This window comes from Vibrio sp. R11-SG3-ISO9, assembly GCF_059834255.1.
In genome coordinates this window covers 1-43,243 of record NZ_JCBDGU010000020.1, presented here as the reverse complement: position 1 = coordinate 43,243, position 43,243 = coordinate 1, and the positions used below count along the sequence as shown (strand labels likewise).

36 protein-coding genes are annotated in these 43,243 nt (G+C 44.6%); 19 read left to right on the top strand and 17 right to left on the bottom strand.

Annotated features, from left to right (window positions below; translation table 11 throughout):
- Nucleotides 1-539 precede the first annotated feature (539 nt).
- The 4 genes from AC6R05_RS06615 to AC6R05_RS06600 are packed head-to-tail and all read right to left on the bottom strand — an operon-like array spanning nucleotide 540 to nucleotide 5,092.
- Nucleotides 540-2,696 carry a c-type cytochrome gene (locus AC6R05_RS06615; protein ID WP_500646956.1) on the bottom strand — a complete coding sequence of 719 codons (2,157 nt, stop codon included), beginning with the start codon at nucleotides 2,694-2,696 and terminating at the stop codon, nucleotides 540-542.
- Nucleotides 2,693-3,307 (bottom strand): cbb3-type cytochrome c oxidase subunit II, encoded by a 615-nt coding sequence (locus tag AC6R05_RS06610; RefSeq protein ID WP_500646959.1) that lies wholly within the window; start codon nucleotides 3,305-3,307, stop codon nucleotides 2,693-2,695. The genes AC6R05_RS06615 and AC6R05_RS06610 overlap by 4 nt, the downstream gene beginning before the upstream one ends.
- On the bottom strand, nucleotides 3,308-4,717 hold the full coding sequence (gene ccoN, locus AC6R05_RS06605) for a cytochrome-c oxidase, cbb3-type subunit I (protein ID WP_500646955.1): 1,410 nt from the start codon (nucleotides 4,715-4,717) through the stop codon (nucleotides 3,308-3,310).
- An 18-nt stretch (nucleotides 4,718-4,735) separates the two neighbouring features.
- Nucleotides 4,736-5,092: a c-type cytochrome gene (locus AC6R05_RS06600; protein ID WP_446577469.1), complete on the bottom strand. Its 357-nt coding sequence runs from the start codon at nucleotides 5,090-5,092 to the stop codon at nucleotides 4,736-4,738.
- A 300-nt stretch (nucleotides 5,093-5,392) separates the two neighbouring features.
- On the opposite strand from AC6R05_RS06600, the gene AC6R05_RS06595 reads away from it, so the two are divergent.
- From AC6R05_RS06595 to AC6R05_RS06565, 7 genes are all read left to right on the top strand, one after another.
- Nucleotides 5,393-6,154: a nitroreductase family protein gene (locus AC6R05_RS06595; RefSeq protein WP_500646954.1), complete on the top strand. Its 762-nt coding sequence runs from the start codon at nucleotides 5,393-5,395 to the stop codon at nucleotides 6,152-6,154.
- Nucleotides 6,155-6,358: 204 nt separating this feature from the next.
- Nucleotides 6,359-6,673 (top strand): cupin domain-containing protein, encoded by a 315-nt coding sequence (locus AC6R05_RS06590; protein ID WP_500646953.1) that lies wholly within the window; start codon nucleotides 6,359-6,361, stop codon nucleotides 6,671-6,673.
- Nucleotides 6,674-6,711: 38 nt separating this feature from the next.
- Nucleotides 6,712-6,927 carry a DUF7661 family protein gene (locus tag AC6R05_RS06585; protein WP_285464476.1) on the top strand — a complete coding sequence of 72 codons (216 nt, stop codon included), beginning with the start codon at nucleotides 6,712-6,714 and terminating at the stop codon, nucleotides 6,925-6,927.
- Nucleotides 6,928-6,957: 30 nt separating this feature from the next.
- Nucleotides 6,958-7,422 carry a GNAT family N-acetyltransferase gene (locus AC6R05_RS06580; protein WP_285464478.1) on the top strand — a complete coding sequence of 155 codons (465 nt, stop codon included), beginning with the start codon at nucleotides 6,958-6,960 and terminating at the stop codon, nucleotides 7,420-7,422.
- Between the two features lie 122 nt (nucleotides 7,423-7,544).
- Entirely contained in the window at nucleotides 7,545-7,841 is a 297-nt protein-coding gene (locus AC6R05_RS06575; RefSeq protein WP_500646952.1) for a hypothetical protein, read from the top strand.
- 50 nt (nucleotides 7,842-7,891) lie between these two features.
- Nucleotides 7,892-8,623: a Crp/Fnr family transcriptional regulator gene (locus tag AC6R05_RS06570; RefSeq protein WP_500646951.1), complete on the top strand. Its 732-nt coding sequence runs from the start codon at nucleotides 7,892-7,894 to the stop codon at nucleotides 8,621-8,623.
- Nucleotides 8,624-8,754: 131 nt separating this feature from the next.
- Nucleotides 8,755-8,904, top strand: a complete 150-nt coding sequence (locus tag AC6R05_RS06565; RefSeq protein WP_172974302.1) for a hypothetical protein — start codon at nucleotides 8,755-8,757, stop codon at nucleotides 8,902-8,904.
- Nucleotides 8,905-9,004: 100 nt separating this feature from the next.
- On the opposite strand, the gene AC6R05_RS06560 is transcribed toward AC6R05_RS06565, so the two are convergent.
- The 5 genes from AC6R05_RS06560 to AC6R05_RS06540 all read right to left on the bottom strand — a co-directional run bounded on the left by AC6R05_RS06560 (nucleotide 9,005) and on the right by AC6R05_RS06540 (nucleotide 15,549).
- Complete coding sequence (locus tag AC6R05_RS06560; RefSeq protein ID WP_285464483.1) at nucleotides 9,005-9,673, bottom strand: DUF2057 family protein; 669 nt, start codon at nucleotides 9,671-9,673, stop codon at nucleotides 9,005-9,007.
- Between the two features lie 156 nt (nucleotides 9,674-9,829).
- Complete coding sequence (locus tag AC6R05_RS06555) at nucleotides 9,830-9,991, bottom strand: hypothetical protein (RefSeq protein WP_160168797.1); 162 nt, start codon at nucleotides 9,989-9,991, stop codon at nucleotides 9,830-9,832.
- Nucleotides 9,992-10,201: 210 nt separating this feature from the next.
- Nucleotides 10,202-12,613, bottom strand: a complete 2,412-nt coding sequence (locus AC6R05_RS06550) for a hybrid sensor histidine kinase/response regulator (RefSeq protein ID WP_500646950.1) — start codon at nucleotides 12,611-12,613, stop codon at nucleotides 10,202-10,204.
- Nucleotides 12,606-13,700 (bottom strand): cytochrome-c peroxidase, encoded by a 1,095-nt coding sequence (locus AC6R05_RS06545; RefSeq protein WP_500646949.1) that lies wholly within the window; start codon nucleotides 13,698-13,700, stop codon nucleotides 12,606-12,608. The genes AC6R05_RS06550 and AC6R05_RS06545 overlap by 8 nt, the downstream gene beginning before the upstream one ends.
- A 286-nt stretch (nucleotides 13,701-13,986) precedes the next feature.
- A complete protein-coding gene (locus AC6R05_RS06540; protein WP_500646948.1) occupies nucleotides 13,987-15,549 on the bottom strand; it encodes an arylsulfatase in 1,563 nt (520 codons plus the stop codon).
- Between the two features lie 344 nt (nucleotides 15,550-15,893).
- On the opposite strand from AC6R05_RS06540, the gene AC6R05_RS06535 reads away from it, so the two are divergent.
- The 9 genes from AC6R05_RS06535 (at nucleotide 15,894) to AC6R05_RS06495 (ending at nucleotide 27,654) form a co-directional block, all read left to right on the top strand.
- Nucleotides 15,894-17,438: an arylsulfatase gene (locus AC6R05_RS06535; RefSeq protein WP_152470492.1), complete on the top strand. Its 1,545-nt coding sequence runs from the start codon at nucleotides 15,894-15,896 to the stop codon at nucleotides 17,436-17,438.
- A 155-nt stretch (nucleotides 17,439-17,593) separates the two neighbouring features.
- Nucleotides 17,594-19,912: a tetratricopeptide repeat protein gene (locus AC6R05_RS06530; protein WP_500646947.1), complete on the top strand. Its 2,319-nt coding sequence runs from the start codon at nucleotides 17,594-17,596 to the stop codon at nucleotides 19,910-19,912.
- A gap of 124 nt (nucleotides 19,913-20,036) precedes the next feature.
- Entirely contained in the window at nucleotides 20,037-21,020 is a 984-nt protein-coding gene (locus tag AC6R05_RS06525; protein WP_500646946.1) for an AAA family ATPase, read from the top strand.
- Nucleotides 21,021-21,032: 12 nt separating this feature from the next.
- Complete coding sequence (locus AC6R05_RS06520; RefSeq protein WP_500646945.1) at nucleotides 21,033-21,995, top strand: DUF58 domain-containing protein; 963 nt, start codon at nucleotides 21,033-21,035, stop codon at nucleotides 21,993-21,995.
- The gene (locus tag AC6R05_RS06515) at nucleotides 21,995-22,519 is read left to right on the top strand and encodes a DUF4381 domain-containing protein (RefSeq protein WP_408695084.1); all 525 of its coding nucleotides are present in this window, start codon (nucleotides 21,995-21,997) and stop codon (nucleotides 22,517-22,519) included. The genes AC6R05_RS06520 and AC6R05_RS06515 overlap by 1 nt, the downstream gene beginning before the upstream one ends.
- Complete coding sequence (locus tag AC6R05_RS06510; protein WP_500646944.1) at nucleotides 22,512-23,603, top strand: vWA domain-containing protein; 1,092 nt, start codon at nucleotides 22,512-22,514, stop codon at nucleotides 23,601-23,603. The genes AC6R05_RS06515 and AC6R05_RS06510 overlap by 8 nt, the downstream gene beginning before the upstream one ends.
- A complete protein-coding gene (locus AC6R05_RS06505; RefSeq protein WP_500646943.1) occupies nucleotides 23,596-25,293 on the top strand; it encodes a vWA domain-containing protein in 1,698 nt (565 codons plus the stop codon). Before AC6R05_RS06510 ends, AC6R05_RS06505 begins: the two co-directional genes overlap by 8 nt.
- A complete protein-coding gene (locus tag AC6R05_RS06500; RefSeq protein WP_500646942.1) occupies nucleotides 25,286-26,641 on the top strand; it encodes a BatD family protein in 1,356 nt (451 codons plus the stop codon). The genes AC6R05_RS06505 and AC6R05_RS06500 overlap by 8 nt, the downstream gene beginning before the upstream one ends.
- Nucleotides 26,642-26,745: 104 nt before the next feature.
- The gene (locus AC6R05_RS06495; protein WP_150869483.1) at nucleotides 26,746-27,654 is read left to right on the top strand and encodes a LysR family transcriptional regulator; all 909 of its coding nucleotides are present in this window, start codon (nucleotides 26,746-26,748) and stop codon (nucleotides 27,652-27,654) included.
- Between the two features lie 58 nt (nucleotides 27,655-27,712).
- Here the strand turns inward: AC6R05_RS06495 and AC6R05_RS06490 are convergent, their stop codons facing one another.
- Both AC6R05_RS06490 and AC6R05_RS06485 read right to left on the bottom strand, forming a co-directional pair.
- Complete coding sequence (locus AC6R05_RS06490; RefSeq protein ID WP_500646941.1) at nucleotides 27,713-30,202, bottom strand: putative bifunctional diguanylate cyclase/phosphodiesterase; 2,490 nt, start codon at nucleotides 30,200-30,202, stop codon at nucleotides 27,713-27,715.
- Nucleotides 30,202-31,314 (bottom strand): substrate-binding domain-containing protein, encoded by a 1,113-nt coding sequence (locus tag AC6R05_RS06485; RefSeq protein WP_152470501.1) that lies wholly within the window; start codon nucleotides 31,312-31,314, stop codon nucleotides 30,202-30,204. Before AC6R05_RS06485 ends, AC6R05_RS06490 begins: the two co-directional genes overlap by 1 nt.
- An 81-nt stretch (nucleotides 31,315-31,395) precedes the next feature.
- On the opposite strand from AC6R05_RS06485, the gene AC6R05_RS06480 reads away from it, so the two are divergent.
- Entirely contained in the window at nucleotides 31,396-32,490 is a 1,095-nt protein-coding gene (locus AC6R05_RS06480) for a substrate-binding domain-containing protein (protein ID WP_500646940.1), read from the top strand.
- 116 nt (nucleotides 32,491-32,606) lie between these two features.
- On the opposite strand, the gene AC6R05_RS06475 is transcribed toward AC6R05_RS06480, so the two are convergent.
- On the bottom strand, nucleotides 32,607-34,292 hold the full coding sequence (locus AC6R05_RS06475) for an alkaline phosphatase family protein (RefSeq protein WP_500646939.1): 1,686 nt from the start codon (nucleotides 34,290-34,292) through the stop codon (nucleotides 32,607-32,609).
- Nucleotides 34,293-34,425: 133 nt separating this feature from the next.
- A complete protein-coding gene (locus tag AC6R05_RS06470; protein ID WP_500646958.1) occupies nucleotides 34,426-35,211 on the bottom strand; it encodes a formylglycine-generating enzyme family protein in 786 nt (261 codons plus the stop codon).
- A gap of 137 nt (nucleotides 35,212-35,348) precedes the next feature.
- Here AC6R05_RS06470 and AC6R05_RS06465 point away from each other — a divergent pair, with 137 nt between their 5' ends.
- Together AC6R05_RS06465 and AC6R05_RS06460 are read left to right on the top strand one after the other, a co-directional pair.
- Complete coding sequence (locus AC6R05_RS06465) at nucleotides 35,349-36,671, top strand: anaerobic sulfatase maturase (protein ID WP_500646938.1); 1,323 nt, start codon at nucleotides 35,349-35,351, stop codon at nucleotides 36,669-36,671.
- Between the two features lie 19 nt (nucleotides 36,672-36,690).
- Nucleotides 36,691-37,746 (top strand): hypothetical protein, encoded by a 1,056-nt coding sequence (locus AC6R05_RS06460; RefSeq protein ID WP_500646957.1) that lies wholly within the window; start codon nucleotides 36,691-36,693, stop codon nucleotides 37,744-37,746.
- A gap of 55 nt (nucleotides 37,747-37,801) precedes the next feature.
- Here AC6R05_RS06460 and AC6R05_RS06455 read toward each other — a convergent pair whose 3' ends face one another.
- The 4 genes from AC6R05_RS06455 to AC6R05_RS06440 form a co-directional block, all read right to left on the bottom strand.
- A complete protein-coding gene (locus tag AC6R05_RS06455) occupies nucleotides 37,802-38,851 on the bottom strand; it encodes a sulfate ABC transporter permease (RefSeq protein WP_500646937.1) in 1,050 nt (349 codons plus the stop codon).
- A 2-nt stretch (nucleotides 38,852-38,853) separates the two neighbouring features.
- Complete coding sequence (locus tag AC6R05_RS06450; protein WP_285464506.1) at nucleotides 38,854-39,330, bottom strand: hypothetical protein; 477 nt, start codon at nucleotides 39,328-39,330, stop codon at nucleotides 38,854-38,856.
- A 9-nt stretch (nucleotides 39,331-39,339) separates the two neighbouring features.
- Nucleotides 39,340-42,618 carry a response regulator gene (locus AC6R05_RS06445; protein WP_500646936.1) on the bottom strand — a complete coding sequence of 1,093 codons (3,279 nt, stop codon included), beginning with the start codon at nucleotides 42,616-42,618 and terminating at the stop codon, nucleotides 39,340-39,342.
- A 116-nt stretch (nucleotides 42,619-42,734) separates the two neighbouring features.
- Nucleotides 42,735-43,243: DUF3131 domain-containing protein (locus tag AC6R05_RS06440; protein WP_500646935.1), on the bottom strand; the 509-nt coding region annotated here is incomplete at its 5' end.

Sequence of the window (43,243 nt, the reverse complement as noted above, 5' to 3'; positions counted from 1 at the left end):
AGCGAATTCTTGCGGCTCTGCATTCGATAGCCCTTCAAGGGTGTTGTAAATGAGAGTGGATTTATCCATAAACTGTCCTTAGTACATCTGTTAAAAATGAAAGCATTATGCACTCTGTGTAGTATTGTTTCTGGGATTCCGATCGCAATATGTGTTAATTAATCGTTATCTTTAGTGATTGATCTCTAATGAATAATGACTCAATAATGTAAAAAAGAGACCTTGAGCAGGTCTCTTTTGCCAGGGCGTGTTGATCTTTTGAGCTGGTTTTTGCAGCGAGTTGCTGGGTATTTATACAAGGCAGAGGCTTTGATGTGTAGCTAGCCTACATGAGAAGCCGATAACGCAGTAGAAATAACCAGCAAACGCTGCCCGAAGGGTTCGGCTAAAAGCGTTTTACTCTTTGTTGAGGGAGATTTGCTTAGAATGACTAGGCTACGTCTCCCTCGCCGCGATTAAAACGCTTTTATCTCGAACAAAATTCAACCACGAAAGGTCAACACGCCCTAGATCATGTCCTTTTAAACCAACAGATATCGTTATTTGATATGGATATTGTTGTCTCTCCGGTCATACATATCAGGGGTTGTGTGTAACCCGCCAGCGTATCCCGCCGCTTCTAAGGTCTCTCTCACTTCTCGAACGTATTCCGGTGTAACAGGGTCGTGTCTGTCTCCTAGGTTTTTACGTACAAAGGTGATGAGTTCTGCCAAACTTTGGTCAGAGAGTACCTCTTCAAAACTGGCCATTGGCATGAAGTTTCTATCTTTATCGAGATAGGTTGGTTGTAGGCCTCGAACCGTTACTGCAACAGTGTTAAACGGATCGCTGTGCATGATGATCCCGTTGTTTAGCAGAGTAGGGGCTATTGGGTCTCGACCTTTACCATCATCACCGTGGCAAGCCCCACAAGTTTGACGGTAGGTCGTGTAGATATCAGACTGATACGCTGCTTCATCAAAACCTTTCGGCTGCAAAGGAACTGCGTCAGGTGAGATGATATTGTGGGTATCGCCTTGTAACAGGTAATACGACATTGATTCGATATCTTCCCGCGTCATTAAGCTCAAGCTATTTTTTACCACGTCAGCCATGCCCGCAAATGCGGTGCCTTTGTCTGAGTGACCAGTGTGCAAGAAGTCCGTTAACGTCTTTTCATCCCATCCATCAATGTAGAGCTCGTTAGCAGTAATATCTGGAGCGTTCCAACCATCAATTAAGTTGCCTTGGAATATACGTTCAGGTATCAAAGCTTGAGCGATATTTCTCGGGGTGTGACACTCAGAGCAGTGTCCGAGCCCAGCCACCCAGTATTTACCCTGTTGCCACTTCTCGACATCTTCCACACTCTCTTTAAGTTCCTGTGGCACTTGATAGTCGATTGGGTCGGTGTCCATAAAGACAATGTTCCAGCCTAACAGTCCAAGTCTGATGTTGGATGGGAATATCATGCTGTTATCATCATTTCTGCGAGAAACTGCAGGGATTGACTGCATATATTCCCAAAGGTCTATCATGTCTTGATCAGTGAGGTATTGATAGGAAGTGTAGGGCATTGCTGGATAGAGGTAGCCCTCTTTGCCTTTACCCCTGACCAATGCATCCCTAAAGTCATCAAAGTCATATCGACCGATGCCTTCACTGGCGTGAGGGGTTATATTGGTTGAGTAAACAGTACCAAACGGAGTCACAAACGGTAGACCACCTGCAAAGGGTTCCCCACCTTCAGCACTATGACAAGCAACACAATCACCGGCATGAGCAAGGTACTCACCACGTTCAACCGAGTCCGCTTTTAAAGCAGCAAGTCTTTCTACTTCGGTATGTTCTGAATGGCGGATGTAAGCGCCCAGGGCAAGAATCTCGTTTGCTGTAAGTTGTCCTTCAAAGGCTGGCATTAAGTTGTTGAGGCCGTAATTGATTGTGTGTTGTATCTCTTCGATACTGCCGCCGTGCAGCCAAATACTGTCTGAGAGGTCTGGTACACCAATAGTAGGGTTAGCAACAGTGCCATCAGCATGACAGGAAGCGCAGTTTTTTATGAAGAGGCTCTTGCCCAGTTCGACTTTGACCTCTGGCACGTCGGTGTGACGCTGATTGAGAGAGGCGAGATAGTAAGACATTTTGGATATCTCATCAGGTCTCAGAATCTCACTCCAACCCGGCATCGCGCCGTTTCTGCCTTTGGCGATAGAGTGGATAATGGCATTGTCGTCACCACCGTATAACCACTCTTGATCAATGAGATTGGGGAAGTGCTTCTGACCTTGAGCATTGTCTCTGTGGCATGCTGCGCAATGGGTTTGAAACAGAATTTGGCCACTGGCAACAATTTCAGGTACCAAAGCTAAGGTGTTGAGATCGGTTTGAGTCTGTATTGCTATTTGCTCGTCCAGTGAGGTAGACGGGGAGCTCAATCTGTCATCGCTCTGTTGCCAATCAACTAGACCTCTCCATTCTCCCATACCGGGGTACAGCACGAGGTAACCAGCAGAAATAACAAAAGCGATGGCGTAGCTAACAAATAACAACTTAGGTGGAGGCGCGTCTTTCTCTTCAATGTTATCAAAAGTACCGACGGTATGGTCTTGGTCGGCTTTATGGTTACTGCGCCAATATTTAACAACCACAGAAACCATTAAAACAAAGAAGACTAGGGTGCAAATGATCGCCCACCAGTTCCAGAATGTACTCATGGTGACACCTCCTGTGCTGTATCTTGCCCGAGGCTTTGTAAGTAACGAATGAGCGCTTCTGCTTTGGTTTTGCCTCTTACTTGTAGCCTCGCTTCGCTGATCTCCCTATCTGTATATGGCACACCGAGAGTTCGCAGCGTTTTCATCTTGTCTCCAATGTCATCACCTGAAAGCGTTTGTTCGAACAACCAAGGGTATGCGGGCATGATTGACGTAGGTACGACTTGTCTAGGGTTAATGAGATGGATAACGTGCCACTGGTCAGAATATTTTCGACCTAGGTTAGTAAGATCGGGCCCAGTACGTTTTGAGCCCCAAAGATTTGGGAATTCATAGATGTCGTCAGCTTCTTGATTCGCACGACCGTTGCGCTTTACCTCGGGAGCGAGTGGGCGAACCATCTGTGTATGACATACATGGCACCCTTCGCTGATGTAGATATCACGGCCAGCTAACTCCAGTGCAGTGAGGGGCTTAGCTAAGCTTCCTTCGGCTATATCTGCGGTGCGCACAATATTAGGGACAACCCATACCAATAGTGAGAAGGAGGCGACGACGACCGTTGTGATAATCAGGATCCAAACCGATTGAGTGAAGTCTTTACTCATAATCTATGACTCCTTTGCTACAAGCGCACTCGGCATGCGAACAGTTTTGTAGAGGTTGACGGCCATCAATAGCAGACCCAACACAAACAGAGCACCGCCAAAGAAACGCAGGAACAACCACGGAGCCTTGAATTCCATAGCTTGTACGAAGCTATAAACTAATTCGCCGTTGTCGTTTTGTGTTAGCCACATGTAGCCTTCGCCGATACCTGCGACCCACAGTGCAATGGCGTAAAGAGCAACCCCAGCATGCGCGAGCCAAAAATGCCATTTAAGTAGCCTTGGTGACCACAGTTCGGTTTTATTCCACAGTCGAGGAATGAAGTAGTAGAAGACCGCAATGCCTGACATGCCAACCCAACCTAGAGCACCTGAGTGAACGTGCCCGATAACCCATTCGGTATTGTGAGCGAGCATGTTAAACCAGCGAATCGCGAGTAGAGGGCCTTCGAATGTCGCTAAGCAGTAGTAGAGAATCGCCGAGAAAAAGAACAACAGGATATAGTCGTTTTTTAGTTTCTCTTTGTTCTGAAGCAGTGTCATGGCGCTGTTGAACGCACCCGCCCACGAAGGAAGCCAAAGAATCAATGACATCACAATGCCGATGTTTTGTACCCACACAGGAACAGAGGAGTAAATCAAATGATGGGTTCCTGCCCAAGTATAGAAACCGACCAAGCCCCAAAAGTGGATTACCGATAGACGGTATGAGTAAATCGGACGGTCAGCGGCTTTGGGGATGAAGTAGTAGTTCATACCGATGATGCCAGCTGTAAGCAGGAAGCCAACTGCATTATGTCCCCACCACCATTGGACGATAGCGTCTTGAGCGCCGGCAAATACCGAGTATGACTTCATTGCTGAAACAGGCATGGCAAGATTGTTGATGATAAAGATCATCGCGATAACGATAATGAATGCCGCGAAGAACCAGTTAGCAACAAAAATATGTCCCACCTTGCGTTTGGCTATCGTACCGAAGAAGAGAACGGCGTAAAGAACCCAAACAAAGACAATTAACAAGTCGATTGGCCACTCTAGTTCAGCGTACTCTTTAGAAGTAGTGTAGCCCGCTGGGAGTGAAATCAAAGCAAGTAATAGTACGATCTGCCATCCCCAGAACACCATCCACGCCAAGCTTTTGTTGAAGAGTTGGCAATGTCCGGTTCGCTGAGCAATGTAAAGTGAAGTCCCCATAAGGATATTCACGACGAATCCGTAGATGACGCCGGAGGTGTGAAGTGGGCGCAGGCGACCGAATTGAAAGTACTGAGAGTCGAAATTGAGGATGGGCCAGTAGAGTTGCGCAGCTAGAATCACCCCGATTAACATTCCTAAAATGGCCCAGGTGAAAGATGCCAGAATGAAGTACTTAACCACCTTCACACTGTATTGCGTTGTCACGTTATCCATAACAAGCTCCTGTAAAGGTTACTTTTCGTTGCCGAGTTGTGAGTAGAAGTAGGAGATATCCTCAATGTCTTGGTCGGAAAGAGCATCAGCTTGTTGCTGCATTAAAACGGCAAGTCCACTGGTACGCTCGCGAGTTTGATAGTCTTTAAGCGATGAAATTAGATACCCCATTTTTTGACCGCGTAGATTTGGGTAGGGCTCTTGAGTTGAGATGCCGTCTTCGCCATGGCAGGTCATGCATACCTTGGCTTTCTGTTTGCCTATCTCGAACTGCTCATCGTTGCTCACAGCATGTGCTGAGGAAAAGAGAGCAGTTGTGACGACCAGAGAGGTGAATAGTGTCTTCGGATTCCATCGATCTTGAATTAAGCTCATCACTGTTTCCTTAGAAGTGTGAAGATACATCGCTAAGTGGCCAATTCTCAGCTGCCAAGCAGCACAATCGCGTTGTTATGTGCATTTAGGTCCGGTAAATGCAATTTATAAAGGTTAAGCACAGTTGTGTAGAAGTGCTAATTGGAAAGGTTTTTCTTTTAGTTGTTTTAGTAGTACGTAAAGGGTGTCTGTTTCGGATTAGTTCAACTGAAAGAAAAACAACAGAAAGCGAAGTTAGAATTGAGTTGCGGCTGGGTTCGTATTAAGTATGATCAGAACTTTGCTCTTTGAGAGCACGTTATGAGTCAACCTATTTGTGAGCCTGACATGCCGCTAGAACACCAATCCTCGACCTTTGAAACGATTGTAAATACACGACGTTCAGTTAGAAAATATGATGCGAACGCAGAGTTTAACCATGATGATGTTGCGACAGCACTAGAGTTAACGACTTTGGCACCAAATAGCAGCAATATGCAGATGTGGGAGTTTCATCGTGTTATCTCTTCCGACAAACGTGAGAAGCTTGCTGAATATTGCATGGGTCAGAACGCAGCTAAAACGGCGAATGAGCTTGTCGTGTTTGTCGCGACAACACACAACTGGAAAGAGCGTGCACAGCGCAACGCTCAAAAAGTACGTGAGGCATTTAAAGGTCGTGAAGACGCCGCAGCAAAGCGCGCTCTCAAATATTACGAAACCTTGATTCCAATGGTTTACAACAACGACGCGTTCGGGATTCGAGGTGTTTTCCGCAAGGCCTATAGCTGGTGGCTTGGTCGCAACAAACCTATGGTGAGAGAAGTCAGTAAAACCGATGTTCGAGTTTGCTTACACAAAAGTGTTTCCCTCGCCGCAATGACTTTTATGTATGCGATGCGTGAAAAAGGGTACGACACATGTCCAATGGAAGGCTTCGATTCTATACGAGTGAAAGCTCTGCTCGGCTTACGTGACAGTGACCAGATCACTATGATTGTGAGTTGTGGTGTCCGAACGGATGAGGGCATCTACGGTGATCGTCAAAGAGTGGAGATGGACACTGTGATAAAAAGTCACTAACACTTCAACGATGAAAACCCTACCCAATGTGATAGGGTTTTTTCTATCGTGAGCTTTGGCTTTCATCCACCTCCGATTCTCAATTCCTTGTCGTGATTTTCCATTCCTTGTCTTATTACGGTTGACGTCACCGTAACAAACAGACACTCTTAATATGCTTATAATCCAGTTGCTTATCTAACGGTTCGAACCTAAGGAACGACTATGCCAAACCTGTTTTCAGAGATACCCAAAGACATTCCAAATGAGATATTTGAGGATATTGTCTCTACCGAGAGTATTCGCATTGAACGTATCGTTTCTCAAGGGCAAAGCTCACCAGAAACGGGTTGGTATGACCAAGATGAACATGAATGGGTATTGGTGTTGAGTGGACAAGGGGTTATCGGTTTTGAAGATGGTTCAGAAGTGACTTTGAACTCGGGTGATTACATCAACATCAAAGCACACCAGAAGCACAAGGTTGTGCGTACGGCCGCTGATGAAGCCACTGTTTGGCTCGCTGTTTTCTATCGCTAGGTGATGTGACTGAAATAAGATGGAGTAGAGGTAACAGTATGTTTATTAAATTTAATGTGTATGGGCAAAAAATGTCGGTACAGCGCAAGGGCGACGAATGGCTGCTATTTAAAGAGTCCGATACTTCCATGCGAGCAAGAGTATACGACGTTGTGATTCCATCTGATCTTCAAGAGCAAGAGTTGAGAACTTATCTTGCTGATATTTACCATGAGTTCGCAAGATCAGAGTTCCCTGATGTTGTAGAGATTTAACCGAAACAAGTGTTGAGAAAAGGCATTCTGATGATTATTCGAGAGTATCAACCCGAAGATGCAACGCATTTGTGGGACCTGTTTTTTAATACCGTGAGAAACGTAAACATCCAACACTATAGTCAGGCTCAGGTTGAAGCGTGGGCACCTTCTGAATTTTCAATGGAGGTTTGGCAAAACAAGATGGATAAGACCCGTCCCTTTGTTGTTGAACTGGAAGGAGTCGTTGTTGGGTATACAGACTTGCAAGAGAGCGGGTTGATAGACCATTTCTTTTGTCATCATGAATATCAAGGACGAGGCGTCGGCCGACAACTCATGTCACACGTATTGGACTTAGCAAAACAAAAGGGATTAAAAAGGGTCTTTTCTGAAGTAAGCATCACAGCGCGTCCTTTTTACGAGCACTTTGGATTCTCTGTAGTGAATGAACAGACTATCGAAGTCCGTGGGCAAACCATGAATAATTTTGTGATGGAAAAGCTATTAGACTAGATATTTTCAGTCTGGAATTGACGTATTTTCAGTAAATCTACGGTTGTTGCTGACAGGTCAGCTTGATAATTTTCCGGTTAGCAAAACCATTAACTTAATGGAACCTTTGAGTAAGGATCATAATGGGTTTAGAAGCCTTATCCTTTGCCGTCGATGTACTCATTACAACTTGTTGTATGTACATTGCTTCGAAAATGTCTTTCGTATCTGCGGATTTTAAGTCCTTAGCGCTGATTGCTTTTATCGTCTTAATCATTGCACTTATTCCAAGTGTTGGAGGCATATTGAGCTTAATCTCATTTGTCTTCTTACTGACTAAAGCAACTCATTCATCCGTTGGTGATTGTGTTTGGGTTGTACTCTTCACTAAGGTCATTTCATTGTTGTTTGTTCTGTTGATTGGTAGCGCGCTTTATTAGTGTTTTGGCACTTTTGTAGTATTGACTTCGCCGCTTCTCAGGAACCTACCATGATAGACGCTCACCTTTATGACCAGATTAAATGGCCGTGTGACCTCTCCAAGATTGTGATTGAAAAACTCAAGCAAATCGCTGTACTTAAGCAGGGGATTGATGCGCTAGAAATCACGAAACGTTATCAGAATGTTCCAGGGGTCTATTACATCTTAAGCGGCTCTGCTGGTCTCTGTTTTTCGACACAAAATATGCAACACATGTCTGGTGGGGTCATTGGTAGAGGGGATTGGATAGGGGCATTAGCTGTTTACAAGGAATACCAACTGTTCGCGGTTGCTGAGGAAGTCAATCCTCTCTCTATGGTCTTCTTTCCTCGAAAAAAGGTTCGTGATTTGGCGGAAAAAGTGCCTGAAGTCTACAAATGGTTACTACATTGTGCGACGCAAAGCTACTCGGTGTGGATGCAAGCGTACTTGACCTCGATTCATGAAAAGGAACAGAAAACCGTTTATGTGCTGTTAGAGCTTGCCGCGAGACAAAACACGGACGTCAATGATGTGGCAAGAATCGATGTTTCCCAAAGCCAGCTGAGTTCGATTACTGGAATCTCACGCCCACGCTTGAATGAAGTCTTAAAAAACCTAGAGAAAAAGAAAGGAATTAAGACGCATCGAGGCAGGGTGGTGATCTCTGATTTCGATGTTCTTTACCATTGCATTTCACCGATGAACCTGATGTTGAGAGACCCCTCTGACAGGTTGATGCCACAATTATCCGGCGAATAACACATAATTAATTTTTATATCAGTAAATGCTATTTTATGTTCTTTTCGGAACATACTAGCCACCAAGTTTTCTATAAATTTAGAGCCGAATACAGAAATTATAAATCAGTGATAAGTAACAGGAAGCTTAAATGAAAATGTCAGTGTTGGAATACAAAATCTGTGGTATCGGTGTATGGATAAAGGCGACAGTGTCACAACGTTGCGCTTACATGCTCGCGTTAGAGTACGAACGATTGGGGTGGCCAACCAGAATTGATGGCGAAGCTAGAGATGTGTAGAAATGAGAAAAGCTGGTATCAAACCAGCTTTTTTATTTTAAACCTTTTCTATTGTGAACCTTGGCTTAGTGCACTTTGGAGTATCGCGCACTCGTGATGGCTACTTATTCACAAACTCTTTGAAGCGTTGCTTCGTTGCGTCATCAGCTTTTTCATACCAGAAATACAGCATCTCTTCTGCAGTATTGTCCGACGCTTTTACATTCGCTGGTAGCGTTACAGGCTGAACTGGGGTATTTGCCGCTGCTGCATTAATCGTTGCTGCTGAAGCAGTTGCGCTAGCCAATGCTGCGACACCACCTTGTTTATTGTAGTTTGCCGCTTCTGTTGGGTAGTTTCGCCCAATCTGCATGCCTTTTTTCACTAACGTATCTTCTTTGGTCTCAACTGTTTGCTGATCTGAGTCAACAAGGCTCCATTGAAGATCTTTCATGCCTTCTTTTGCCGCGCTGATATTGCGGTACTTAGGCATATTGAATGTCAGTGTAGTGTTACTCGCATCAAATGTTGCGATGATGGTGTCACTGTCGATGAATTCACGGTCATTACCTTGATCAAAGGCTACCTGATATTGGAATACAATTTGGTTCTGACCATCTGGCAGTGTCATGGTTTTATGAGATGAGAAAAGTCCGCCATCTAGGTCTGGTTTACTTTCGTTAACCGCTAAGATGTCCACACTTGAAGGGACTTTGATTTCAACGTCAGCAGAAGCGAAAGGTGCCGCTACCAATGCAGTGATTAAGGCAATCTTTTGTGTCGTTTTCATAATCGGGCAAGTTGTTTGGAAAGAAGGAATTACAATCTCACGCACGCGCGTCGAGTTCAAGCGATGTCTATGAAATTAAGGATATTTTGCGGAATCTTAACGTAACTGAAACAAACAGTGATGAGTGACCGAACAGCTAGTCACTCATTTTAACGATTATTCTAAATAGAAGTAACCGTTGTCCTTCTTACAAATTGGGATCTCCATGTTACCCACGAAGTCACCATCGACGTAGCAAGGGACATACGGCGTTGCTAAGGAAGAAGCGAACGTCATGGCAGGTGCAAGTGCAAAGAGAGCAATAATTATGTATTTCATCTTGTGTCCTTAAGTCTGAAGTACAATTTGCGCTGAGGATTAGCCTCTGCATGAGCTTTAAAAATAGTACAAATGATATAATTGTCAATTTGTGATACTGCTCGCTCATCATTTCCGAAATTTAGTCTACCTCTTTGTTATTTATGAGTTTTCTGACTGTCCAAGAACATATCGATATTCATAAAACATCAATACAACTCTGGCTTAGAGTTAACCCGTTTTTAATTGTTGTTGGTACTTATCGATGAGTCGTTTTGCTTGGTGGCTATTAACCGTTAAACGGTTGATTATCTGCTGCAACAGCTCTGCAGGGGGCATTTTCTCGTCATTCAAATCAAGTTCCACATCTTCAATAAGCATTAAGATTTCGGACATATCGAACCGTAATGAAACCTCTTTGATCGTCTGAATGATGGGGCTAATTTCATCGGGTTGGGAATGCGTAAACACTTCGATAAGTGCATCAATCTGAACGTCAAATTCAGCTTTCAGTGATTGCAAATATTCAATTTTCTCTTGATGAGAAAGATGTTCAGGAGATAGCAGATTACTGGTAGAAAGTTCTTCTTCAGTCATCGGTAGCTTGTCTGTTGGGTAGCGTGTTAAACGAGTGACGTTGCAGGGAATTCCAGTTTCACAATCTAGTGTGCGGATATATCGATTATCTTGAAATAGTTGTTCAAATTGCTCGATTGCGTTTTGCAGGCTGTTTTTCTGGAGAGGTTTAGTCAGTACAAAGTTAGCGCCGCACTCAATAAACTCATCATGAGCTTCTTTAAATACATCGGCAGTGCAAGCAAAAATGGCAGTCTTTAGTTTGAGCTTTTGCCTAATGTTACGAATGGCTTCTATGCCACTCATGTGAGGCATGTGATTGTCCATGATGATTAGGTCATATGATTGCTTCTTGAGCTTGTCTAAGGCTTGTAGTCCATCGTAGGCATTGTCTACCTTGAGGTCGAGTGACTCACAGAACTTCTTGATAACCATGGCGTTAATTTTATTGTCTTCAACAAGCAATACTGTGAAGTTTTTGAGAACAATACCGTGAGATTCAACGGCTTTTTGCTCTGTCTGTTGCTCTACCTGTTTGAGCTCAAATGGAATGCTGACGACAAACTGTGTTCCGACGTTGAGCTGACTAGATACTGAAATGTTTCCACCCATCAACTCGACCAACTGTTTCACGATAGATAGCCCAAGTCCCGTCCCACCAAATTTACGAGTTGTTGAGAGTTCAGCTTGCTCAAAAGCACTGAAGATTCCTTCTATCTTATCTTCAGCAATACCAATACCGGTATCTGTAACTCGCATTTGGACCGTTGCTGGTGATGTATCTTGTATATTGAATTCGAGCTCGACTTGGCCTTTTTCGGTAAACTTAACCGCATTACCTGCCAAGTTAAACAGTATCTGCCGAGTTCTCGCTTGGTCTCCAACCAATTGGGTGTTTTGCGGCACGTTGTTTTTGATGATGAGTTTAATGCCTTTGTCTTCCGCGAGAGAGGTAAGTGTTTTGTCTAAGTGAACGGTGAGATCGGGAATTGAGAATGGGCTGCTTTCAAGCTCCATTTTGCCTTGCTCTACTTTAGAGAAGTCGAGAATGTCGTTCAAAATAGTGACAAGGTGTTGGCCAGAGTCGATGATGACTTGCGCTTGTTTACGGGTATTTTGTTCTTTCGAGTCTTCACGAATGATTTGCGCGATGCCTAATACACCATTCATCGGAGTGCGTAACTCATGACTCATGGTTGCGAGGAATAAAGATTTGGCGTTGTTGGCTTTCTCAGCGTTGTCTGCCGCTATTTGATAAGCGACCGCATTCGTTTTCAGCTCATAGTAGCGCCATATCGCGATGGTAATGCAGAGTGCGAAGAGCAGTATAACAAGTGCTGTTGTGATGCTGGCAATGAGTCGATTAAGGTAATCTTGTAAGTCGATAAAGCCATGTTCGATCTGGTCGAGATAGGTAATATGCTCAGGAGATAATGCCTTTGAAATTAACTGCCTATGTTGTTGCTCAATCTCTCTAAACGTTATTGCAAGTCTTAGTGTTTCGTCGGTTATTAATGGGGAAGTTGTAGATTCCAATGCTTGTTGGTTTATATAACTAGAATCGTCATTAAGAGATTGATCCAAAATAGAGATGTTCGAGAGTAATGTACCGTAGGTTTGGCTTTGTGAATCGCCTGTTGAGGAGCTAACCAGCAAATCAGTAAGAGATTGAAGAATGAACTGACGGACCACAGTATGGCCCACAATATGGTCGAGGTGGTCGACGGTTTCTATCGAACGAAAGTAGAAGCTGTCTAGTAAAGCTTGGGTTTCCAGTTCTTTAAATAGGAATGAGTGTATCTCCGTGTTAGCGTATGTTTGGTGAAGTTGCTGCAGATCTTTTTCTAACTGCACTAGGCTCGCAGAGATTTCATAAGGATCGGAAATCCCATTTATCATACTGCCAGCGATGATGTCTCTTTTTGCTAGTACTTTATGGCCGAGCTCGCGGGTAGCCTCCCCATAATTGATGACTTTTCCGTATTCAGAGTACGCTAAAGTGATGTAAGCGATTAGGCCTACAAACATAGACGCAAAGAAAAGCGAGAGTAGTTTGAATTTATTCATTTTCGAACACCTCTAAAATGTGAGGGCGTTGTCCGGTTAGGGTTTCTAAGAAGCTTTTTAATTGCGCTATGGTTTCATCTTCAAATGTTTTTCCAAGCTGGCTTTCTCCCATGATTTTAATCGCTTCTTCGAGTGAATCGGTTTGACCATCATGGAAGTAGGGCGCTGTGATAGCGACGTTTCGTAAGCTCGCAACTCGAAATAGGTGCCTATCAATCTCTTTACCAGTAAACATATATCGGCCTTGGTCGTGGCTTCGCTCTTGCCCTGTTTTGGTCAATCCAAAGTAACCAAATCGCATCACCATTCCGCCGCCGATGTTAGTGCCTTGATGACAACGAATACAGCCCTCATCCTGAAAGGTCTGCCAACCTTGCTTGGCGCTTTCACCAATCGCATTTTCATCGCCTTTTAGGTATCTGTCGAAAGGGGAGTTAGGCGTTGTGAGGGCGTTCATGAACTCAACCAAACTTAATTTGATAGACTGTTCATTGATCTCTAAACCCAGCTCAGAGAACAACAACTCATATTGCTCAGATTGAGACACGTAGTTTGTAATGAGGGCCCAGTTAGAGTCCATTTCTGCTGTGTTATGTACTGGACCATCAATTTGAGAGTTCAACGTGTTGACCCGGCCATCCCAGAAGAATCGATAGTTGTAAGCGGTGTTAAATACCGTTAGAGAGTTACGCATCCCAGCCCCGTTTACACCAATTGAAATGGGGATCACCTCGGCACCGTTGGTTTGAAGGTGGTGACAACTTTCACAACTGATACTGCGGTTTGAAGATAAGTTGCGATCTTTAAAAAGCATCCAGCCCACCTTGGCAAGCGGTTTGTTCACGATAAGATTCGTTGGTATAGGAGTGATTCTATGTTGTGAGAGAGCATTATTGTGCTCAATATTGGAAGATGAGTGATCGTCTTTAATTGTTAGTTGAGTTTTTTCTAGATGATGCTCATTGTGCTGATGTCCATCGTGAGAAATAGCGCTCGTATGGTTAGGTCGAATGAGCGCTTCGTAGATAAGAACGACGACCGACATAGTAACAATAACGCCGAGTCCAACGAGATACGGTATTTTCATAACATTAGTTCCATCTAATGAACGATAAATAACACGGCGTAGTTGTTGGGTAAATCAGCTGAGTAAGTGGTTTCGCTTAATTCGCTCGGCTTTTAAATGATCTCATCAAATAATCTCAACGTACAAGCCTTGTTAAACTTTTATAAATTTAGTTTCATATCGTAATGCTTGCAAGCTGGGTGATTCTCTCAGCGATTCAGACTGTTTCTAATCCAAGAATGCAAAAAACCGCGAGAACAGAGTCCTCACGGTTTTATTGCTGTTCACTCTACTTTGAGAGTAAAGCTTATTGTGCTTGCCTCGCCGCAGCTTCTAGCTGTTGTAATCGACCTTGTAGCGAGTATGCTGCTTGGTTGAAGTTGCCTGGGTTCAATACTTGGCTCTTCTGCATTGGGTAGTCAGGTAGAGTCGCCATAAACTCTTGAACTTGTCCGCCTACCGGTACGAATAGCCACATGTTGTCTGCCATCCAACGTAGGTACATGCCAGATTCATGCGGTGCTTTTTCGAATGGGTCAGCACGTAGGTGTACGACTTGAGGCCAGTTTGGTTGGAAACGCACAGCGTCTGTGATGTTACCGTCCATTACCGCAAATGAGATCTTGAAGTCATTCCAACGAACCGCGTTTAACTCACCGTTTGCAGAGAAGTAAAGCAGGCTGTCACGTGGGCCTTGTTCTTCTTTACCTTCAAAGTATGGTAGGAAGTTGTAGCCATCTAGGTGAACACGCCAGTTTTTACCGTTGTAACGAGCACCGTCGTCAGACGCCAGTTTCTCTACAACTTTATCATCACCAGCTGCTGCTAGAAGCGTTGGGATCCAGTCTTGATGCGCCATGATGTCGTTGATCTTAGTACCCGGTTCAATCACACCAGGCCAGCGAACAAGTTGTGGTACACGCATACCGCCTTCGTAAGTTGTGCCTTTCTCACCGTGGAAGTAAGTTGCGCCGCCGTCAGGCCAAGATACTGTTTCTGCACCGTTATCTGTTGAGTAGATAACAATGGTGTTGTCTGCGATTTTCAGTTCGTCCAGCTTGTCTAGAAGCACACCAACGTGGTCATCGTGCTCTAACATACCGTCAGCGTAGATACTGATACCTGATTTACCTTGGTACTTCTCTTGTAGACGCGTCCAAACGTGCATACGTGTGGTGTTGTGCCAGATGAAGAATGGCTTGTCAGCTTTCACAGCTTTTTCCATAAATGCTAGAGATTCTTCTAGGAACTCTTCATCCGCATGCTCCATACGCTTACGCGTCATTGGGCCTGTGTCTTCGATCTTACCGTCAGCCGTAGACTTGATAACACCACGAGGGCCGAAGTTCTTACGGAACTCAGGATCTTTAGGGTAGTAGTATGTCTCTGGCTCTTCTTCTGCATTCAGGTGGTATAGGTTACCGAAGAACTGGTCAAAACCGTGGTTAGTAGGTAAGTGCTTGTCTTGGTCACCCATGTGGTTCTTACCGAACTGAGCTGTCATGTAGCCTTGTTCTTTCAGTAAGTCAGCAATCGTTGGAGCCCAGTCTGGAATACCGTGGTCAGAACCTGGCATACCGATAGTAAGCAGACCTGTACGGAACGGTTCTTGACCTGTTAAGAATGCAGCACGACCCGCAGTACACGATTGCTGACCGTAGTGGTCAGTAAACAGTGCACCTTCATTAGCGATACGGTCAATGTTTGGTGTTTCGTAACCCATCATGCCGTTGTTGTATGCACTGATGTTAAACACACCAATGTCATCACCCCAGATCGCAAGAATGTTAGGCTTTTCTGCAGCGGTCACTGCTGAAGAAGCTGCTAATAAGCCAACACCTAATGCTAGTTTATTAATTTTAGTACCCATAAGGACTCCGATTTACTTTTAAAAATAATGCGTTAAGTCAACACATCGATGAGCAAACATTAATCTCAAAAATCGGTTCTGTCCTTTTATAGTAGTTATAACCATTCGTTATGTGGGTTATCTAAGCTTCTGATTTTAAAGGGTTATGTTGTCTTTGTTTTAAGTTGGCTTACACAGGTTGTGTGATCTCTATCATGAAGTAGAACGTACATAGGCAAGTTTTTTAACGGTGGTGTTAGATAAGAAATGACAAATTAATTAATAGCTTACCCAATCTCGCTATTGTTTAAATCTTGGACTATATGTTGAAGGGCAGGACGCAAACAACTAAAGAAGAGGTTTCTATGACAGCAAAATATGGTGTCAAACGTCGGCTAGCGATATTGGGTTCCGCAATGCTAGTTGCAACATCAACGATGGCGGCTGAAAAGCCCAACATTTTGGTTATTTGGGGTGATGATATTGGTCAATCCAATGTCAGTGCTTACACTTTTGGCTTAATGGGGTATCAAACTCCTAACATCGATAGCATCGCCAAAGAAGGTATGATGTTTACCGATTATTACGCAGAGCAGTCTTGTACCGCGGGGCGTTCTACCTTTATTACCGGACAAAGTGTTCTCCGAACAGGTTTGAGTAAAGTAGGTCTACCGGGAGCGGACATCGGTTTGCAAGCTGAAGACGCAACCATTGCTGAGCTACTTAAACCAATGGGCTACATGACTGGTCAATTTGGTAAAAACCACCTCGGTGATAAAGATGAATTCCTTCCAACAGCACACGGGTTTGACGAATTTTTTGGCAACCTTTACCACCTGAATGCTGAAGAAGAACCAGAAAATGAAGACTACCCAAAAGACCCAGAGTTTCGTAAGAAATTTGGTCCGCGTGGTGTAATTAAGTCCTTCGCTGATGGGAAAATTGAAGATACCGGTCCGTTGACGCGCAAGCGTATGGAAACGGTAGATGAAGAAACGTTAGACGCGGCACTCGATTTTATGGATCGCGCTGTCAAAGCTGATAAACCTTTCTTTGTTTGGTGGAATGCGACTCGCATGCACTTTAGAACGCACGTACAGCCAGACAGCAAAGGCGTGACTGGTATCAGTAATTATGCCGACGGCATGGTTGAGCATGACAGACATGTAGGCCAACTACTGAAACAAGTAGATGACTTAGGCATTAAAGACAACACCATCGTATTCTATTCGACAGATAATGGCCCTCACATGAACTCGTGGCCTGATGCGGGTACAACACCGTTCCGTGGTGAGAAGAACACCAACTGGGAAGGTGCATATCGAGTACCAGCTATGGTTCGATGGCCAGGTAAGATTGAGCCAGGAACCATCTCTAACGAAATTATGCATCATATGGACTGGATGCCAACATTCCTAGCGGCTGCAGGTGACGACCAAATTAAAGAGAAGCTACTTAAAGGGCATACTGCGGGCGATAAAACGTTCAAAGTTCACCTTGATGGTTACAACTTCTTACCTTACCTAACCGGTGAAGAGGATAAAGGACGTCGTGCAGAGATCTTCTACTTCACTGATGATGGTGATTTAGCCGCGCTTCGTTACAACAACTGGAAAGCGGTGTTCATGGAGCAGCGAGCGACAGGTACGATGCAAATTTGGGCAGAACCGTTTGTAACATTGCGTCTACCTAAACTGTTCAACCTTCGTATGGACCCATATGAAAACGCAGATATCACTTCGAACACCTACTATGACTGGTTGCTAGATCACGCATACATGTTTGTTCCTGCGCAGGCATACGTCGGTAAGTTCTTGGAAACTTTTGCTGAGTATCCACCGAGACAAAAAGCGGCGAGCTTCAGTTTGGATCAGGTAATGGAAAAACTTCAGGAAAGCCACAACAAATAGTTTGGTATGAGTGAATCGAAAAAGAGCTCTTAGGGGCTCTTTTTTTTGTTTTCATTCAAGTCACAATATTTCATACATTGCGAACTAAATAATTGTATTAACGTTATTTTTTCGTCTACCTTATTAAACATAGGCGAGATTAAACAAGGAATGTTATGTCTGCGATGTTGTTATCAATGGTCAGTGGCGTCAAGCGCGTTTGTCAAACTGTTACCGTTGGGTTATTGCTTAGTTTGAGTAGTTATGTATCCGCACAACCAGCGAACTATGTTGGGTCTGAAGCTTGTATTGATTGCCATGCAGATCAAGTTGAAGCTTGGCAAGGTTCACATCACGACATGGCAATGAAACATGCAGATAAAACGTCTGTTTTAGGCGACTTTGATGATGTTCGTGTCATGCATGATGGAAAAGAAAATCGTTTTTTTCAAAATGGGAAGGAATACTGGGTCAATATCGAAGGGCCTGATGGTCAGTTTCATGATTATAAAATCAGCTATACCTTCGCTTTCGAGCCACTTCAGCAATACATGGTGGAGTTTGATGATGGTCGAGTGCAGTTGATTCCTTTCGCTTGGGATTCCCGCCCTAATGAAGCAGGCGGCCAGCGCTGGTTTCATCTCTATCCTGATACCACTAATACCGATGAGTTTTACTGGACCAACAGCGGCCAGAATTGGAACTTCATGTGTGCCGATTGCCATTCAACCAACCTGCAGAAAAACTACGACACAGAACAGAATCGTTATCAAACCACTTGGTCAGAAATCAATGTCGGATGTGAGGCTTGTCATGGGCCTGCAAGTGACCATGTTGACATGGCGAACAAATCAGAAAGTGGGGAAGCGCAATCAATCGGTGTTTCTTTTGATGCTGCCAGTCATTACGGTTTTGACCGGGATTTATCTAAAGCTGTAAAAGAGTGGGTATACCAAGAAGGGAATACGACACTTCAACCGAAAGACATTATTCATACCAATCAAGTGCAGACCTGCGCGCAGTGCCACAGCCGTCGCACACAACTCAATGAATCGGGAGACCATGTTAAGGGCTCTTTCTTTGATAAATACCGATTAAGCCTGATCTCCCCTGAACTCTACTACCATGATGGCCAAATTTACGATGAAGACTACGTTTTTGGCTCGTTCTTACAATCGGCAATGGCTGAGAAAGGCGTGACTTGTACCAACTGTCATGACCCTCATACAGCTGAATTAAAGATCGCCGAAGAAGCAGTATGTAGCCAGTGCCATATTGCCTCCGAGTACACCCCTGAAAAACATACTTTCCATCAAGCCGGCACTGAGGCGTCGAAATGTACGACCTGTCATATGCCAGAAACAACCTACATGCAGGTTGACCCACGACGCGACCATAGTTGGCATGTACCGCGCCCTGATATCAGCCAGCATATTGATACACCGAACGTGTGTACAAGCTGTCACGAAGACAAAACCGACCAATGGGCAGATGCTCAGATCGCTAAATGGTTCCCAGAATCCAAGTATCGTAACCAACAACACTTTGCCGTGGCTTTTTATGCCGATGCGATTGGGCATCGAGGCGCAGTGGATGCTTTGGCGTACTCATCGCAAGACTCTAGCCTAAGTAACATTATCCGGGCTTCGAGCCTTGAGCGTATGGCTGGAAATACGGGGCAAAATACGCTGATTTCACTAGCAAGAGCGATTAAGCATGACAACGAGATGATTCGATTGGGCGCTGTTGCGGGCTCTTCAGGTTATGAGTTCAGTGACCGTTGGCAGATACTTGAACCATTATTGACTGATTCAGTACTCTCGGTACGAAGTGAAGCTGCAGGTGCTCTAGTTCGTTATTGGCGAGAAATGAACCCGCTGCAAAAAGACATCATTAAACCCGCTTTGGCTGAGTACATAGAGATACAAGAGTTTAATGCGGACAGAGGTTTTGGACGCACTAACTTGGGTAACGTTTATCGAGATCTTGGCCAGCACGATAAGGCGATTGAATACTACCAAGGAGCAATAAAAATAGAGCCTTATTTTGAGAACAGCTACGCCAACTTAGCGGATCTTTATCGTGCTATGGGGGATGAAACTAAAGCGATGGCGACGCTGAAGCAAGGTATTGAAGCACAGCCAAAATCGAGTGTATTGCCTTATAGCGCTGGGTTAGCAGCACTAAGAGGAAAGGACTACGTTCAGGCGAGAGCATATCTTGAGCAAGCGGCGGAAATGGCCGACACCAATCCGCAGTACTGGTATGTCTATGGTCTATCATTAGAGCAGGTTGATGTGCTCGCGAGTGCCAGAGCGTTACAGCGTGCTTACACAGCGAGTCGTAATCCACAGCACCTCTATGCACAATGCGAAATTCTGGCACGTAACTCAGCGCAATCGGGAGTGAAACCAGCGTTCGATCGTTGTGTTCAGCAGCTAGAGAAAATCGCACCGCCAGATGCTGTTAATCAACTGAAAAGAATGATCAAATGATAGCCTTCTAACGGAATAAGACAGAACGACCATTGTGAGAAAAGTAGCTATTGCCTTTATAACCAATAGTTATAGCGCTTGTGAGTAGGATGTACACAGCATATCGAATTGATAAGGATGACCTATGAACCACGCACAGCAAGCGATAAATCGACTCATAGAACAAACTGAAAAAAGTGTTATCGGTCAGAGCCACGTTGTTAGAGCTCTGGTCATCGGTCTACTCACCAATGGACATGTTCTGTTGGAGGGTTTACCAGGAACCGCGAAAACACGTTCAGTGAAGTCTCTCTCTAATTTACTTAACGCGAGCTTTGGTCGTATTCAATTTACACCCGATCTCCTGCCTTCGGATGTGACAGGTACAGAGGTCTACCAAGAGGTCGAAGGTAAACCTCAATTACATTTTCAAGCCGGTCCTATCTTTAATAGCATTGTTTTGGCAGACGAAGTGAACCGTGCGCCCGCGAAAGTACAAGCAGCGTTACTTGAAGCGATGGCAGAAGGTACGATTACCGTTGGTGGTCAAACCCATGTATTGCCTGAATTGTTCATGGTGTTAGCAACCCAAAACCCAGTAGAGCAAGAAGGCACATACCCGTTACCTGAAGCGCAAATGGACCGTTTCATTATGAAAGTCACGGTTGATTACCCTGAAGATGCCGCTGAGCGTGACATCATTCGATTAGTAAGAAGTGAAGAGCTAGGGAGTGAAACCAGTTCTGAATTGATTACGCCCCAACATATTGAACCTGAACTTGTCATAGAAGCACGCCGTCAATTACCAGATATCACTGTCTCTGAACTTGTTGAAGATTATATCGTAGCTCTCGTCATGGCGACGCGAAAGCCTGAACGTTACAGCGATTCGAATCTACCAAAATGGTTAGAGATTGGAGCAAGTCCGCGCGCGTCAATTGCTCTTGATAAATGCGCAAGAGCCTATGCATGGCTACAAGGGCGTGACCACGTCACAATTGATGATGTGCGAGCTATGGTTCCCACTGTGTTAGGGCATCGTTTTTCTCTATCTTATGATGCGTTGGCCGATGGTGTTGACCACCAACGAGTGATCGAAGAGTTGCTTGACGCAGTAGAGATTGGTTAAACGGGAGGCGTTATGGCTAAGCCAACTCAAGCGCCACAGTCACAAGGGCTAGATCCTCGGCTGTACTGCGATTATGCAAAGCTCGTTCGGTTACAGGCTCAAGCCGAGTCGTTTACCTTATTGCCACACTTGAAGGCGGGCAGTGTGCTGTCTGGTCGTCATAATTCCTTGTTTCGTGGTCGCGGTCTGAACTTTGAAGAGTTAAGGCATTACCAATTAGGCGACGACATTCGAAATCTGGATTGGAAAGTAACGATGCGTACCGGTAAGCCACATGTACGTAGCTATACCGAAGAGAAAGACCGTAATGTGATTATCTGTGTCGACCAACGCAGTTCAATGTTTTTTGCTTCTCAATCCGTTATGAAGTCCGTGGTTGCTGCGGAGCTTGCGGCAATTTGTGGTTGGCGAGTGCTTAAAGACGGCGACCGCGTTGGCTACCTGATCGCATCACATCAAGCGCTATTTCACAGTAAGGCGCAACGTTCCCAAAATGATCTGCTTTCCCAATTAAAGCATCTAGTTAAGGCTAACCAGAGTTTAGATGTGGCTTCACATGATAATAACGATGTGACGTTCAGTCGTTGGATTGAGAGAATTAAACGCATGGGGCTCAAGCAATCTACTCTCATTTTTATTAGTGATTGGCGTGACTGTGAGGAGCATCATCTTGATCGTTTGCAACAGCTGCAACAGCACAATGACGTTTTGGCAATTATGGTCAGTGACCCTCTAGAACAAGCACTTCCAAATACACTCGCGGACGCAAAGTGGGTGGTGGGTGATGGTCGATACCAACTCAACCTCGACAGCCAGAGTAAAGTGACGGCGGCCAGCGAAAGCTTGGCACAAAAAGCAGCGCTTCAGAAGCAGTCGTTAGCTAAGTTAATGGCGATTAAGCATCTGCCGTATATCGAAGTAGATACCTCGGGGCAACATGTGTCTCAATTCCAAAAGCTAGTGGGAGGTCGCTAATGTCAGTCGAACATACTCCTCCTAGTACTTACATACTGCGTGATATTCAAGATGTCGCGGTACCTGACAGCGTCAGTTGGCTACCTCAAACGATAGGTTGGAAGGTTTTAGGTGTCGCGCTAATCATGGCGCTTGCATACGCTACTTATCGCTACGCTTGTTATCGTTGGCACAACCGCTATCGTCAAGAAGCATTAGACGTGCTTGATCAGTTAGATCCTTCGGATAAAGGCTCGGCTAAGCGTGTTTTTGAAGTGCTGAAATCGGTTCTTCGTTATCTGAATGCTCGTCATGCGAGTATTCATGGTGAAGGTGCATTGGCTACGCTAGATGACTATCTACCTAAAAAAACATCCACTACATTTCAGGATAGCGCCTCTAAAATTTGGATGGAGAGTTTAGTTAACCCAAGCGTTTATCTGACATTTGAACAACGTGTGGAAATTATAGAGAAGGCGACCACATGGGTGAAAGTGCACCAATACAGAGGTTCAGAGAAACCTCAGGAGACGCCACGTGCTTGATCTAATTTCACCTAGTTTTGAATTTGAACATCTACTTTGGTTAGTGATACTTCCGCTACCGTTTCTTGTCTACTTTGCTGTTCCTGCGTATCGAACAAAGCAGATGGCGATTAAAGTTCCTTTCTTTCGAGACCTAGTTGACGCCGTTGGTGAGACACCTTCTGAGGGCGCGAGTCAGTTAACACCTAGCTGGTGGCAGCGAGTAACCCTAATTGTTACCTGGATCTTGGTCGTTTGCGCGTTGGCGAAACCGACCATTCTTGGAGAGCCGCAAACTCGCGAACAGTTCGGTCGTGACGTTATGGTAGTTGTCGATCTATCTGGCTCTATGGCGGAGGAGGACTTTACCTCGAAAGCCGGAGAAAGAATCTCGCGTCTTGATGCAACCAAAGAGGTGCTATCCGATTTTGCGAAAACGCGAGAAGGCGACCGCCTAGGATTGATCTTGTTTGGTGATGCTGCGTTCGTTCAAACGCCATTTACTGCAGACCAAAGTGTGTGGCTAGAACTGCTTAACCAGACGGATGTTGCTATGGCAGGGCAGAGTACTCATTTGGGCGATGCGATTGGCCTTGCAATTAAAGTTTTCGAACAAAGCCATAATCAACGCGATGCTTTGAGTGACCAAGTGCCTGAGCAGGATAGAGAAAAAGTGGTGATCGTGCTGACGGATGGTAATGACACTGGCAGTTTTGTTGAGCCAATTGATGCCGCTAAGGTGGCTAAAGCGAAAGGTGTGCGTATCCATGTTATTGCAATGGGTGATCCGCAAACCGTTGGTGAAGTGGCGCTAGATATGGAAACCATTCGTCGTATAGCCGAGGAGTCGGGAGGAAGCGCATTTGAGGCGTTGAATCGAGACGAACTGCAAAAGGCTTATGCGGAAATCGGTGAACTAGAACCTCAGCTCTATGAGAGCACGACTTATCGTCCGAAACAGACGATTCATCATCACTTAATGGCAATCGTGGTTGTTATGTATTTGACCGCCTTCAGCGCAGCGACCATGCGTCGTCGAAACCTCTTGAGAAAAGCGAAGCAACCTTTGGTTCAGAAGCAAAAACAAGGAGAACAGAATGTTTGATTCTCTCGTTTTGCAGCAAGTGTTTACTCAATTTCATTTTATTCGCCCATTGTGGCTGCTCGCCTTCATTCCAATGTTCTTCTTACTTTGGCTACGTTGGCGTGAAGAGACGAAACCTAGTTGGAAAGATGTGCTGCCTGAGCATCTGCGCAACGCTCTCACGATCGGAGAACGAGGCTGGCGTAAACAGTTACCACTGAAGCTACTAATGGTGATCGTCGCTATCGCGATATTGATTTGTGCAGGTCCAACATGGCAAAGGGAGGCTTCGCCTTTTGGTGAAGATAAAGCCTCTATGTTGGTGGTGCTGGACAACAGTGAAACCATGTTGCTCAAAGATCTTCCACCGAGTCGATTGGAGCGCTCCAAGCAAAAGGTTCGCGATTTACTGGCTGCGAGAAATGGTGGTAATACAGGGTTAGTTGTCTACTCCGGTAGCGCTCACGTTGCAATGCCTGTTACGCAAGACAGCAAAGTGTTCGAACCTTTCTTGGCAGCGATTACACCCGAGATCATGCCGGTTGAAGGTAAAATAGCTGAGACAGCGCTACCGCTTATCGACCAACAATTAGGGGGGGAGCCGGGCTCGACAGTCTTGCTCGTAACAGATGGTGTTAACCCAGCAACAATAAAAGCGTATGAAACGTTTTTTGAGGATAAACCTTATCAACTTTTAATTCTTGCAGCAGGTAATCGCAACATCGTTAGTGATAATCCCGTCGATCTTGCCGCACTGAACGATCTGGCGAGTGCGACCAATGGACGTGTTATTGAAGTCACGGTCGATGACGCCGACATTCAAGCACTAAACCGTGCGGTTGAACGTAATATGCAGCTCAATGGTGAATCAGCAATGCCGTGGAAAGACATGGGCTATGGGTTACTGTTTCCTATTGCTCTCATTATGTTGCTATGGTTCCGAAAGGGCTGGTTAGTGCAATGGTGTATGGTTGGTGTACTGGTGACAGGTTCTTTCTACTCTAACCCGACGATGGCTGAACCTGTTAAATTGACGGCGGAAAAGCCAGTTCAAATTGAAGAAGTCACCGCTTGGGACAAATCCTCTCAGTGGTGGTGGGATTTATGGTTAACTCCCGATCAGCAAGGGCAACGTCTACTTAATCAGCAAGAGTACCTTGAGGCGGCGAAGCATTTTCAAGATCCACTGCGAAAAGGTGTCGCTTACTACTATGCCCGTGAGTTCAAGCTTGCTCATAGCGCCTTCCTACAAGCCAAGACAGATTTAGGTGTCTATTACTCAGCGACAGCGCTAGCGCGTCAGAGAGAATACTTAGCTGCTCGTGATTTATTGAAGTCACTATTGGAGAAACCAGATCTTGATAGCGAGCTTGCGGAAAAGGTTGAGCACAACCTCTCAGTATTCAACGGTATTGTTGAAGAGGTGAATCGCATGAGTGAAAGCCAAGCAGGCACGACCGATGGTCCTGAAGAGTCATTTGAACTTGATGAAGATAAACCAAGAACTGGAGATGGTGCAGAAGAAGAAACGGTCGCAGAACTGATGCTCAAAGAGACCCTGAACGCCAATGAAATACTCGGTAGTCAAGAACTGGCTGATAAATGGTTGAAAAGAGTCGAGGCGGATCCGAAGTACTTCTTAAAAGCGAAGTTTCAGATTCAGTTACGAGAGCCACAAATCGATGTAGAGCAGGAGAGCAACAATGAATAAATCTCTGCGTCATAGAATGAAAAGCGCGTTGAAAAACTGCCGCAGTCTATTAGTTATTGCTGCTGTTTTGATTATGAGTATGACATCTCAATCGGTTTTAGCTAACGACATCAATGACCTGTACAAGGCAGGAAAGGTAGAGTTAATTGCTTGGGTAGGCGAGCAGCCAACAACAGTCGACGAGAGCGAATCTAAGAAGGAGGTTCCAACTTTCAGTGTTAATGAGCAGGTCGTATTAACGATTGAGGTTGCGACGCCACGTTGGTTCACTGGCGGTACTCGTATTGGTAACGTAGAAATGGCGGATGTTATTGCGAAGCAAAGGAATACACTCGCCACTAACTACACGGCACGTAAAAATGGTGAAACGTGGTCAAGACAGCGTTGGGAAATCACTTTGTACCCGCAAAAGAGTGGAGACTATGTGATACCGCGTCTGCCAGTCCGTGTGCAAGTATCCGCGGACGATGGTGAGAAAGTGAGTGGAACCCTATATACCCAACCGATCAAATTCAAAACACAGTTGCCTTCGGGTTTACTCACCGATGACACTCCTTGGTTTAGTGCGACCAGTGTTGATGTTGAGCAGCGGTGGCAACAATCCAATGAGAATTTAAAGGTTGGTGATGCGATCACTCGAACCGTTACTATCAAGGCACAAGACAGTTTATCTGTACTGCTGCCTAACTTGTTAGAGAACGAATCTACAGCTCAATACCAGGCATACCCTCAACCGCATAAATTAGATGATACGCAAGAGCGTGGGGATTACCGCTCAGAGCGAATTGAAGAGTCGGTGTATGTTATCCAACAAGGTGGTGATTTCACGCTACCTGAGTTGACCTTTCAGTGGTGGAATACTAAAGACGAACGATTAGAAACGGTTGTATTGGAGTCTACGTCATTTAGCGCGAAGCACACTCTAAAGTCATTTGTTAAAGCGTACTCAACAGCCATGATTGTCGCTGCTTTGTTTATTGCGATTGTGGTGATTATAGTGTTAGCGGGAAGACGTTATTATCAGACACGTCCGACTCCAAGGTGGTTAGCATTCCGCCGAGTTGTAAAAGCGGGCAATTGGCCGAAGATTCGCGGATTTGTTTATCGAGAGCTCAGAAGTAAATCGTCACTGCTGGAGCTTGATAAGTGTTCGGATACTGAAGATTGGTCAGAGACAAATTTTGCATTTCAAAAAGGCAGCCAAGAGACTCACATTTTGCAGCGAGTTTGGAAGGTGGTGATTGAAACCCACAACCATAATGATCCGAACAGTCGCCAAAGCCCGCTACCTTGGTGGCGAAAATATTTTCCTAAAGCCTTATCTGATTTGGACCGTAAATCTCGATAGCGTGTGCCGTATCGCGGTGTTATGCCACTGAATCAACTAGGATTATAAAAGTACATTTGCAGACTCTTCATCATGGGGAGTCTGTTTAGCTATATTGGAGCTCTATGAAAAGCACTGAACTGAACCTGATTCCCATTTTTGTCGCGATTTACGAAGAACAGAACTTGTCTAAAGCGGCAGCGCGTATGGATATAAGCCAGCCGGCAGTGAGTAAGGCGCTAGCAAAGCTTAGAGATATCTACGACGAGCCTCTGTTCCATCGTACTACGTCGGGTGTTGAACCAACCGCTTTTGCATCGGACATCTATCCTGCAATGTCGGCCGCTTTGAAAAACTTTACCTCAACGCTCTCTGCATCGCGAGATTTTGACCCTAAAACCTCCAATCGAATCTTCTCGATCGCTTGCGTGTCGGCTGCGAGTTATGAGTTGATGCCTAAACTGATGAATCTCATCAGCCAAACTGCTCCCAATATTGCTTTAGAAATTCACCCTCTGTTTACTGAAGATTATGAGTCGGACTTACGTTTGCAAAGACATGATCTTATTGTCGACATGACGCCGAGAGGGCGCACCATGTTGAAACACGAAACGATTTCAACAGAAGAACTGGTGGTGGTGTGTCGTGAAGATCACCCAACGATTGGCGATAGCATGGATATTGAGGAGTTTCTGACCCATGACCATGTGGTTGTTTCTCGTTGGCATGCCCGAAAAAGCTTATTGAGCGCAGAGGATTCTCAAGAGTTAGAGAAACGTCGTATTGTGTATCGCGCGGCTGGAGTCGTCGAAATGATGCCCGTCATCGAGAACTCCGACTACATCGGTATGTTGCCTATGTCGTCGGTTCGTTGTTTTGGTAATAAATACAAACTTAAGACCTTGCCACTGCCATTTGATCTAGAAGATTTAGATATGTGTATGATTTGGCACCCGAGTAGAACTAACGAGCCTAGTCATAAATGGCTTCGAGGCAAATTGAAAGCGGCTGCTAAAGAAGTCATGTCGCAATAAAATGATGACCCCAGACGTTTGTGTCTGGGGTATAGCGGCTAAGGAACAAGAGGTTACGTTAGACTTGCTCTAACGTAACCTGCTTTGGAACGAGTTCTCGGTTTTGAAGGAAGTAAGTTAGCCAATCATCAACAGGCAGTGGGCGTGCAAAGAAGTAACCTTGCGCGTATTTACAGCCGATTTGGCGCAGTGTGCGCACATGGCACTGTGTTTCTAAGCCTTCTGCAATCACCGAGAAATTCAGTATTTGCGCTAGTTTGAGAATGGCGCACGTAATTTCATAATCAACTTTCGACGAGTTGATGTCCTCAACAAAGCTTCGATCGAGCTTAACGCAATCCGCAGATAGATTTTTCAATACCGATAGCGATGAATATCCGGTACCAAAATCATCAATGGCGATCTTGTAACCTTTAGAGTGCAGCAACTCTATCGTTCTTGAGCAGGTTTCGAAATCACGCATCATGTCACGCTCAGTTATTTCTAATAACAACTGATGAGGCTTACAGTCCGTTTGATCAAGGATCTCTTGCAACTGTTCTGCAAGGTCTGTTCTATAGAACATTCTTGCAGAGAAGTTGATTGAGAAAGTGACACCTTCAAGGTCAATGCCGTCACGTTGCCATTCAGTAATCAGGCACGCTACTTTTTTGAACACCCATTTATCAATATCGATAATCAGGTCGCTCTTTTCGGCAACTTCTAGGAAATCAACAGGCGGAAGCAAACCAAGCTTCGGGTGCTGCCAACGAACCAATGCCTCGGCACCAATAATCTCTTGAGTATTAAGGTCTACCTTAGGTTGGAAGAACACTTCCAGTTCGTCATTAGCGATCGCATGGCGTAGACCCATATTGGTTTCAATAAGGTCGTGAGCTTCGTGGGTCATTTTATCTGCATAGACTCGGTATTGATCTCGACCATTTCGTTTTGCGTGATACATTGCAGTATCTGCGTTTCGAATTAGGGTTTCGCGATCAGCACCGTGAGTAGGGTACTCACATACGCCAATACTCGCAGAAACGAAGATAGAGTTGCTACCGATGTAATATGGTCGTCTCAATGCATGATTGAGACGCTTAGCGATCGGTTCGCTCTCTTCTAATCTCATGTTCGGGTATACCACTAAGAACTCATCTCCGCCCATTCGAGCAACGAAGCCTTGATCGCCAACGATGTTGGTTAAAATGTCTGAAACACTCACTAATAAGTTGTCACCGGGTGCATGACCGAGTGAATCATTAATGGTTTTGAACTCATCGATATCAAGATAAAACAGCAAGAAAGGCGAATTGTTATCGATAGACTGCTGGATCTCTCTATCTAACAGCTTGGTCGCTAACAAACGGTTTGCTAAACAAGTCAGTGGATCGTGGTGTGCGAGAAAGTCGAAGTTCTTTTTCTCTTCTGTTAGGTCTAAATAAGCCTCTGACAGACGCAATGACATATCGTTATAGGCTTTCTCAAGGTGTGACCATTCATCAGTACGCCCCAAGTTGATTGGCTTTCTGAGGCTTTCCGATTCCAGACGATCAAAGCCTTGTTTCAAGGCATTCAGTGGTTGTCTGATGTGGTGTCTGACAACGTAGTTTACCAATAGCATGGATAGTAAGACCGCAAATAAGCTGATGATAATCGCGTTGAACCTTGAATTTGCGATCTCTTTTTCTAACTTGTCGGTCAGTGCTAAAGCTTGCCCTTGAACACGCGACTCTGTGTTTTCTACCATATCTAGCAGATCACTTTGAGCTTCCAATAGAGATGCCATTACGATCCAGCGTTGCTCTAAGTTAGCTCTAATGCGTTTAAGGGCTGCGTTGTACCGTTTTACGGTTTTGCTAATTTTCTCTTTTTCTGCAATGACAGCAGCTGTTTTGATATCAACGTTTTCTAAGTGAAGTAGAAAGATATCGAGTTCTTTTTCGACGGCAATGATCAGCACCTTTTCCGTTTCTGGCGTTATGCGGCTATGGATGTCGCCAATCATTTTTCCTGATGTTAGAAAAGACTCTCTTAACATATTGAACAGGTCGAGCTCATTATCGTAGTTGATCAAGTTAGGTTGCTCTATGAGCCTAAGTCGACTGTCTGCTATGGCGAATTCGAGCTGATCAAGTTGCTCAGATAAAGTGACATCAATTTGATTGGTCTGTTTAAGGATTCGATTGAGCGCCAGCGAGCTACCTAGAAAACGATGAAAATTATCAATGAATGCGTCGATCTTTTGAGAAAAACCTTCATTGGTCGATAAATCTCTAAGCTTTTGTAGCTGTAAATCCACGTTGAATGCTTCTTCTGAAAGCGTACTTTCACTGAACAAAAAGGTTTGTTCGAGCAATTTCACTCTTGAAGTTAGTGCAAATACACGACGGCTTATTTCAGAGTTAACAATGAGCTCTGAAACATGCGTTGAAGTTTCTGTTTTCAATGTCGACTCAACGTAGTAGAGCGATCGAATCACAACGATCACCGCTAAACTTACAATCAGCAGCGATACAAGGTTGGACAAGATGAGTCTTTGAGTGATGTTTATCTGATGTAATTTCATTAACGCTTCCAAATCTTCAGATAGGCTTCACGGTAGCCATTTTGAGGGTCGTAGACCCCTTTATCTTCTTGGCCGATAAGTTCGTCAACATTGTCTGGAGTGACGAGATGCACTGGAGCTGAATACCCACTCGGTGGCATGCCATTGAATGCGCGATTTAGCTCATCAACTATCTGCCAACCTTGTAAATATAAAGGCTCAGGAACCGTGGCCAGTTGGAATTGACCGCTGTTAATACGTTTATAAGCTGCTTTGCTGCCATCACCAGCTGAAATGTTGTTAGGGATGACTCTCAGTTGTTCGACGTTGGTCTCTAAAGAAGGGATCGCATAATCAATGTAAAGGTCATTAATTGCTAAAAGGTGGGTGATTTCTTGACCGTATTTCTTATCGAGAGTTTGTAGCGTAGCAGGCATCTGCTCCGCAATTTTGTCTAGCGGCAAATAGTGAAGTTCAAGAACATCACATGTTGTACAACGCTTAATTGTGTCGACCATCGCATTAGCTTTGATCATCGCAATCTCATAGTTAGGGTCGGTAAAGACCACTGTTTTAGCTTGGCCATTAGAATTGACTATCGCTAAAAGCGCTGCAACTTCTGCAACAGCAAGAGGATCGGTTGTAATGTTGGTATATAGACCGATTTCTGGGTTGCCACCGACAAATTCAGTCGCGTGCCATCCAATAACAACAATGCCAAGGTCCTCAGCTTGTTTAAGAATGTGTTTATGTCGAACTGCATCAATACCGCCTAATACAATCGCGTCGGGCTTGAAGCTGATAGCCTTCCTGATTGCTGCGCCTTGACGCACTTTTGAGCCTAAGCCGTCAATGAATCTAAGATGCCAATTGATGTTCGAAATGGCTTCAGAGATACCTCGACCAACACCATAAACGCCTCCGTTGCGAAGATCAGAGGCAACAAAGATGACATTTTTCTCGTGGCGAATCCTTGGGCCTTGAGTGGGTCCATCCCAATGTTGTTGGCTTGATACTGCTCGTATCACTTTCTCTTTCGCATATTCGAAGAATTGCTGTTCATTGTCTGCCAAACTGGGAGTCACCCAGGTACCAACAAGCAGCCAACTCACAAAAATTAACATTTTATTCATGATGTTTATAAAAGGCTTTAAACGATAACGGCTATATATTTATAATATTGTCAATAAACATTCAAACTTTTGGTAACATTTATGCCGGGTCAGATTTATAAAAACATTTTATCGGTCTTAATTATTGCTTGTTCTACGCTCTCTTCTTCCATTCAGGCTGACGGGGTTAGGTCTGAATCAGACGTTAAGAAACTTCATAAATTTCAAGAAACTGTCAGTGGAAAACCTGTTGCTTTAGCACCAATGACGGTGGAAAAACCGGTTCGAATTGCATTAATTTACCCAAGTGCAGATATTTCTGACTTTTGGATACGAAACTACGTGGCATTGAAAGAGCGACTGGTTGCATTGGATCTGCCATTTGAAATCGAACAATTCACTTCTAAACAGATCGAGCACTCGCTGCAAACTCAATACATCGATCAAGTTCTGAGCTCTGATACGCCTTATGACTTTGTGATTTTTGGTCCGTCAGAACTAGGTTTTCAAGCCGAGAACATTCAAAAACTGTCTGCATCCGATGAATTCAAAACCTTTATTTGGGCATTCCACACACCAAATGAAAAATGGGAGCATCAGCCAGACAGCTGGTTCGACTTTTCAAGCGCAATGGGGGCGGAAGTGTTGTGCGATCATGTCGTGAAGGAGCTTGGAGAAGATGTGGAGTTTTCTGCAAATCGAGGAATACCGGGAATTACCGACACACAGCGTTCTCAAGGCTTTATTGACTGCGTAGAAGAGAAGGGCAATTGGCTGACAGTTTACGAGCACTTTGGTCAATATCAGAAAATTGGTGGTGCCGATGGGATTCGATTAGTACTAGGAAACTTCCCAGAAGTGACCATGGTACATAATGCCAATACCGCAATGACAATCGGGGCGATTGATGCTCTGAATGAAGCTGGAAAATTGCCAAACATCTATCTAACGGGTTGGGGTGGAACAGCCAAAGAGATTGAGAAGATTCGTTCAGACGAGTTAGATGCTACGCCAATGCGTATGAGTGATGATCTCGGTGTTGCGACGGCTGAAGCAATAAAGTTTCACCTCGAAAAGCGTGAGTCAGAAGTACCACTCATTTATCTAGGTCGTATCACTGTGGTACACAATAAGATGAATGATGACCAGTTAGATAAGTTAACGGAAGAAGCATTTCGCTATTCAGGTAAGCATTAATTCATGGTTGCCAAATAAGAGTTAAACAAAGAGTCGATTATCTATGTGGCGCAAACGTCCGCAGATAATCGACTCTTACTTTTGGTTATCAAACTGAGTATTAGCCGTAATATCTTCTAATTAGTAACTTCTTTTAGAACTTCTCCGATTGAGCCACTCGGTTGAGTAATTCCAAGTTTGTTTGATAGTGTCGGAGCGATGTCGTATGGAGTGATACTGCGCGATACTTTCTGACCTTCCACATCGTAACCTGCAAAGATCACCGGCACGTGAGTATCGTAGCGCCAAGGTGAGCCATGAGTAGACGCGATCTGTAACCCTTCCATATCGTTAATATAACTGCGAGGCGCAAACACAATATAGACATCACCAGAGCGTGCCGGGTGATAGTTGTTCTTTATCAGGTTCATGATGTGTGTATCTGGTACGCGATTGGCTGCAATATCAGTGCTCGATACGGCATAAGCCACACCTTCGACTTTTGATACCTCATCCGCTATTGCTGCTTGTACGGCCGCTAAATCTACTTTTTTCTCTATTAAGAGTTCATGGTTTAGGTATACGTATGGTTGAGCATAGAGACGAATCGCATCTTTACTTAAACCGAACTCATCTTTAAGGCGTTTTTCAACACCCGCTGAAAGAAGAGAGTCTTTATTAAAATACTGCGCTTGGGTAAAGCCGAGTACGTTCGCCGCAGGTGAAGATTCCGGAACCCCGTGGTCTGCCGAGAGTACGATTAGGGTATTTTCCAATCCTACATGGTTATCGATGTTCTTAAATAGCTTCGCAAGCGTCTTGTCTAATCGAATCAGGTTATCCTCAGCTTCTAGACTCTCAGGGCCATAAAGGTGGATAACATAATCGTTTGATGAAAAGCTGACTGATAGGTAATCAGTCGCTTTCCCTTGCCCCAGCTTCTCTTGCATCAATAGGGTGCTGGCAAAGTCCTCAGTAATCTCATCACCAGCAGGGCTGACGGTTAACATAGTGCTGTAGTACTTGTAACTAGCAGGTCCATAAGGGTGTGGGAAGGTGCGTTGGAAACCTGCTAACTCTACTTTATGGTCTGGGTTATGCTCTTCTAGGGTGTAAGCCTCTCTAGGTAGCGATAACTCCCACTTCTGCTTGGAGTATTGGCTAGGGATGGCTTTTTCATTCCATCGTTCAACCCAAGCTGGGTACTCATCATAGTAATAATTACTGGTAACAAACTCAGATTGTGCCTTGGAAAACCAGAATGCTTTGCCACTATGACCAGCGAGAGAAATCGCACCACGGTCTTTAACGGATACTGCAAATATCTTGGACTGACCACTGTTTGAAATAGTCAGTTCGTCACTGAAAGTGGTAGAGAGGATCGGCTCTGGAGAACGACCATCACCACCTGCCGCTTTTTGCGTTGGGTCGATTTCTGTCGCTTTATCCACGCCAGCGCCAGAGGTCAACATGTTGTAGTTTGAGTCCTCAACGTTGTAGACCAAACGCTCTTGACTGCGGTCGTACCAAACGTTGCCGACCATGCCATGAACGCTAGGCGGAGCGCCTGTTGCTAAAGAGACGTGACCAACAATGGTCTCAGTATTGCCATGTTGGTAATGTGCGTTGGTGTAGTAGGTGCCATCTTCCATTAGGTAGCGAAAGCCACCTTCGCCAAAGTTATGTTGGTATCTTTCTAGAAGATCCGCACGAAGACCATCTACGGTGATTTGAAGTACTAAATTGGGTTTGTTTTCAGAAGCAAGCGTAGGTAAAGAACAGACAAGCGCTAGGGCGAGTCCAGACAGTTTCGCGTATTGCATAGCATACCCTTGAGAATTGTTATTTTAACTGACGTTGTAAAGATGGTTAAAAGCAGCGGTAAATCAAAGGATCTTCATTGCTTCATAACCATCAGTTATGTCATGACGGATGAGTCACTAGGCTCAAATGAGTTTATTTGTCTTTAACGAGGCGTAGTCCCATGTCAGACATGGTGATTGACTGACTTGCGAAATCGCGTCTGTAGCTTTCCGATTCATCACTGTCGTAGGCAAAACTGCCGCCTCGGACTGACTTGTGTGATAAACCAATGTCACTGTGTTTAGCATTGTTCGGATTGTCGGAAGGTGCGTATCGGTAATAAGTGTCGTCGAACGCATCAATAACAAACTCGCCAACGTTTCCCGTCATGTCATATAAGCCTAGTTCATTGGGCTGCTTTAAGCCTACCGGATGGGCACTATTTTTTGAGTTTTTAGAGTACCAAGCTACGTCGTCTAAGTTATTGGAACCACTATAGATATATCCCTCACTTTTATTACCACCTTTGGCTGCAAACTCCCATTCTGCTTCCGTTGGTAGGCGGTAATTCTCACCCGTTAATTCGTTGAGTTGGTCAACAAAATAGACGGCTTGTTGCCAGCTTAGATTGTTCACTGGTACTTGTGGGTTAGGGAAGTAGCTCATCGATGAACCCATTACAGATTCAAAGATCTCTTGGGTTACCTCAAACTTAGAAATATAGAAGCTGTTTACGGTCACTTCACGTGCGGGTGTCTCTGCTTTTTTTGCTGAGTTTGCGTCGGAACCCATGCTAAAGCTGCCGCCTTCGACGAGTACCATGTCTTGATTGATACGTTGGGCAATAGGGTGCTCAGGTGTTGTCGCACAACCTGAAACCATCAAAGTAAGTAATATGCTGCCAGCAGTCGTTAAGTATTTGTAATTCAAGCTCTTCATTAGGAAGCCTCTATCGAATAGGAGTGGCGTAATTTTACCCATTTCGGCTATTCCAATTGGTTATAAAGGGTATAACAAGCTACTGATAGCAAGGCGTTTTATGATTAGTGCAGACACTAAAAATAGGTACATGAATCATGCATATTACTCAAGGTCCTCAATATAACGGTAAGGCTTCAAAACGATTACACGTTATGGCGAAACCAATTGGTGCGGCATGCAACATCGATTGCACGTACTGTTATTACCTAAGTAAGCAGGATTTATTGGAGTACAAGAAAGGTTGTTCTCCAAAGATGGACGATGAAACACTAGAAACCTATATTCGCCAATATATTGAAGGCCAAAACACACCTGAGATTATTTTCTCGTGGCAAGGCGGTGAGCCAACCATGCTCGGTCTTGAGTACTTTCAAAAGATTGTAGGTCTACAAAAAAAGTACCAACCCCAAGGCGTAGTGATATCTAACGACCTCCAAACCAATGGCACTCTGTTGAATGATGAGTGGTGCCAGTTCTTAGCTGAGAACAACTTCCTAATTGGTTTGAGCATTGACGGCCCAGAATTACTACACAATACCTATCGAACCAATAAAGCGGGGCGCGGCACCTTTAAGCAGGTGATGGCGGCGGTCGACCTGCTACATAAACACCAAGTGAAATTCGCGACACTAACCTGTGTGAATAATCTTACTAGCCAGAACCCGCTAGAAGTGTACCGATTCTTGCGCGATGTTGTTAAATCGCCCCAGATGCAGTTTATTCCTATCGTAGAGCAGAAGACGTTCCGCACTGTCGCACCTCAAACTTCTGAGTTCGATGCCCAGCTTGTGCAAGGCGATAAGCGACTTATTCCTGGGCATAAAGATTCGGTGATGGAGTCGTGGTGTGTATCTGATTTAGCGTGGGGCAACTTCCTCATCGCTGTGTTCGATGAATGGGCAAGAAACGATATTGGTAAAGTCTTCGTGCAGTATTTTGAGGCGAGCGTCGAAACTTGGATGGGGCGTCCAAATCCGTTATGTACCCTAAATGAGCTATGTGGCAAAGGCTTGGCTATGGAGCCAAATGGTGATGTGTTTGCTTGTGACCATTATGTGTACCCAGAATACAAAGTGGGTAACATCCACCATCAGAAACTGGATCAAATGGCGTACAGCCCGTCTCAACAAACATTTGGTTTTGCTAAATCGAAAACTCTGACAAGCCAATGTCAACAGTGTGATTATAAGTTTGCTTGTCATGGTGAGTGTCCAAAAAACCGTTTCATAAAAACTCGAGATGGAGAATCAGGCTTAAATTATCTGTGTGCCGGGTGGCATAAGTTCTTTTCTCATGTCGATAAGTCGATGGCTTACATTCTGAGAGCGATGGGACATCCCGTAGCACACGGAAAATATAGTGATGCAGTATTGATAGCAAAACGTCGTCAGCAACCGACATTCGAAACTAAGTTTTAATTGGAACGAGGCACTTATGATGATTAAAAGAAATTTAGCGACCATGATTGCTTTAATGCTGTCAACGTCAGGTTTTGCAGCGAGCAATGACTTAAGTCCCGCTCAAAGTGGCTCGGTTTTACAAACACCAGCAGAGCAACATGTCGAAGGGGAGCTTTCTAGTGATCCACAGCAACGCATTCAACAGCTTTCGTACATGGCGCAAGACCAATCACAATCAATACAGAATCGCACAGGCGCACTGCGAGCGTTAGGCGCCTATCCAAGCCAAAATGCGCTTGTCGCGGTCGCGCGAGGATTGAAAGATTCAAACTCTGAAGTGCGAGAAGCGGCAGTGATTGGTGCTGCGCCATATCCTTTCGAGCATCGTTGGACTCTCGTATCACCGCTACTCAATGATGAATCAGAAATGGTTAAACACAGCGCCGCTTCAAACCTTGTCCGTGATTACGGTGTGATGAATGCGGACCAGAAAGCGCAATTGGATGAGCCAGTAACATCCCTGATTGAGTTCCTGGAACAACAGCCAACACAGGAGTATCAGTTACTATTAGCTGATGTGCTGCGTTGGTACGCGCATCCAGATAAGGCAGAGACTATCTATCTTGAACTTGTGAAAACACGATCTGAAGATCCACAAGTATGGTTAAGCTTTGCAGATAACTACCGAGCTCAAGGGAGAGACAAAGAAGCAGTGAGCATACTGGATCGCGGCCTTGAAAAAATGCCTGACAATGCAGCTCTGCACTACTCAAAATCGCTCACTCTAGTGCGTTTAGAAGACAAAAGCGCAGCGGCTGCTGAAATAGAGAAAGCAGCACACCTAGCAAAAGATAACAGTTACTACTGGTACCTTAATGGTGTTCTACAAGAACCTTTAAGCATAGATAAATCGACAGAATCATTCGAAAAAGCGTACATGATCTCTGGTGCGCCAGAGCAGTTGTATGCGGTGTGTGACATCTATGTGCGATACGGACATCAGAAGAGTGATCAGTGTTTGTCTGAGTTAGGGAAAGTCGCTCCAGATTATGTGATTAAACAACTGAAAGAGAAGCGAGTTAATCCTAGTTAGTAACCAAAAGAGCTCAACCAAGTTGAGCTCTTTTGGTATCTGTCGATGAGATAGTCTAGAAAACGAAATTAAGCATGATGGTGTAGAGCATCGCATTATCGTCAGTTGGACTATCGATAAAGGCTCCGGTACCTCTGCGTGCCTCAAAGTATTGTACTTCTCCGTTTAACGATACATTTGGTAGCACATCGTAGTCCACGCCTAAGGTATAGCTATTTCCAGACAAGTGTTCATGGTCATTAAACTGCGCACCATAGACCGCATAAGGGGTAAACAAGCCTAAGTGGTAGCCAAAACTGGTATAGAATGACGACGAAAAGTCATTGGTTTGTGCTTCTGCGGCAACGACGGCACTACCAAATTCATATTCTGTTCCCAACGACCACATCTGAATGTGTTGGTTGTCTTCAGTAGGTAGGGTTCCGAAGCTTGCTATCGTTAACTGTTGGTCGAAGTTCGAATCAAGGAAAGCGGCGTTCCAGCGGTAATTGTCACCGCTAATCACCATGTTGACGCCAAACATCCGATTGGTTGTAAATTTGATATCGGTTGTGCTGTTGAATTCAACCTCATTTTCATCTTTTATACCGTAAAACGGGGTTAACTGTAGGCTGGCTTCATCGGTCAACTCATAGTTCCAAGAGACCTTCGCACCGTTAAAGGCAGTGATACCGAGAATACTGTTGTAAACCTCTGTAGGTGGCCTTGCTGTCATATAAGCTTGGCCGACATAATAGTATTCCGATGCAAGAAAAAGGGGCAAGCGAAGGCGGCCAACACTGAAGTCAAAGTCGTTGTATTCGTAGCCGATGTAAGCCCATTCCAATGCTGGGTCATTCCAATCGTCCTGAGGTCTTTTCACTACTTGAACCGATGCTCTCAACGCACTGAGGTAGTAGTCGAGTTGCAGACCAAAGGTGGTGTCACAGTCGTAGCAGTTCTCGTCTTCAAAGCCGCGATTGATCATTAAAAGCGTATCGTTATCTGACCTTGCCCATGATGTTGAGCCAAAGCCGCTTAAAGATAAGCTGTCTGTTAGCTCTATGACTGCAAAAGCAGGAGAAGCGAGAGCACAACCTAATACTGACGTTACAATTCTTTTCATCGTTATTTCTCCGCGCTAATTACATAGAGCACATTGGCATCTTGAGGGATGGAATCTAATGGTGCGTAGCCGATACGGTTAGGTTTATCATTTAGCCAATTAATTAGATTCTCTGGGTTTGGGGCTTTAATCTCTTTTGGATGTCTTGCTTTCCCCGAGAACGAGAGACTTGCCCAATGTGCATTCATCTGTGCGGTATTTTTTCCTAGTAGAAGTTGATAGAAATCCTGTCTTTCATTGGTATTGGCAGGCCAATCAGACAGCTCAACTCGTTTACCGTTTAAGCGTTTAGTTTTTCCTCTGTACAGCTTTCTTGCCTTGTTAATTGTTATCTCTTGAAACTCAGAGTCGAGAGAAAAGATAGCGTATTCGCCAACCGCATGTGCGGGGTTAATCAGTAGGAGACAACCAAATAACCCAAGAGCCGCAGGTTTCACGGCTTGGCGTTGTAATTGAATTAGTGTATTTCTCCAGTTCATTGGGCTCTCCTAGCTCGTAGCACTTTCAATCTGGTGGAACAATTTATCCTTTCGAACTGGTTTGGCTACGTAGCCATCCATACCTGAGTCGTAACACTTTTGGATATCGTCATCGATGACACTTGCGGTCAATGCGATGATTGGCGTTTTATTGAGACCGAAACTTTGTTCATGTTCTCGAATTTCTCGAGTTGCGGTGAAACCATCTTTTACTGGCATCATACAATCCATCAAAATTACGTCGTAGCTATTGTCTTTACGGTACATGTCGACCGCTATTTGCCCATTGTCTGCGATCTCGTAAGAGTAACCGGCCTTTTTGAGCATCACCGATGCTACTTTCTGATTTACGCGATTATCTTCAACTAACAGAATTCTTTCTGATTTGGCGACAATGTTCTCTACCTCTTCTTTTGGTGTAAACGTTGGCTGCGGTGTTGAAGCGTTTGGCACTGAAGTTTGCTCATTCTCTTTTTTCTCCGATTCTTTGACACTATTGATTGGCGTTACTGTCGCAATATTTGTTTCAGATTGGAGTTGCTGCGTTAGCGGGATAGGAGCACTTGCCTCAACGGCAGAGATGACCTTCTCTTTTAACATCTCGAATTTAAACGGCTTAGGGATGTAGTCATCCATGCCGACGTCGAAACATCTTTGGATGTCATCATCAATAACACTGGCGGTGAGTGCGATGATAGGTATACGGCGTGGAGAGTTAATCTCTTGTTCTATTCGGCGTATATTTGCGGTTGCTTCAAAGCCATCCATAACCGGCATCATACAGTCCATTAAAATAGCGGCGTAATGAGGGTTCGCTGTGTACATATCCACTGCTTCTTGCCCATTATTGGCAAACTTGAAGGTGTAGCCACTTTTACCAACGTGTAAACCTGCGATCTTTTGATTTATCTTGTTGTCTTCAACGATCAAGATCACCTGTGACGCACACTGTTTCAAAGTTTGGTTCTCAGAACGCTCAGCTTGTCCTTGGCTATCACAATGCTCAAGTGCTTTTATGAACCTCAAACCAAGTAGCGGTTGTGATACTTGGGCTGTGATACTTGGGCCTAGGTCAACGGGTTCACTCAAGAAGGAGCGAATTAGACAAACCTTCACACCTTGTCCATTGGCATCATCTAAGATCGCTTTATGATCATTTGCTTGCAGTTGTTCGTCTTCAGCGAAGATGACGGTTGTTGGCTTAGCTTTATCGACAGTCTCCAGTAGAGCAGGGAGCTCGCTTGCTGCGTTTGAAGCTTTAGATAGCGTGAGTGAATAAAACTCTAAATCTTGCTCGATGCGCTGTGTTAGGTGCTGGTTGTTGCTGATTAAAATAATATTTGAAGTGACAGTGCTCGCTTTGGCTTCATTCACATCGACCGGCAACTCAAGGTCAAAGTAGAAGCAACTTCCTTTTCCTTTCACTGAATCTAACTGGATTTTCCCGCCCATTAATTCCACTAACTGAGTACTTATCGCTAGACCGAGGCCCGTACCACCGAACTGGCGAGTGGTGGAATCATCTTCTTGAGCAAATGGTTCAAATATCTGTTTCTGCTGCTTCTCATCGATACCGATACCTGTATCTTGTACAGAGAAACGAACCTTAACGCTATGAGTATGACTTTCTTCTGCGTTAGGAGTGTTCTGATTTACAGAGTTAATGTCGCCTAAGGTATCAATCGATAGAGTCACTGCACCTTCAGTGGTAAATTTCACTGCGTTAGACATGAAGTTCATGAGTACTTGTCTCAAGCGGTGATCATCAATCATGACTCGACTTGGCGTATTCGGGCTAATGTTGACGTTAAGCGCTATTTTTTGCTCTTTAGCCTTTGGCGCGACAATTGAGGCAATATCATAAATCGATTCACGGATTGAGGCAGAATGAGGGCTTATTAGTAGCATACCAGACTCAATTTTCGAGAAGTCGAGGATGTCATTAATGAGGCTTAGCAGTAGGTGCGACGATGTATCAATGGTATCAACATAATCTCGTTGCGTTGGTGTGAGTTGGGTATCGGATAAAATCTCAGAAATACCAATAACCCCATTGAGTGGCGTTCGGATTTCGTGAGACATATTCGCCAAAAAGCTACTTTTGGCTTTACTCGCCTGAATCGCATTGTCTTTCGCTTTCTCTGCATCTTCTTTGGCTAATGTTAGGCGCTCTTTGGCGTGCTCCCTTTCGATGGTTAACCTTTCTACTTGCTGCGCGAAGAGACTCAATTCATCTTTACCTTGAACCAATTTTGACAGCGATGGACGTTGACGTCCGTCTTCACTTTTCAGGAATTTTAAGATTAATCCCAGATTATTCGTCACTTGACGCGCTAGGCTGATCGTTAGCCCCATGACTACAGCCGCGAGCAGAGTAACCAGACCAATAAACAGTGTTCTTTGCATCTCTGCATTACTGATCGCAAGTTCCACTTCGTTTTGGAACTCTTGTTTAATGACGTTTGATAACTCTTGAAGAAGATTCAACCTAGCACTCATCGCAGCTAAACCAGTGTTGATCTCGTCAGATGAAAGTTGGTTTATAGACTCTGCACTGAATAGGGCACTTCTGATCTCTTGGCTTTGAATGAACACCTCATTACGAAACACTTCGACCATCTGAGCAACCTGGTTTTCATTAGCGTTGAGAGTAATAAAGCGCTCCAAAAACAACAGTTGTCTTTCACCGAGTGTTTTTATCTGCTCTGCTAATTCTGGGTCGTACTCTTGTTGGTTTTGGAAAATGTCCAGCAGTGAAGCGCTCAACTTAAATTCTTCGTTGGACCAAAACGAGAGCCACTCCAACTGTTGAAGAGCGTTTAAGTGTTGCTGGATTTCGCGTTTGGTGACTTCAAAGGGTACACGTTCGATGGATAGCAGTAGTTGCTTGTAGAGGTCACTTTGCCACTCGATGGCGTCTAACTTATCGAAGCTATCGGTTGCTTCCATAGTCGATAATGTTGCTTCGCTAAAGTCAGAAAGCAGCTGATTTACCTCAGTTGATTGTTCACGAAATATGACCGGAGAGAGGGCTTTTAGCTCCTCTTTTGCTTGAGCACTTTGAGCAACAAAACTGGTTGGGTCTGGAGCAAGCGTACTCCTATAAAGTATTGATATATCTTGTAAATAGACCGCTAGTTTATTTGTTCTTTCAAAGTCATGTAACTGCTCAGTTAAGAACAGCGCTTGTCTACCTGCGAGAAACAACAGCAAGGAGATAGGAAGTAGTACTAAGCCGAAGAGTTTATGTTTGACTGACAAATTATTCCATATTGTTTTTGTAGACATATAGGTTCCATCCAACTACACGCATATACAAACAGTAGGATAAACTGCCCAAATTGGAAATTTTATTTGATGAATTTTGAATGAAGTGTGGAACAGGTAACTATTTGATGGAGGTATTAATTTAGGATTGGAGTACGACCTTTTGACTTGTACCAAAGCCCTACCAAAATGAGGGAGTTAGTGTTGATGTTTAAAGATGCGTTTATCCCGCCATTTGAGTACTTACCTGCTGGTATACTGCGAAACTTTAGACTGCTACCCAACACCTCTTGGTACAACAAATCGCTAAACTCATCATCAAATAAAACACTGAAACCAAATCCAACTTTGTTGCTAAGAACTTGCGGGTTTTCAATGGTTTTTCCTGAAGGACTGACGCTTGTCCAAGCCTTTCCGTAATAGTAGATATTGTTATAAGCAAACCAAGGGTTTTTGCTCATTGCGTCTTCGGCGTACGCGCTGATGATTCCGGTCTCTTCCCATTTTTGCTTGTGTAGCTCATAAAAGGGTACTAACTGACTCCAACTCGGGTCACTTTGATACTCAATACTCGCGAGAACATAAGGATCACTGGTTAGGAACGGGACGTTGCGTGAGTCAATCTGAATATCGATACCTTGAATCT

Excerpts from the sequence above, each read along its gene's own strand:
- AC6R05_RS06465 (WP_500646938.1), top strand. The coding sequence starts at position 35,349 with ATGCATATTACTCAAGGTCCTCAATATAACGGTAAGGCTTCAAAACGA.
- AC6R05_RS06590 (WP_500646953.1), top strand. The coding sequence starts at position 6,359 with ATGCCAAACCTGTTTTCAGAGATACCCAAAGACATTCCAAATGAGATA.
- AC6R05_RS06490 (WP_500646941.1), bottom strand. The coding sequence starts at position 30,202 with ATGAAATTACATCAGATAAACATCACTCAAAGACTCATCTTGTCCAAC.
- AC6R05_RS06480 (WP_500646940.1), top strand. The coding sequence starts at position 31,396 with ATGCCGGGTCAGATTTATAAAAACATTTTATCGGTCTTAATTATTGCT.
- AC6R05_RS06600 (WP_446577469.1), bottom strand. The coding sequence starts at position 5,092 with ATGAGCTTAATTCAAGATCGATGGAATCCGAAGACACTATTCACCTCT.
- AC6R05_RS06460 (WP_500646957.1), top strand. The coding sequence starts at position 36,691 with ATGATTAAAAGAAATTTAGCGACCATGATTGCTTTAATGCTGTCAACG.
- AC6R05_RS06450 (WP_285464506.1), bottom strand. The coding sequence starts at position 39,330 with ATGAACTGGAGAAATACACTAATTCAATTACAACGCCAAGCCGTGAAA.
- AC6R05_RS06550 (WP_500646950.1), bottom strand. The coding sequence starts at position 12,613 with ATGAATAAATTCAAACTACTCTCGCTTTTCTTTGCGTCTATGTTTGTA.
- AC6R05_RS06520 (WP_500646945.1), top strand. The coding sequence starts at position 21,033 with ATGGCTAAGCCAACTCAAGCGCCACAGTCACAAGGGCTAGATCCTCGG.
- AC6R05_RS06515 (WP_408695084.1), top strand. The coding sequence starts at position 21,995 with ATGTCAGTCGAACATACTCCTCCTAGTACTTACATACTGCGTGATATT.
- AC6R05_RS06525 (WP_500646946.1), top strand. The coding sequence starts at position 20,037 with ATGAACCACGCACAGCAAGCGATAAATCGACTCATAGAACAAACTGAA.
- AC6R05_RS06575 (WP_500646952.1), top strand. The coding sequence starts at position 7,545 with ATGGGTTTAGAAGCCTTATCCTTTGCCGTCGATGTACTCATTACAACT.
- AC6R05_RS06565 (WP_172974302.1), top strand. The coding sequence starts at position 8,755 with ATGAAAATGTCAGTGTTGGAATACAAAATCTGTGGTATCGGTGTATGG.
- AC6R05_RS06445 (WP_500646936.1), bottom strand. The coding sequence starts at position 42,618 with ATGTCTACAAAAACAATATGGAATAATTTGTCAGTCAAACATAAACTC.
- AC6R05_RS06455 (WP_500646937.1), bottom strand. The coding sequence starts at position 38,851 with ATGAAAAGAATTGTAACGTCAGTATTAGGTTGTGCTCTCGCTTCTCCT.
- AC6R05_RS06500 (WP_500646942.1), top strand. The coding sequence starts at position 25,286 with ATGAATAAATCTCTGCGTCATAGAATGAAAAGCGCGTTGAAAAACTGC.
- AC6R05_RS06530 (WP_500646947.1), top strand. The coding sequence starts at position 17,594 with ATGTCTGCGATGTTGTTATCAATGGTCAGTGGCGTCAAGCGCGTTTGT.
- AC6R05_RS06535 (WP_152470492.1), top strand. The coding sequence starts at position 15,894 with ATGACAGCAAAATATGGTGTCAAACGTCGGCTAGCGATATTGGGTTCC.
- AC6R05_RS06555 (WP_160168797.1), bottom strand. The coding sequence starts at position 9,991 with ATGAAATACATAATTATTGCTCTCTTTGCACTTGCACCTGCCATGACG.
- AC6R05_RS06615 (WP_500646956.1), bottom strand. The coding sequence starts at position 2,696 with ATGAGTACATTCTGGAACTGGTGGGCGATCATTTGCACCCTAGTCTTC.
- AC6R05_RS06580 (WP_285464478.1), top strand. The coding sequence starts at position 6,958 with ATGATTATTCGAGAGTATCAACCCGAAGATGCAACGCATTTGTGGGAC.
- ccoN (WP_500646955.1), bottom strand. The coding sequence starts at position 4,717 with ATGGATAACGTGACAACGCAATACAGTGTGAAGGTGGTTAAGTACTTC.
- AC6R05_RS06585 (WP_285464476.1), top strand. The coding sequence starts at position 6,712 with ATGTTTATTAAATTTAATGTGTATGGGCAAAAAATGTCGGTACAGCGC.
- AC6R05_RS06570 (WP_500646951.1), top strand. The coding sequence starts at position 7,892 with ATGATAGACGCTCACCTTTATGACCAGATTAAATGGCCGTGTGACCTC.
- AC6R05_RS06475 (WP_500646939.1), bottom strand. The coding sequence starts at position 34,292 with ATGCAATACGCGAAACTGTCTGGACTCGCCCTAGCGCTTGTCTGTTCT.
- AC6R05_RS06560 (WP_285464483.1), bottom strand. The coding sequence starts at position 9,673 with ATGAAAACGACACAAAAGATTGCCTTAATCACTGCATTGGTAGCGGCA.
- AC6R05_RS06470 (WP_500646958.1), bottom strand. The coding sequence starts at position 35,211 with ATGAAGAGCTTGAATTACAAATACTTAACGACTGCTGGCAGCATATTA.
- AC6R05_RS06540 (WP_500646948.1), bottom strand. The coding sequence starts at position 15,549 with ATGGGTACTAAAATTAATAAACTAGCATTAGGTGTTGGCTTATTAGCA.
- AC6R05_RS06485 (WP_152470501.1), bottom strand. The coding sequence starts at position 31,314 with ATGAATAAAATGTTAATTTTTGTGAGTTGGCTGCTTGTTGGTACCTGG.
- AC6R05_RS06505 (WP_500646943.1), top strand. The coding sequence starts at position 23,596 with ATGTTTGATTCTCTCGTTTTGCAGCAAGTGTTTACTCAATTTCATTTT.
- AC6R05_RS06595 (WP_500646954.1), top strand. The coding sequence starts at position 5,393 with ATGAGTCAACCTATTTGTGAGCCTGACATGCCGCTAGAACACCAATCC.
- AC6R05_RS06495 (WP_150869483.1), top strand. The coding sequence starts at position 26,746 with ATGAAAAGCACTGAACTGAACCTGATTCCCATTTTTGTCGCGATTTAC.
- AC6R05_RS06545 (WP_500646949.1), bottom strand. The coding sequence starts at position 13,700 with ATGAAAATACCGTATCTCGTTGGACTCGGCGTTATTGTTACTATGTCG.